Annotated in this window: 55 protein-coding genes, 1 pseudogene and 1 riboswitch (1 of these 57 only partly in view); of the genes and pseudogenes, 31 read left to right on the top strand and 25 right to left on the bottom strand. The window is 69.1% G+C overall.

What is annotated here, in order from left to right; genetic code table 11:
- The 6 genes and pseudogenes from ACFYQ5_RS22775 to ACFYQ5_RS22750 form a co-directional block, all read left to right on the top strand.
- Nucleotides 1-1,415: the 3' portion of an RNase A-like domain-containing protein gene (locus ACFYQ5_RS22775; protein ID WP_389199877.1), read on the top strand. The gene continues 355 nt to the left of window position 1, outside the view; 1,415 of the gene's 1,770 nt are visible here — the last part of the coding sequence; the start codon falls outside the window, past its left edge; its stop codon occupies nucleotides 1,413-1,415.
- 19 nt (nucleotides 1,416-1,434) lie between these two features.
- Nucleotides 1,435-2,004 (top strand): hypothetical protein, encoded by a 570-nt coding sequence (locus tag ACFYQ5_RS22770; protein WP_389199875.1) that lies wholly within the window; start codon nucleotides 1,435-1,437, stop codon nucleotides 2,002-2,004.
- An 87-nt stretch (nucleotides 2,005-2,091) separates the two neighbouring features.
- The gene (locus ACFYQ5_RS22765) at nucleotides 2,092-2,391 is read left to right on the top strand and encodes an RNase A-like domain-containing protein (protein WP_381259819.1); all 300 of its coding nucleotides are present in this window, start codon (nucleotides 2,092-2,094) and stop codon (nucleotides 2,389-2,391) included.
- A 13-nt stretch (nucleotides 2,392-2,404) separates the two neighbouring features.
- Nucleotides 2,405-3,061, top strand: a complete 657-nt coding sequence (locus ACFYQ5_RS22760) for a contact-dependent growth inhibition system immunity protein (RefSeq protein ID WP_389199873.1) — start codon at nucleotides 2,405-2,407, stop codon at nucleotides 3,059-3,061.
- 592 nt (nucleotides 3,062-3,653) lie between these two features.
- A pseudogene (locus ACFYQ5_RS22755) lies at nucleotides 3,654-4,019 on the top strand (hypothetical protein); the annotation flags it as partial.
- 194 nt (nucleotides 4,020-4,213) lie between these two features.
- Nucleotides 4,214-4,510: a hypothetical protein gene (locus ACFYQ5_RS22750; RefSeq protein WP_389199871.1), complete on the top strand. Its 297-nt coding sequence runs from the start codon at nucleotides 4,214-4,216 to the stop codon at nucleotides 4,508-4,510.
- A 78-nt stretch (nucleotides 4,511-4,588) separates the two neighbouring features.
- Here the strand turns inward: ACFYQ5_RS22750 and proP are convergent, their stop codons facing one another.
- Nucleotides 4,589-6,085 carry a glycine betaine/L-proline transporter ProP gene (gene proP / locus ACFYQ5_RS22745; RefSeq protein WP_389199870.1) on the bottom strand — a complete coding sequence of 499 codons (1,497 nt, stop codon included), beginning with the start codon at nucleotides 6,083-6,085 and terminating at the stop codon, nucleotides 4,589-4,591.
- Nucleotides 6,086-6,214: 129 nt separating this feature from the next.
- Nucleotides 6,215-6,682, bottom strand: a complete 468-nt coding sequence (bcp, locus tag ACFYQ5_RS22740; protein ID WP_389199868.1) for a thioredoxin-dependent thiol peroxidase — start codon at nucleotides 6,680-6,682, stop codon at nucleotides 6,215-6,217.
- A 129-nt stretch (nucleotides 6,683-6,811) separates the two neighbouring features.
- On the opposite strand from bcp, the gene ACFYQ5_RS22735 reads away from it, so the two are divergent.
- The 3 genes from ACFYQ5_RS22735 to ACFYQ5_RS22725 all read left to right on the top strand — a co-directional run bounded on the left by ACFYQ5_RS22735 (nucleotide 6,812) and on the right by ACFYQ5_RS22725 (nucleotide 8,030).
- Nucleotides 6,812-7,132 (top strand): DUF3618 domain-containing protein, encoded by a 321-nt coding sequence (locus ACFYQ5_RS22735; protein ID WP_389199866.1) that lies wholly within the window; start codon nucleotides 6,812-6,814, stop codon nucleotides 7,130-7,132.
- Between the two features lie 76 nt (nucleotides 7,133-7,208).
- A complete protein-coding gene (locus ACFYQ5_RS22730; protein WP_351276788.1) occupies nucleotides 7,209-7,544 on the top strand; it encodes a co-chaperone GroES in 336 nt (111 codons plus the stop codon).
- A gap of 53 nt (nucleotides 7,545-7,597) precedes the next feature.
- Nucleotides 7,598-7,664: riboswitch (guanidine-III (ykkC-III) riboswitch) on the top strand.
- A gap of 45 nt (nucleotides 7,665-7,709) precedes the next feature.
- Nucleotides 7,710-8,030, top strand: coding sequence for a multidrug efflux SMR transporter (locus ACFYQ5_RS22725; protein WP_033298982.1), 321 nt, complete (start codon nucleotides 7,710-7,712; stop codon nucleotides 8,028-8,030).
- Between the two features lies 1 nt (nucleotide 8,031).
- On the opposite strand, the gene ACFYQ5_RS22720 is transcribed toward ACFYQ5_RS22725, so the two are convergent.
- Nucleotides 8,032-10,488: a transglycosylase domain-containing protein gene (locus ACFYQ5_RS22720; RefSeq protein WP_389199864.1), complete on the bottom strand. Its 2,457-nt coding sequence runs from the start codon at nucleotides 10,486-10,488 to the stop codon at nucleotides 8,032-8,034.
- A 159-nt stretch (nucleotides 10,489-10,647) separates the two neighbouring features.
- Between ACFYQ5_RS22720 and ACFYQ5_RS22715 the strand changes: the two genes are divergently transcribed.
- The 3 genes from ACFYQ5_RS22715 to ACFYQ5_RS22705 are packed head-to-tail and all read left to right on the top strand — an operon-like array spanning nucleotide 10,648 to nucleotide 13,300.
- Complete coding sequence (locus tag ACFYQ5_RS22715; RefSeq protein WP_389199863.1) at nucleotides 10,648-11,448, top strand: ABC transporter permease; 801 nt, start codon at nucleotides 10,648-10,650, stop codon at nucleotides 11,446-11,448.
- The gene (locus ACFYQ5_RS22710; RefSeq protein ID WP_389199861.1) at nucleotides 11,441-12,313 is read left to right on the top strand and encodes an ABC transporter permease; all 873 of its coding nucleotides are present in this window, start codon (nucleotides 11,441-11,443) and stop codon (nucleotides 12,311-12,313) included. The genes ACFYQ5_RS22715 and ACFYQ5_RS22710 overlap by 8 nt, the downstream gene beginning before the upstream one ends.
- An 18-nt stretch (nucleotides 12,314-12,331) precedes the next feature.
- Nucleotides 12,332-13,300: an ATP-binding cassette domain-containing protein gene (locus tag ACFYQ5_RS22705; protein WP_389200087.1), complete on the top strand. Its 969-nt coding sequence runs from the start codon at nucleotides 12,332-12,334 to the stop codon at nucleotides 13,298-13,300.
- Between the two features lie 29 nt (nucleotides 13,301-13,329).
- Here ACFYQ5_RS22705 and ACFYQ5_RS22700 read toward each other — a convergent pair whose 3' ends face one another.
- Nucleotides 13,330-13,854 carry a hypothetical protein gene (locus ACFYQ5_RS22700; RefSeq protein WP_389199859.1) on the bottom strand — a complete coding sequence of 175 codons (525 nt, stop codon included), beginning with the start codon at nucleotides 13,852-13,854 and terminating at the stop codon, nucleotides 13,330-13,332.
- Nucleotides 13,855-14,058: 204 nt separating this feature from the next.
- On the opposite strand from ACFYQ5_RS22700, the gene ACFYQ5_RS22695 reads away from it, so the two are divergent.
- Entirely contained in the window at nucleotides 14,059-14,748 is a 690-nt protein-coding gene (locus ACFYQ5_RS22695; protein WP_389200085.1) for a DUF1707 domain-containing protein, read from the top strand.
- Between the two features lie 39 nt (nucleotides 14,749-14,787).
- Here ACFYQ5_RS22695 and ACFYQ5_RS22690 read toward each other — a convergent pair whose 3' ends face one another.
- Complete coding sequence (locus ACFYQ5_RS22690) at nucleotides 14,788-16,050, bottom strand: SGNH/GDSL hydrolase family protein (protein ID WP_389199858.1); 1,263 nt, start codon at nucleotides 16,048-16,050, stop codon at nucleotides 14,788-14,790.
- A gap of 153 nt (nucleotides 16,051-16,203) precedes the next feature.
- Here ACFYQ5_RS22690 and ACFYQ5_RS22685 point away from each other — a divergent pair, with 153 nt between their 5' ends.
- The gene (locus ACFYQ5_RS22685; RefSeq protein WP_389199856.1) at nucleotides 16,204-17,565 is read left to right on the top strand and encodes a DUF445 domain-containing protein; all 1,362 of its coding nucleotides are present in this window, start codon (nucleotides 16,204-16,206) and stop codon (nucleotides 17,563-17,565) included.
- A gap of 162 nt (nucleotides 17,566-17,727) precedes the next feature.
- Here ACFYQ5_RS22685 and ACFYQ5_RS22680 read toward each other — a convergent pair whose 3' ends face one another.
- The 4 genes from ACFYQ5_RS22680 to ACFYQ5_RS22665 all read right to left on the bottom strand — a co-directional run bounded on the left by ACFYQ5_RS22680 (nucleotide 17,728) and on the right by ACFYQ5_RS22665 (nucleotide 21,450).
- Nucleotides 17,728-18,033 (bottom strand): hypothetical protein, encoded by a 306-nt coding sequence (locus ACFYQ5_RS22680; protein ID WP_389199855.1) that lies wholly within the window; start codon nucleotides 18,031-18,033, stop codon nucleotides 17,728-17,730.
- Between the two features lie 81 nt (nucleotides 18,034-18,114).
- Nucleotides 18,115-19,563: an argininosuccinate synthase gene (argG, locus tag ACFYQ5_RS22675; RefSeq protein ID WP_389199854.1), complete on the bottom strand. Its 1,449-nt coding sequence runs from the start codon at nucleotides 19,561-19,563 to the stop codon at nucleotides 18,115-18,117.
- 238 nt (nucleotides 19,564-19,801) lie between these two features.
- A complete protein-coding gene (locus ACFYQ5_RS22670) occupies nucleotides 19,802-20,581 on the bottom strand; it encodes a DeoR/GlpR family DNA-binding transcription regulator (RefSeq protein WP_389199852.1) in 780 nt (259 codons plus the stop codon).
- Between the two features lie 26 nt (nucleotides 20,582-20,607).
- Nucleotides 20,608-21,450, bottom strand: a complete 843-nt coding sequence (locus ACFYQ5_RS22665; RefSeq protein ID WP_389199851.1) for a ketose-bisphosphate aldolase — start codon at nucleotides 21,448-21,450, stop codon at nucleotides 20,608-20,610.
- Nucleotides 21,451-21,518: 68 nt separating this feature from the next.
- On the opposite strand from ACFYQ5_RS22665, the gene ACFYQ5_RS22660 reads away from it, so the two are divergent.
- The 5 genes from ACFYQ5_RS22660 (at nucleotide 21,519) to ACFYQ5_RS22640 (ending at nucleotide 25,603) form a co-directional block, all read left to right on the top strand.
- Nucleotides 21,519-21,662, top strand: a complete 144-nt coding sequence (locus tag ACFYQ5_RS22660; RefSeq protein WP_389199849.1) for a hypothetical protein — start codon at nucleotides 21,519-21,521, stop codon at nucleotides 21,660-21,662.
- Between the two features lie 65 nt (nucleotides 21,663-21,727).
- Nucleotides 21,728-22,204: a GNAT family N-acetyltransferase gene (locus ACFYQ5_RS22655; protein ID WP_389199847.1), complete on the top strand. Its 477-nt coding sequence runs from the start codon at nucleotides 21,728-21,730 to the stop codon at nucleotides 22,202-22,204.
- Nucleotides 22,205-22,815: 611 nt separating this feature from the next.
- The gene (locus tag ACFYQ5_RS22650; protein ID WP_389199845.1) at nucleotides 22,816-23,607 is read left to right on the top strand and encodes an alpha/beta fold hydrolase; all 792 of its coding nucleotides are present in this window, start codon (nucleotides 22,816-22,818) and stop codon (nucleotides 23,605-23,607) included.
- A 313-nt stretch (nucleotides 23,608-23,920) separates the two neighbouring features.
- A complete protein-coding gene (locus ACFYQ5_RS22645; protein ID WP_389199843.1) occupies nucleotides 23,921-24,295 on the top strand; it encodes a MerR family transcriptional regulator in 375 nt (124 codons plus the stop codon).
- Nucleotides 24,296-24,637: 342 nt separating this feature from the next.
- Nucleotides 24,638-25,603 (top strand): Ku protein, encoded by a 966-nt coding sequence (locus tag ACFYQ5_RS22640; protein ID WP_389199841.1) that lies wholly within the window; start codon nucleotides 24,638-24,640, stop codon nucleotides 25,601-25,603.
- Between the two features lie 16 nt (nucleotides 25,604-25,619).
- Here the strand turns inward: ACFYQ5_RS22640 and ACFYQ5_RS22635 are convergent, their stop codons facing one another.
- Nucleotides 25,620-26,582: an ATP-dependent DNA ligase gene (locus tag ACFYQ5_RS22635; RefSeq protein ID WP_389199840.1), complete on the bottom strand. Its 963-nt coding sequence runs from the start codon at nucleotides 26,580-26,582 to the stop codon at nucleotides 25,620-25,622.
- A 131-nt stretch (nucleotides 26,583-26,713) separates the two neighbouring features.
- Here ACFYQ5_RS22635 and ACFYQ5_RS22630 point away from each other — a divergent pair, with 131 nt between their 5' ends.
- The gene (locus tag ACFYQ5_RS22630; protein ID WP_389199838.1) at nucleotides 26,714-27,076 is read left to right on the top strand and encodes a hypothetical protein; all 363 of its coding nucleotides are present in this window, start codon (nucleotides 26,714-26,716) and stop codon (nucleotides 27,074-27,076) included.
- Between the two features lie 80 nt (nucleotides 27,077-27,156).
- On the opposite strand, the gene ACFYQ5_RS22625 is transcribed toward ACFYQ5_RS22630, so the two are convergent.
- Nucleotides 27,157-28,800, bottom strand: coding sequence for a cellulase family glycosylhydrolase (locus ACFYQ5_RS22625; RefSeq protein ID WP_389199836.1), 1,644 nt, complete (start codon nucleotides 28,798-28,800; stop codon nucleotides 27,157-27,159).
- A gap of 230 nt (nucleotides 28,801-29,030) precedes the next feature.
- On the bottom strand, nucleotides 29,031-29,195 hold the full coding sequence (locus ACFYQ5_RS22620; protein ID WP_389200095.1) for a hypothetical protein: 165 nt from the start codon (nucleotides 29,193-29,195) through the stop codon (nucleotides 29,031-29,033).
- Nucleotides 29,196-29,609: 414 nt separating this feature from the next.
- Here ACFYQ5_RS22620 and ACFYQ5_RS22615 point away from each other — a divergent pair, with 414 nt between their 5' ends.
- Nucleotides 29,610-30,164 (top strand): peptidoglycan DD-metalloendopeptidase family protein, encoded by a 555-nt coding sequence (locus ACFYQ5_RS22615; RefSeq protein WP_389199834.1) that lies wholly within the window; start codon nucleotides 29,610-29,612, stop codon nucleotides 30,162-30,164.
- A gap of 27 nt (nucleotides 30,165-30,191) precedes the next feature.
- On the opposite strand, the gene ACFYQ5_RS22610 is transcribed toward ACFYQ5_RS22615, so the two are convergent.
- Both ACFYQ5_RS22610 and ACFYQ5_RS22605 read right to left on the bottom strand, forming a co-directional pair.
- The gene (locus tag ACFYQ5_RS22610) at nucleotides 30,192-31,202 is read right to left on the bottom strand and encodes a MarR family transcriptional regulator (RefSeq protein WP_389199832.1); all 1,011 of its coding nucleotides are present in this window, start codon (nucleotides 31,200-31,202) and stop codon (nucleotides 30,192-30,194) included.
- Between the two features lie 517 nt (nucleotides 31,203-31,719).
- Nucleotides 31,720-33,930: a HelD family protein gene (locus ACFYQ5_RS22605; protein WP_389200083.1), complete on the bottom strand. Its 2,211-nt coding sequence runs from the start codon at nucleotides 33,928-33,930 to the stop codon at nucleotides 31,720-31,722.
- Between the two features lie 312 nt (nucleotides 33,931-34,242).
- On the opposite strand from ACFYQ5_RS22605, the gene ACFYQ5_RS22600 reads away from it, so the two are divergent.
- The 5 genes from ACFYQ5_RS22600 to ACFYQ5_RS22580 all read left to right on the top strand — a co-directional run bounded on the left by ACFYQ5_RS22600 (nucleotide 34,243) and on the right by ACFYQ5_RS22580 (nucleotide 38,634).
- Nucleotides 34,243-35,169 (top strand): ABC transporter ATP-binding protein, encoded by a 927-nt coding sequence (locus ACFYQ5_RS22600; protein WP_389199830.1) that lies wholly within the window; start codon nucleotides 34,243-34,245, stop codon nucleotides 35,167-35,169.
- The gene (locus tag ACFYQ5_RS22595; RefSeq protein ID WP_389199828.1) at nucleotides 35,166-35,978 is read left to right on the top strand and encodes an ABC transporter permease; all 813 of its coding nucleotides are present in this window, start codon (nucleotides 35,166-35,168) and stop codon (nucleotides 35,976-35,978) included. Before ACFYQ5_RS22600 ends, ACFYQ5_RS22595 begins: the two co-directional genes overlap by 4 nt.
- A gap of 51 nt (nucleotides 35,979-36,029) precedes the next feature.
- On the top strand, nucleotides 36,030-37,253 hold the full coding sequence (locus tag ACFYQ5_RS22590) for a sensor histidine kinase (protein WP_389199826.1): 1,224 nt from the start codon (nucleotides 36,030-36,032) through the stop codon (nucleotides 37,251-37,253).
- Nucleotides 37,250-37,855, top strand: a complete 606-nt coding sequence (locus ACFYQ5_RS22585) for a DNA-binding response regulator (RefSeq protein WP_389199825.1) — start codon at nucleotides 37,250-37,252, stop codon at nucleotides 37,853-37,855. Before ACFYQ5_RS22590 ends, ACFYQ5_RS22585 begins: the two co-directional genes overlap by 4 nt.
- A gap of 110 nt (nucleotides 37,856-37,965) precedes the next feature.
- Nucleotides 37,966-38,634 (top strand): hypothetical protein, encoded by a 669-nt coding sequence (locus ACFYQ5_RS22580; protein ID WP_389199823.1) that lies wholly within the window; start codon nucleotides 37,966-37,968, stop codon nucleotides 38,632-38,634.
- Between the two features lie 90 nt (nucleotides 38,635-38,724).
- On the opposite strand, the gene ACFYQ5_RS22575 is transcribed toward ACFYQ5_RS22580, so the two are convergent.
- Complete coding sequence (locus ACFYQ5_RS22575) at nucleotides 38,725-39,354, bottom strand: TetR/AcrR family transcriptional regulator (RefSeq protein ID WP_389199822.1); 630 nt, start codon at nucleotides 39,352-39,354, stop codon at nucleotides 38,725-38,727.
- A gap of 118 nt (nucleotides 39,355-39,472) precedes the next feature.
- Between ACFYQ5_RS22575 and ACFYQ5_RS22570 the strand changes: the two genes are divergently transcribed.
- The gene (locus ACFYQ5_RS22570; protein ID WP_389200081.1) at nucleotides 39,473-40,441 is read left to right on the top strand and encodes a zinc-dependent alcohol dehydrogenase family protein; all 969 of its coding nucleotides are present in this window, start codon (nucleotides 39,473-39,475) and stop codon (nucleotides 40,439-40,441) included.
- A gap of 56 nt (nucleotides 40,442-40,497) precedes the next feature.
- On the opposite strand, the gene tgmC is transcribed toward ACFYQ5_RS22570, so the two are convergent.
- The 4 genes from tgmC to ACFYQ5_RS22550 form a co-directional block, all read right to left on the bottom strand.
- On the bottom strand, nucleotides 40,498-41,622 hold the full coding sequence (tgmC, locus tag ACFYQ5_RS22565) for an ATP-grasp peptide maturase system methyltransferase (protein WP_389199820.1): 1,125 nt from the start codon (nucleotides 41,620-41,622) through the stop codon (nucleotides 40,498-40,500).
- The gene (tgmB, locus tag ACFYQ5_RS22560; protein ID WP_389199818.1) at nucleotides 41,619-42,578 is read right to left on the bottom strand and encodes an ATP-grasp ribosomal peptide maturase; all 960 of its coding nucleotides are present in this window, start codon (nucleotides 42,576-42,578) and stop codon (nucleotides 41,619-41,621) included. Before tgmB ends, tgmC begins: the two co-directional genes overlap by 4 nt.
- Before the next feature lie 36 nt (nucleotides 42,579-42,614).
- Nucleotides 42,615-42,875, bottom strand: coding sequence for a putative ATP-grasp-modified RiPP (tgmA, locus tag ACFYQ5_RS22555; RefSeq protein WP_389199816.1), 261 nt, complete (start codon nucleotides 42,873-42,875; stop codon nucleotides 42,615-42,617).
- Nucleotides 42,876-42,955: 80 nt separating this feature from the next.
- Nucleotides 42,956-43,459 carry an ATP-binding protein gene (locus ACFYQ5_RS22550; protein ID WP_389199814.1) on the bottom strand — a complete coding sequence of 168 codons (504 nt, stop codon included), beginning with the start codon at nucleotides 43,457-43,459 and terminating at the stop codon, nucleotides 42,956-42,958.
- 205 nt (nucleotides 43,460-43,664) lie between these two features.
- On the opposite strand from ACFYQ5_RS22550, the gene ACFYQ5_RS22545 reads away from it, so the two are divergent.
- Nucleotides 43,665-44,528, top strand: coding sequence for a helix-turn-helix domain-containing protein (locus ACFYQ5_RS22545; RefSeq protein WP_389199812.1), 864 nt, complete (start codon nucleotides 43,665-43,667; stop codon nucleotides 44,526-44,528).
- Complete coding sequence (locus tag ACFYQ5_RS22540; protein ID WP_389199810.1) at nucleotides 44,525-44,716, top strand: DUF397 domain-containing protein; 192 nt, start codon at nucleotides 44,525-44,527, stop codon at nucleotides 44,714-44,716. The genes ACFYQ5_RS22545 and ACFYQ5_RS22540 overlap by 4 nt, the downstream gene beginning before the upstream one ends.
- Nucleotides 44,717-45,148: 432 nt before the next feature.
- On the opposite strand, the gene ACFYQ5_RS22535 is transcribed toward ACFYQ5_RS22540, so the two are convergent.
- From ACFYQ5_RS22535 to ACFYQ5_RS22525, 3 genes are all read right to left on the bottom strand, one after another.
- Nucleotides 45,149-45,358 carry a DUF397 domain-containing protein gene (locus ACFYQ5_RS22535; RefSeq protein WP_389199809.1) on the bottom strand — a complete coding sequence of 70 codons (210 nt, stop codon included), beginning with the start codon at nucleotides 45,356-45,358 and terminating at the stop codon, nucleotides 45,149-45,151.
- Nucleotides 45,339-46,205, bottom strand: a complete 867-nt coding sequence (locus ACFYQ5_RS22530) for a helix-turn-helix domain-containing protein (protein ID WP_389199807.1) — start codon at nucleotides 46,203-46,205, stop codon at nucleotides 45,339-45,341. Before ACFYQ5_RS22530 ends, ACFYQ5_RS22535 begins: the two co-directional genes overlap by 20 nt.
- Nucleotides 46,206-47,089: 884 nt before the next feature.
- Nucleotides 47,090-47,836: an HNH endonuclease gene (locus tag ACFYQ5_RS22525; protein ID WP_389199805.1), complete on the bottom strand. Its 747-nt coding sequence runs from the start codon at nucleotides 47,834-47,836 to the stop codon at nucleotides 47,090-47,092.
- Nucleotides 47,837-47,997: 161 nt separating this feature from the next.
- Here ACFYQ5_RS22525 and ACFYQ5_RS22520 point away from each other — a divergent pair, with 161 nt between their 5' ends.
- The gene (locus ACFYQ5_RS22520; RefSeq protein WP_389199803.1) at nucleotides 47,998-49,209 is read left to right on the top strand and encodes a DNA cytosine methyltransferase; all 1,212 of its coding nucleotides are present in this window, start codon (nucleotides 47,998-48,000) and stop codon (nucleotides 49,207-49,209) included.
- Here ACFYQ5_RS22520 and ACFYQ5_RS22515 read toward each other — a convergent pair.
- Genes ACFYQ5_RS22515 through ACFYQ5_RS22505 form a run of 3 tightly spaced genes read right to left on the bottom strand, consistent with a single transcriptional unit; the run spans nucleotide 49,144 to nucleotide 52,843 of the window.
- The gene (locus tag ACFYQ5_RS22515) at nucleotides 49,144-49,602 is read right to left on the bottom strand and encodes a very short patch repair endonuclease (protein ID WP_389199802.1); all 459 of its coding nucleotides are present in this window, start codon (nucleotides 49,600-49,602) and stop codon (nucleotides 49,144-49,146) included. The two genes, ACFYQ5_RS22520 and ACFYQ5_RS22515, sit on opposite strands and share 66 nt — an antisense overlap.
- Nucleotides 49,599-51,434 carry a DEAD/DEAH box helicase gene (locus ACFYQ5_RS22510; protein WP_389199801.1) on the bottom strand — a complete coding sequence of 612 codons (1,836 nt, stop codon included), beginning with the start codon at nucleotides 51,432-51,434 and terminating at the stop codon, nucleotides 49,599-49,601. The genes ACFYQ5_RS22515 and ACFYQ5_RS22510 overlap by 4 nt, the downstream gene beginning before the upstream one ends.
- Nucleotides 51,431-52,843, bottom strand: coding sequence for a transcriptional regulator (locus ACFYQ5_RS22505; RefSeq protein ID WP_389199800.1), 1,413 nt, complete (start codon nucleotides 52,841-52,843; stop codon nucleotides 51,431-51,433). Before ACFYQ5_RS22505 ends, ACFYQ5_RS22510 begins: the two co-directional genes overlap by 4 nt.
- 118 nt (nucleotides 52,844-52,961) lie before the next feature.
- Between ACFYQ5_RS22505 and ACFYQ5_RS22500 the strand changes: the two genes are divergently transcribed.
- Nucleotides 52,962-53,649, top strand: a 688-nt coding sequence (locus tag ACFYQ5_RS22500; protein ID WP_389200080.1) for an IS630 family transposase, incomplete at its 3' end; no start/stop codon positions are given.

Raw genomic sequence — 53,649 nt, 5'->3', positions numbered from 1 at the left:
GGCCCGCAGTCGTCGACAAGGCTCCGAACTTCGACTCGGTACCCGACATCAAGTGGGGGGACGACGACGGCGGCGACGACATCCTGCGCGGCCTGATGGAGGGCATACCCGAAATCGTCCGGGACATCCTCCAGCCGCTGTGCAAGAACGTCTTCCGGGTGGGGAGGGTGGCTGACGTCCACCCCTTCCCCCAGCAGCACTACCTGAACTCCCTGTGCCACAGTTGGATGAACGTGTCGATCACCGCGTCGTTGGGGGCGGACCAGCTCACTCAGGCCGTGGGTGTCATCACGAACCCGCAGCAGGCCGACTGGGAAGCCGCGATGCGGACCTTCTGCAGCGCCCTGTGGGGAGGGACGGCCTGGGGGCGGCAGCAGCACGGCTACCAGTGGGGGCAGACCGCCAACTCAGGTCCGGGCACGCCCCGCGTCCCCACAGGCAGCGAGCCGGTCCTGGCCGTACTCAAGGACACGGCCGACGACATCGCCACCATCCTGCGCGAGTATGCGGAAGCCGCCGTCGATCTCAACCGAGACGTCGCGGACGAGCTCAAGCTGGCCATGCTGAAGGCGGCCAAGGAGGTCCTCGAGGACCTGAACAAGCCCAAGGGGGTCGGAGGCGTCCTCACCTCCGCCGCAACGGTGATCGGCAAGGGCGCGGGCCTGATCCTGTCATTCGATGTCAAGACGGTGCTGAACATCGACACGGGCCGGCTGAACGGAATCGTCGACAAGTACACCGGCATCCTGGGTGGCCTGACCACACGCATGGAGGCGCTGAAGGGTCCCTTGGACGAGGCCTACCTGAGCGCCCCGAAGTTCGAGGCCGGCGTCGCCCGTGCGCACGGCTTTGGCGCCCGTGCCCTGGAGGAGTTCAAGCACGAGCAGCGATGGACCGAAGCGAGTTCCACCGGCAAGCACACCTTCGACCTGGCGAGCAGTGAGTACCTGGGGGGTGGCCACACCCTGGACAAGCACGTCGGCAAGACCGACGAGCAGCTCGCCCAGCGCCTGCGCGACCAGGCCGATGACAACAACAACTGGCCGGAGCAGCGCAAGCCCTCGATCGGCGGCTCGTCGTCCTTCAAGGACATGGCCGGCGCGCAGCGGCTGACGGAACACAACCTGCGGGCGCGACAGTCCGAGATCGATGCGTGGCTTGCCACCAATCCTCCGGAGGGGAAGACGCAGGGTTTCACGAGCCCGGCCCCCAACGGCGAGGTCAGCGGCCGGTACGTGTCCAAGCAGCCCACTCCCGATCCCCAAGGGTCGGGCACCACGCTCCCGGGGACGGGGTACAAGGACCACGGGCTCAACGCGAAGGCGATCGACGTCAACAACGTGAAAACGATCCTGAAGTACGATTCCAGGCTCGATCCGCCCTACATCATCTACACGTCCATGCCCGCCCCATGACCGACCGACCGGAAGCCGAATGAACCCGATCGACAGCACTGCCTGGGACGCCGCGCTGGAGCGGCTCCTCGACGACGTGTACACCTTCGCGATGACCGGACCCCGACGGCATGACGACTGGGCACGGGACGTCCTGAACGTCATGGACCGGTCGGTCACCGACCCCCGGGGTCGGCGGACGCTGGAGTGGCAGATCGACAAGGAGGGGCGCGAGAACGTCCGGCCTTCCTATCCGTTCCTGCCGCTCACGGCCGAGCAGGTGCACGCCTGGACGTATCCGGTCACGGCCTCTGCCGCCGCTGAGCTGCTCGCCTCTCTGACACAGGAGTGGTTCTTCGAGGCCCGCCCCCTCCGAACGCGCGCCGACCGGGACGATGTGCTGGCCGACGCCCGGACGGTGCTCAGCCGATTCGGCGCCGACGCCGACTTCTTCACCTCCTCCGACCTGGCCCTGACCTCCACCTCGCCGGACTTCCTTGCCGGTGAACTCGCCGGCGGCCGGGCCTTCACCGACCACGTGATGGACCTCGGACTGATCGCCGTGAGCGCGGACGAGGTCGGGATCTTCTGGTCGTTCAACGCGAACTGAGAACACGCACAGGGATCGGGAAGCAACGGAACCTCTCCGATTGCTGAGCTGCCGCCCTCTGACCAGGCGATTTGAGAGGATGCCCCCATGCTGACCCGTTCCGCCTCCTACCCCGACCGTGAGACCGCCCAATGGGCCACCCAACAGGTGGTGACTGCCAACGAGCAGGCCATCCACCGATGGCTGGCCCAGAACACTCGTGCCCGGCTCACCGTCGAGGCCGCCTGGCCGTCCCGCGAGGAGCCCGTGGGCCGGGTCCAGCTGGAGGCCGAGCTGCTGGCCGGGCGCGGGCCCGTCGATGTCCGCGCGGCGCGCGTGGTGCTGCGCCGCGAGCCGTCGAGCCCCCACGGCTTCGTCGTCCACACGACCATCCCGTTCTACCTGTAGGGGCCGCACGCACATGTCCATGAAACCCCTGGAACACGACCGCCGGTACGGCGAGCTGGACCAGGTGATGCGCGCATACCGGGGGCAGCCGGCCGACGACACCCCGGAGCGGCGCAGCCGTGCCCTGGACGCCTACCTCCGTCACACCTGGCACACCCGCCCCTCGGCCATCGCGGAGGCGGAGCGCCAGCTGCGCGAGTACAGCCGCAATCCGCCGGGCCGCGTCCGGCAGGGCCTGGGCGAGTTCTACTCGATCCCGGACACCGGAAAGCCCCAGTCGAACATCGGTGACTGGCTGATGGTGCTGGCCGACCACCTGAAGGGAAGCATCGAGGAGGGCGACGTGCCGGAACCGTCGGCCCCGCAGACGCACTGGGAGTGGCACGCGCGCTTCCCCGAGACCGCACAACTGCTGGGCGGCTGGTTCTCCCAGGACGTCGTCGACGAGTTCCCCGGCCACGATGCCGCCGCCGCGGATTACGCCGACACCACCAACCCGCAGCTGGTCGCCCGCCTCGTGGGCGAACTGCACGAGTTGCTCGCGCTTCCCTTGGACGAGGGGGACTATGCCCTTGCCGCAGCCGAACTCGGCATGGAGGTGAGCCCGCCGGAGCCGTTCTCCCACGGTGCCTGGTTCCGGTCGTTGGCGACGACCCTGTCCGGCATCTGATCCGGGTCGATGGCCGGGGCGGCCGGGCAGCTGATCTTCGACGCGCTCCACGCCCGCAGGCGGCCCGAAGCGGCCCGCACGGACGGTGGGCGAGGGTATACGGGACGGGGGGCGGTGGAAGGACCCGATATGAGGTGCTATGCGCAGGCCGTGCGGGTGACGTTCAGTACGAGGGGGACGAAGAGTGCAGACACCGCGAACCCGCCCGACCTGAATCGGCCGACGCCGTGGGTGTCGTTCCCGCCCGGTCACCGCGGAACCGGATCCGTCCGTGCCACCGGCCGGGACAGCCGGCCCGTCGTACCGGCCGGCCGTACCGCTGAGCCCCGCCCGCACCCCTCGGGCATGCCTCGGGCTTCGGCGGCGGACCCCGGCACGGCATCGAGTGCGAGATCGAGTACGAGCAGCAGCACCGACCACCGTCAGGGAGAGCGAGACCACGCAATGGCTCAGCAGCCCCTCCTCCGCGATGTCATCGACATCAAGGAGTCCATCTCCACCTCGGACTTCGGCGGTCCCTCGCCGAGGCGACGACACCGGAAGGCGCCCAGCACGCGCTCAAGGACTACGTCGTCACCGAGCGGCTGCAGGCCTGAAGGTCGTCTTCGAGGTCGCCGACAAGCTCTACAAGACCAAGCTCCGCCCGTATCTCCTCAGCTCGTACGACATCACCGAGGACGATGTCGAGCAGTACCGCAACCGGCCCGACGCCATCACCGACCCGCAGCGCGCAGGCCGCTGCCAGATGTTCGCCGGCGACAACCCGCTCGTGTGCACCCTGCTGCTGTCCGCGCTCGCGCCCAACGTGCCCGCCCTCGCCGAGCTGACGATCCGGCGGCTCGGCGCACCCATCCCGGGCGCCGACGTCGGCATCATCAAGAACAAGGTCGCCAAGTGGGCGGCCAGGTTCCCCGAGATCAAGGAGACCGGCAGGGTGGCGGCGAGCAGTTGCCGACTTCGAGGGCGCCCGGACTGTGCTGGGCGCGCCGGTGCGTTTCCAGCACAGCACCTGACCGACCTGCCCGAGGAATCACCATGGCACCCCGCTTCGAGACAGCCCGCTTCCACGCCGAGTCCGGGCCGGCTTCCCTGTTCACCCGCGTGCGCCACATCCTGCGCGAGCCGGCGCGGCTGAAGGCCCACGGTGCTCACGTGATCGAGCGTCTCCAGCAGCGCAACGCGCCCGTCGAGGAGCTGACGGCGTTCGACCCGGATCACTGGGACCTGGTCTCGGCCGACGTACGCACCGATACCGGCAAATGGGTCAAGTCGACCTGGCGGGTCCATGCGGATGGCCGGGACTGGTGGGTGGTGATCGGGCTGGGCAACGCACTGGTCACCGTGATCGAGGTGGATCCCTGGAGGCGCGGCCAGGGCGAGCGTGTCGTCACCGAGGGACCGCTGCACGCACACGTCGAACGTGTCAACCAGGACCTCATGCGCGGCTGAAGGCCGTAGGCGCGCGCCGAGGGAAGCCCCGCCATCCGGGTACTCCCCGATGGCGGGCCCTCCGGCGAGGGGCGTGGGTCAGAACTTCGGGTCCGGGCTCTGGGCGTGGACCAGTTCGGCCGCTTCTTCTTCCGTCTCCACCGAGGGCGGGGAGCCGGCCAGGGGCTGGTTGGCGGTTTCCTTCATGCAGGCCACCGCGATCACACCGACCAGGGCCGCCGCCATCGCGTAGTACGCGGGCATCAGGTTCGAGCCGCTCCAGCTGATCAGCGCGGTGATCACCAGCGGGGTCGTACCGCCGAAGAGCGAGGCCGAGAGGTTGTAGCCGACCGACAGGGAGCCGTAGCGGACGTTCGTCGGGAACAGGGCCGGGAGGGCGGCGGACATCGTGCCCAGCAGGCAGACCAGGGACAGGCCCATCATCAGCATGCCGATGATGATCGCGGGGATGCTGCCCTGGCGGATCAGGAGGAAGGACGGCAGGGAGAGGAAGAGGAAGCCGAGCATGCCCGTCATCAGGAGCGGCTTGCGGCCGAAGCGGTCGGAGAGCTTGCCGAACTGGTTGATGATCAGCATCAGGAAGACCATGACGCCGAGCAGGATGAGCAGGCCGTGGGTCTCGCTGTAGCCGAGTTCGTCCGACAGGTACGTCGGCATGTACGACAGCAGCATGTAGTCGGTGATGTTGTACGCGCCGACCAGGGCGATGCAGAGGATCAGCGTCGGCCAGTACTGGCGGAAGATCTTGGCGAGGTCGCCCTTGGCGGTGGTCTCGACGTGGTCGGTGGCCTCTGTGGCGTGGGTGGTGCCGCCCTCGAGCTTCTGGAAGGCGGGGGTCTCGTCGAGGCGCAGTCGCAGGTAGAGGCCTACGAGGCCGAGGGGTCCGGCGACGAGGAACGGGATGCGCCAGCCCCAGGACTCCATCTGGCCGGTGTCCAGGACGGCGTACAGGAGGGTGACGAGCCCGGCGGCGCCGACGTAGCCGGCGAGGGTGCCGAATTCGAGGAAGGCTCCGAAGAAGCCGCGGCGTTTGTCGGGGGCGTACTCGGCGATGAAGGTCGAGGCGCCGCCGTACTCGCCGCCGGTGGAGAAGCCCTGGAGCATCCGGAAGAAGATCAGCAGGACGGCGGCCCAGACGCCGATGGTGTCGTGGGAGGGGATGAGGCCGATCGCGAAGGTGCCGATCGCCATAAGGATCATGGTGAGGGCCAGGACCTTCTTGCGGCCGATCTTGTCACCCATGGGGCCGAAGAACATGCCGCCGAGCGGGCGGACGAGGAAGGCCACGGCGAAGGTCGCGAACGACGAGAGGAGCTGGGTGGTGTCGTTCCCGGAAGGGAAGAAGACATGTCCGATGGTGACGGCCAGGTAGGAGTAGATGCCGAAGTCGAACCACTCCATGGCGTTACCGAGCGACGCCGCCTTCACCGCGCGCCTGACCGCCTGGTCGTCGGTGACGGTGATGTCGGTCCGACGGAGTCTGGGGTTCCGGCGCTTCCGGATGGCGCGGAAGAGCGCCGGGTGGCGTTTGACCGCATCCGGGTCGGCCGCCTGATGGGGGTCGGAGGCCGCCATGGCCGGTTCCTTTCGTTGAACGGTGTTCCAGGAAAGGCTTCTGCGCAGTCATGGCGGTTGCAAACCGAATCAACAGGCGAATGCGATCTCGCTCACATCTTTTCCGGTCGAGATCCCCACGGACAGGGGTCAGATTCCGAGGTCCTTGATGATCTTGGCGACGTGGCCGGTCGCTTTGACGTTGTAGAGGGCCCTCTCCACCTTGCCCTCTTCGTCGACCACGAACGTGGACCGGATGACGCCCGTCACCACTTTGCCGTAGAGCTTCTTCTCGCCGTACGCGCCGTAGGCCTCCAGAGTCTCCTTGGAGGGGTCGCCGACCAGTGTGACCTTCAGGTTCTCCTTCTCGCGGAACTTCGAGAGCTTCTCCGGCTTGTCCGGCGACACGCCGATGACGTCGTAGCCCGCGCCGGCGAGGAGGTCCAGGTTGTCCGTGAAGTCGCAGGCCTGCTTGGTGCAGCCGGGGGTGAGTGCGGCGGGGTAGAAGTAGACGATGACCTTGCGGCCCTTGTGGTCCGCGAGCGAGACCTCGTTGCCGTCGGCGTCCGGAAGGGTGAAGGCGGGGGCGGTGTCGCCGGTCTGGAGTCGCTCGCTCATGTTTCTCCTCGAGTGGCACGCGGGGTGTGTGGCACCGAGCGTAATAGGGGGTGCCGCCGGGTGTAGGGGCGGCCGAGCTGACAGACTGTCGATGAAGGTTTACCCGACGACGACCACGGAGGCGGCGCAGTGTCGGATACGAGGACCCCTGCGCAGATCGAGGCGGACATCATCAGCAGGCGTGAGCAGCTTGCGGTGGTGCTGGACGAGATCGGGGTGCGGGTGCACCCGAAGACGATGATCGGTGACGCGAAGGCCAAAGTCGCGTCGACGGTGGACCGGACGGCGGGGCGCGCGTTCGTCGCGGTCAACCGTTCGGTTTCCGACGTGAAGGCGCAGTTCGTGGCCGAGGACGGTTCGCCGCGGCTCGAGCGCGTGATTCCGGCGGCGCTGGTGGTGGCCGGCGCGGTGGCGTTGCTGACCGTGTCCGCGCGGCGCAGGAAGCGCTGAGCGCGGTTCCGGGCGGGCCCTGGGGCGTGTGGACCGGGTCGGGGCAGGTAGGTTTCGGGACGTGAGCGACAACGGCATGAGCACCACTGACGACAAGCTGCCGATCCGGATGCTGCACGACCGCGTCCTGGTCCGGTCCGATTCGCCCGAGGGTGAGCGGCGGTCGGGCGGTGGCATCCTGATTCCGGCGACGGCGGCGGTCGGCCGGCGTCTGGCGTGGGCCGAGGTGGTCGCGGTGGGCCAGAACGTGCGGACCGTGGAGCCGGGTGACCGGGTGCTGTACGACCCCGAGGACCGTGCCGAGGTCGAGGTGCGGGGTGTGGCGTACGTGTTGATGCGGGAGCGGGATCTGCATGCGGTGGCGGCGGACCGGTTCGAGGGTTCGGTGGATTCGACCGGGCTGTATTTGTAGGTAGGTGTGGGGTGAGTGGGCCTGGTGACCGTTGTCACCAGGCTTTTCTGCTGTTTGTTGCTACGGTGGTGTGTCCCCGACGAGACGCGCCGTACCGGGTTTCCGCAAAGACGACGCACCCGTGTTGTTCGCGTGTTTCGCGTGTTTCGTCGTGGAGGTGCCGTTGTGGCGTGGGTGCTGTTGATCGTGGCTGGTCTGCTGGAAGTGGGCTGGTCGATCGGGATGAAGTACACCGAGGGGTTCACTCGGTTGTGGCCCAGTGTGTTCACCGGTCTGGGGATCGTGGCCAGCATGGTGCTGTTGTCGCAGGCGGCGAAGACGTTGCCGATCGGTACGGCGTACGGCGTGTGGGTGGGGATCGGTGCGGCCGGTGCGGCGGTGCTGGGCATGGTCGTGTTGAACGAGCCGGTGACCGCCGCCCGTATTTTCTTCGTCTGTCTGTTGCTGGTGGCTGTGGTGGGGCTGAAGGCGACGTCGGGGCATTAGTTCAGGGGCGGTCGGGGCCGAGGAGGTGCTGGCCGTCCCTTTCGTCTGTCCCGGTCCTGTGGTCCGCGCCCGTCGTGTCGTCCTGTCGGCCGGCGGGGCGGCCGTCGGTGGCTTCCCGGGTGGCGGTGGTGGGGGTGCGTGTGGGGGCGGGGGTGGCGGTGCGGGGTGTGCGCGGGGCCCGGGTGGTGTCGGAGGGGCCGTCGGGTGTGCGGGAGCGGGTGCTGTCCTGTCCTTCGCGGGAGTTTTCGCGGGAGCCTCCGGTGACGGGTTCTTCGGTGTCGCCATCGTCTGCGCCGTCCCGTGGTGGCCTGGTGCCTCTGGCCTCCTCGGTGTCCTCGTCCTCCGCGCTCTCGTCCGGGTCGGGCTCTTCGGGGCCTTCGTCGGCCTCCAGCTCGAAGTCCTGGACCTCGCTGCCTTCGAGTGCGGCCCGGGTGTAGGCGGCCCAGGTCTGGGCGGGTGCGCCGCCGCCGTTCATGCGGGCCAGGCCGAGCGCGCCGTACAGGGGCTTCTGGACGCCGGTGCGGGGGTCCTGGCCCATGACGGCGATGACGGTGGCGAGGTCGGGGGTGTAGCCGGCGAACCAGGCGGCCTTGTCCTCCTCGGCGGTGCCCGTCTTGCCCGCGGCGGGGCGGCCCGCGCCCTGGGCGGCGGTGCCGGTGCCGCCGTCGATGACGCTCCGCAGGACGGAGGTGGTGGTGTCGGCGGCTTCGCGGCTGATGGCCCGTCGGGTGGTGCGGGCGGGGAGTTCGAGCGCGGTGGCGTTCTTGCTGATCTTGGCGACGAGGGTGTGGGCGCGCTGTCTGCCGTGGTCGGCGAGGGTGGCGTAGGCCGAGGCCATGTCGACGACGCTGGCGGTGGCGGGGCCGAGCGCGATGGAGGGGGAGGCGGTGAGGTCGGGGGTGTCCTGGGGGATGCCGAGGGCGATCGCGGTGTCCTTGACCGTGTCGGGGCCGACGTCCTGGGCCATCTGGGCGTAGACGGCGTTGACGGATTTGTCGGTGGCTTCGCGGACGGTGATGGAGCCGTAGTCGACGTCGTCCTCGTTGGCGGGGGCGTAGCCGGTGGAGCCGGCGGCGCTCTGGACGGTGCGTTCGTTGGTGCCGTCGTAGCGGGTGTTGGGGGTGATGGCGCGGCTTTTCCGGGTGGTGGACCCGTTGGCGAGGGCGGCGGCGAGGACGAACGGTTTGAAGGTGGATCCGACCTGGTAGTCGCGGCGGGTCGCGTTGTTGACGTACTGCTTGGTGTAGTCGATGCCGCCGTAGAGGGCGACGACGTGTCCGGTGGCGGGGTCGATGGAGGCGCCGCCGGCGCGGACGTTGCGGTCGGCTTCGCGGTCGTCGCTGGTCTTGGACAGGACGTTGTCCTGGACGGCTTCGACGAGGGCGTCCTGCTTCTTTTTCTGGAGTGTGGTGGTGATGCGGTAGCCGCCGGTGGCGAGGGTGTCCTCGTCGATGATCTTGTTGTCGGTGAGGTAGTCCTCGACGGCCTGGACGATGTAGCCGCGCTGGCCGGAGAGTGCGGTGGCGGGCTTGGCCTCGCCGGGGACGGGGAAGGTCATGGCGTCGCGGTCGGCCGGGGTGAGCCAGTGGTGTTTGACCATGCCGTCCAGTACGTAGTCCCAGCGGGCGAGCACGGTCTTCTTGTTCTCGGGGTGGGCGACGACGTCGTAGGAGCTGGGGGCGTTGAGCAGGGAGGCGAGGTAGGCGCCTTCGCCGGCGTCGAGGTCTTCGACGTCCTTGCCGTAGTAGGCGTGGGAGGCGGCCTGGATGCCGTAGGCGTTGCGTCCGAAGTAGCTGGTGTTGAGGTAGCCCTCGAGGATCTCGTCCTTGCTCTGTTCGCGGTCGAGCTTGATGGAGATGAAGAATTCCTTGGCCTTGCGGACGACGGTCTGTTCCTGGCCGAGGTAGTAGTTCTTGACGTACTGCTGGGTGATCGTGGAGCCGCCCTGTCTGCCCTTGCCGGTGACGGTGTTCCAGCCGGCGCGGAGGGTGGCCTTGATGTCGATGGCGTCCTCGGAGTAGAAGTCCCGGTCCTCGGCGGCGAGTACGGCGTGCTGGATGGTGCGGGGGATGCGGCGGAGGGGGATGTTCTCGCGGTTGATCTCGCCGTCGCGGGCGATGACGGTGCCGTCCTCGTACAGGTAGACGTTGGACTGGGCGGTGGCGGTGGCGTTGGCGGCGGGGATGCCGACGAGCTGGTAGCCGGCGATGAAGCCGCCGACGAGGAGCAGGGCGAGGAGTAGTACGCCGCCGAGGGTCATGCGCCAGGTGGGAAGGGCCCGGCGCCAGCCGGTGCGCTTGGGCCGCTCGGGGCGTTTCGCGCGCCCCTTGGTGGTGTGTGCGCTGTTCGGGTGCTGGGGGTCGGGGGTGGGGGCGGCGGCCGAGGGGTCTCGGGGGGCCCATCCCTCGGAGCCCTGCTGACCAGGGTCTCCGCCGTGCTGCGGTGGCTCGTGGCTCATGACTGTGGAGGCTCCTCGACTGCGGATGATTTTCCTATAGTGCACTTTTCGGGCGGATAACCTTCGGACCCTCGCGCGGATCCTTCACGGAATTAGGGTCGCTGCGGCCGGTCGCCGTGGACTAAGGTCGTGCGCTTTGGCGGAAAGAGGGAGGGCGAGGTGCGGCTCTATGCCGTGGTGGCGGCCGGTGGGTTCCGGCGGTATGCCACGTACCGGATGGCGACGCTCGCGGGGGTGTTCACCAACACCGTCTTCGGTTTCATCCTGGCGTACACCTACATCGCCCTGTGGGACGAGCGTCCGCACCTCGGCGGTTATGACCTGTCACAGGCGCTGACCTATGTGTGGCTGGGTCAGGCCCTGCTGATGACCTGCGCGATGATGGGCGGCGGCTTCGAGGACGAGTTGATGGAGCGGATCCGTACGGGTGACATCGCGGTCGATCTGTACCGGCCCGTCGATCTGCAGCTGTGGTGGCTGGCGGGGGACCTGGGCCGGGCCGCGTTCCATCTGCTGGGTCGCGGGATCGTGCCGATGGTGCTGGGGGCCATGGCCTTCGATCTGGCGCTGCCCGGTTCGCCCTGGACGTGGCTCGCCTTCCTGGTGTCCGTGGCGCTCGGGGTCGTGGTGAGTTTCGGGGTGCGTTTCCTGGTGTCGCTGTCGGCGTTCTGGCTGATGGACGGGGCGGGGGCGATGCAGATGGCCTGGCTGGCGGGGCTGTTCTTCTCCGGGATGTTGCTGCCGCTGCCGCTGTTCCCCGGTGCGCTGGGGGAGGTGGCGAGGGTGTTGCCGTGGTCGTCGCTGCTCCAGGTGCCGGCCGATGTGTTCCTCGGCCGGTACGCGGGCTGGGATCTGCTGCGGGCGTACGCCTTCCAGGCGGGCTGGGCCGTGGCGTTGCTGCTCGCGGGGCGGTTGCTGCAGTCGGTGGCGACGAGGAGGGTGGTGGTCCAGGGTGGCTGAGGTGCGGGCCGAGGTGGTCGCGGTCGCGGAGCCGGAGAGCGCGTTCGCCGAGCGGTCGCGGCTGGTCGAGGGGGTGCGGGCGTACGGGCTGATCGTGGCGATGTGGCTGCGGTCGACGATGGCGTACCGCGCGTCGTTCGTGATGACGGCCGTCGGGAACTTCGTGGCCACGGGGTTCGACTTCGTCACGATCGTGCTGATGTTCGGGCATGTGGACGTGCTGGGCGGATTCACCCTGCCGGAGGTCGCGTTGCTGTACGGGACGTCGGCGACCGCGTTCGGGCTGTGCGATCTGTTGCTGGGGTCGATGGAGCGGCTGGGGCGGCGGGTGCGGGACGGGACGCTGGACACGTTGCTGGTGCGGCCCGTCCCGGTGCTGGCGCAGGTGGCGGCGGACCGGTTCGCGTTGCGGAGGCTGGGGCGGATCACGCAGGGGCTGGTGGTGCTGGGCTATGCGCTGGTCACGCTGGACATCGCGTGGTCGCCGGTGAAGGTGGTGATGCTGCCGCTGATGGTGCTGAGTGGCGCGGCCATCTTCGGGGCGGTGTTCGTGGCGGGTGCGGCGTTCCAGTTCTACGTCCAGGACGCGGCGGAGGTGCAGAGCGCGTTCACGTACGGGGGGACGACGCTGCTGCAGTATCCGCCGTCGGTCTTCGCGAAGGACCTGGTGCGCGGGGTGACGTTCGTGGTGCCGCTGGCGTTCGTGAGCTGGCTGCCGGCCCTGTACGTGCTGGGCCGGGACTATCCGCTGGACCTGCCCCGGTGGGTGGCGTTCCTGCCGCCGGTGGTGGCGGTGGGGTGCTGGGTGCTCGCGGGGCTGGCGTGGCGGGCGGGGCTGCGGGCGTACCGCAGTACGGGAAGCTGAGGAGTGGGTGTGGACGACATGGACTTCATCGAGCTCGACGGCGTCGAGAAGGTCTTCGACGTGCGGCGCAGGACGGGGTTCCTGCGCCGTGAACGGCGTGAGGTGCGGGCGGTGGACGGCATCAGTTTCCGGGTGCCGCGTGGGGAGATGGTCGGGTACATCGGTCCGAACGGGGCGGGGAAGTCGACGACGATCAAGATGCTGACGGGCATTCTCACGCCGAGCGGCGGCCGGCTGCGGGTCGCGGGGATCGATCCTTCGCGGGAGCGTACGAAGCTGGCGCACCGGATCGGTGTGGTGTTCGGGCAGCGTACGACGCTGTGGTGGGACCTTCCGTTGCGTGATTCGTACCGGCTGATGCATCGGATGTACCGGATCCCGGACAGCCGTTACCGGGAGAATCTGGACCGGTGTGTCGAACTGCTGGATCTGGGTGCCCTGTTGGACGTCCCGGTGCGTCAGCTGTCGCTTGGGCAGCGGATGCGGGGCGACATCGCGGCGGCGCTTCTGCATGATCCGGAGGTGCTGTATCTGGACGAGCCGACGATCGGGCTCGATGTGGTCTCCAAGGCCAAGGTGCGGGGCTTCCTGCGGGACTTGAACGCGGAGCGGTCCACGACGGTGCTGCTGACCACGCACGACCTGACCGATATCGAGCAGTTGTGCGAGCGGGTGATGGTGATCGACCACGGGCGTCTGATGTACGACGGCGCCCTCGCGGGGCTGCACGAGGTCGGCAGGAGCGAGCGGACGCTGGTCGTGGACCTGGAGCGGGAGCTTCCGCCGATCGAACTCGGGTCGGAGCCTTCGGCGCGGGTGGTGAAGGTGGAGGGGCCCCGCCAGTGGCTGGCGTTTCCGGCGTCGGCGTCGGCCGCCCCGCTGGTGGCGCGTATCGCGGCGGACTATCCGCTGGTCGATCTGTCGGTGCGGGAGCCGGACATCGAGTCCGTGATCGCGAAGATGTACGTGTCGGATCCGAGCCGCTGAAGCGCTCGGATCCGAGCCCGTGGAGCCGGCTACACGCAGACCGGTGCTTCGGGATAGGAGCAGCCCGGGTAGGTGTCGCCCTCGTACTCGATTCCGCCCTCCATCGTCTGGTCGCACTCGGGGCAGGAGACGACGAAGTGCGGATTGACGCGAAGGAAGGCCGCGTTCTTCAGCCCGAAGATCGACCTCAGCGCATCCGCCCCGTGTTCCTGGATTCCATGGCGCAGGAATTCGAACGCACCGAATGTGTGGCCGGAGGAGCACTGGAACGCGGCGAACCGGAAGCGGCCGAGGTTGTCGATTCCCAGCTCGGATTCGATTCTGTACCTCTCTTCGTCCGACACCGGCTCGAGCTTTGACGCCTTGACGCGCTCAGGGGTCCAGTGCAGGTCGCTGAGGATGCGTGCCTGATTCCGGGAGAGGTAGAACGATGCCTTCCTGCCGCTCCTGATGAGCTCCTGGACGATGGCCACGACATCTTCGTCGTCCGCCGAGAAGGCGACCTTTCCGTCTTTCACGACGGCTTCGATGTGGGTCAGCAGTGAGTTGTCCATGTCGCATCCTTCCGGGGCTTTCACCCTGGATCCGGTGGTGTGGTCGCGGGCCATCACTCTGGGGGTTCGTCGCCCTGTTCGGCGGGTGCCGCACCGTGGTTGCCACCCACCCGGGCTACGGGGGAACGGTCTGCCGTGCCGACCTTCAGGTCTGTCCTCGGGTTGCTCTATAGGCTGCGCGGTATGACAAGTGAAAACCCGGACATGCGTGCCTCCGACGCCGAGCGTGAGCGGGTCGCGGAGACCTTGCGGGAGGCCGTGGCCGAGGGCCGGCTGGAGATGGACGAGTTCGAGCAGCGGCTCGACGCGACGTTCAAGGCGCGTACGCACGGGGAGTTGGTACCGCTCGTCAGCGATCTCCCGGTGCGGGGTGGGGCCGTGGCGCCGGTGGCCGGCCTGTCGCCCGTCGCGGCGCGGGGGACGTCCGCGTCCGTGGACTGGTCGCGTCGGATCGGCGGCCCCGCGACCTCGACGTGGGCGTTCGCCTTCTGGGGCGGGTTCGGCCGCAAGGGGCGCTGGACGGTGGGCCGGGCGTTCACCGCGTTCGCGATGTGGGGCGGCGGCGAGATCGATCTGCGCGAGGCGAACTTCGAGGACCGTGAGGTCGTCATCCGCTGTTTCGCGATCATGGGCGGGATCCAGGTGAAGGTCCCGCCGAATGTGGATGTGCACGTCAACGGCATCGGCTTCATGGGCGGTTTCGACGAGCAGACGAAGGACGCGGGCGAACCGGACCCTGGCGCCCCGCGGGTGCGGGTGACCGGGTTCGCGCTGATGGGCGGGGTGGGCGTGGACCGTAAGTGGAGCAAGACGCAGCGGCAGCGGCTGAAGGAGGCGGAGCGGCAGCGGCTGCGGAAGCCGGACGCGGGGGACGGGCGCAAGGAGCTCGGCTGAGCGGGCGGCCCGCGGGGGCCGCCCGCCTGCGTGTGCGTGTCAGAAGGCGTCGGCCTTGGGGGTGCCGTCCACCGTGCCGAGGTCGATCGCGTGGCCCAGGGCGCGGTAGCCGGCGTCGTTGAAGTGCAGCCGGTCGCCCGAGTCGTACTCGGGGAGGATCCGGTTGGGCGCGTACGGGTCGCGTACGGCCCGGTCGAAGTCGATGTACGCGTCGAAGATCCGGCCGGAGCGGATCTCCTTGTTGACCGCCAGGCGCACGTCGTTGCTCGCGGGTGACCAGGTGACGTAGCCCTGGAAGGGTGTCAGCGTCGCTCCGACCACCCGCAGCCCCTGGGCGTGTGCGCGCTCGGTGAGGGCGCGGAGCCCGGTCGTGATGCGTGCGGGGTCCGGCTCCTGGGGGTACTGCTGCACATCGTTGATGCCGAGCGCGATGATCACGGTCTCGGCGCCGGCGACGGACAGCACGTCGCGCTCGAAGCGGCGCGCGCCGCTCTGCCCGCCCAGATTCTTCACGCCGTTCAGTGTGAGCGGGCTGTCGCTCAGGAGGCGGTTGCCCGCTATGCCCTGGTTGGCGATCCCGTAGGTGTGCCGCAGCCGGTCGGAGAGGATGTCCGGCCAGCGGCTGTCGGCGTCGGTGGTGGAGCCGCTGCCGGCCGTGAGGGAGTCGCCGAGCACGACGATCGCGCCGGGCGACGTCGTGTTGCGGACGTCGACGGCCGTCAGGTAGCGCCACCGTGTGGTGCTCCAGGTGGCGTGCTCGTCGGCCAGGTAGGACGTCTGGTGGGAGTTGGGGTGCTGGGTGACCGGCCCGGAGGCGTACGGGGTGCGGAAGGCGACTTCCAGGTCGGCGTCGGGGGCGACGGGGACGACGACCGGGTCGCTGACGACGTGCCGGCCCGCGGCGACGGTGACGGCGGGCAGACCGTCGAAGGTCACCCGGCGGGTGTTGACGGTGGCCTGGTCGATGACGAGCGGGGTGGCGCCGAAGAGGTTGGACAGGGTGATGCGGGCGGCGTCCCCGCCGACGCTGGTGTGCACGATGTTGCGGATGGTGCGGCCGGGATACCCCTGCCCGGCATCCGGCTCGGCGCTGACGGGAGCCGCGGTCCAGGTGGCGACCCAGGTGCCGGTGGAGTTGGCCGGCGCGGCGGGATTGCGGGCCGCCGCCCGGCTCTCGGGCCCGCCGGGCGGTGTCCGGTCGTCCCGGGCGATCAGCGACGTGCCGAACGCGACGACGGCGGCGAGTGCGGCGGTGCCTGCCACGAGGGCGATGAGCAGGGCGTACCCCTGGCGCCTGGGCATCTGCGGTGATTCTCCTTGCGGTGTTCGGCCCGGTTCCCGGGGTGCTCTCATGATGCGACAGGCCCCGGGGAACTCGGCGTCCGGCCCAGGAGTAAGGGAGGTAGGGACAATGCGTACGGCACGGCGTGACACGTACGCGGACGGGTGGAGCGGATGGAACAGGACGCGGGACACGGAACGGTACCGGGGCCGGAGGACCACGGCCCCGGTCGGCCCGGGACCCCTGGCGGGCGGCCGGGGCCGACGCTGGGCGGGTTCGCGTACACCGCCGCCGATGAGGAGAAGCAGCGCGGCGTGCGCCGCATGAAGACCACCGCCACGGGTCTGCTCCTGCTCGTCGCGCTCGTGTACGTCCTCGCCACCTGGGCGGAGAACGCGGGTGTGGGCGGCTGGCCGGGCTACGTCGCAGCGGCTGCCGAGGCGGGGATGGTCGGTGCGCTGGCGGACTGGTTCGCCGTCACGGCGCTCTTCCGGCGTCCGCTCGGTCTGCCGATCCCCCACACCGCCATCATTCCCACGAAGAAAGACCAGTTGGGGACGTCACTCGGTTCCTTCGTGGGCGAGAATTTTCTCTCCGGGGACGTCGTTCGTGACCGAATTCACGCCCTGGGCGTCGGTTCCCGGCTCGGGACCTGGCTGGCGCAGCCGGAACACGCGGACCGGGTCACCGCCGAACTGGCCACCGCGCTGCGCGGCGCGCTGACCGTGCTGCGGGACTCCGACGTGCAGGCGGTGGTGGGGGAGGCGATCACCCGGCGGGCGGACGCGGCGGAAGTCGGTCCGGGGATAGGCAAGATGCTGGAGAAGATCGTCTCGGACGGCGGCCACCGCAGGGTCGTCGACCTCGTCTGCGTACGGGCGCACGACTGGCTGGTCCTGCACGGTGACTCCGTGATGGACGCGGTGCAGGGCGGGGCGCCCGGCTGGACGCCGCGGTTCGTCGACAAGCGGGTGGGGGAGCGGGTCTACAAGGAACTGCTGCGCTTCGTCACGGAGATGCGCGACATGCCGAGCCACCCTGCGCGCGGCTCGATCGACACGTTCCTGACGGACTTCGCCGCCGACCTCCAGACGGACACGGACACCCGGGCCCGGGTGGAGCGGCTGAAGTCGGAGATCCTGGGGCGCGGTGAGGTCCAGGACGTCATCGCCTCCGCGTGGTCCTCCGTCCGTACGATGATCATCGCGGCGGCCGAGGACGAGCGGAGCGAGCTGCGGATGCGGGCCCGGTCCTCCCTGATGTCCCTGGGAGCGAGGCTGTCCACGGACGAGCGGCTGCAGGCCAAGCTGGAGGGCTGGCTGGAGGACGCGGCGGCGTATGTCGTCACGACCTACCGTGCGGAGATCACCTCACTGATCAGCGACACGGTGGCCGGCTGGGACGCGGACCAGACGTCGAAGAAGATCGAGGCGCACATCGGCCGGGACCTGCAGTTCATCCGGATCAACGGCACCGTGGTGGGCGCGCTGGCCGGTCTGGCGATCCATTCGGTGTCCCACGCGCTGGGTGGCTGACCGGGGGCGTGTCCGTCCTGTCGTACGGGCACGCCCCGGGTGACGCGGGGAGCCGCTCTTGCGTACGCGCCCCGCGGCGCCCGTGTTCGATCCCCGGGGCCGGACCTACCTTCCCGGACGCGGTGCCGTTCCCGGTGGTGCGTGCGTGCGTTCCCGGCGTGCTTATCGGGCGCTGCGCCGGGTGACCGCCCACGACGCGGCGGCGACCCCACCCGCCACGGTGAACACCGCGGGCCAGGCACCGACCTTCTTGGCCAGGGGGTGCGAACCGGCGAAGGCGGCCACGTAGGCGACGGTCAGTCCGGTGGCCGCGCGGGCCCCGGCCCGCCGGTTCCACTCGTAGGCCGCTACCGACCCGGCGGCGGCCAGTGCGACACCGCCCAGCGGGCGGTTCCCGGTCCAGCGGGCGATTCCGTACCCGCCGAGGAGACCGCCCGCCGCCACTGCCGCTGCCGGGACCTTCGCCATTGCCGCCACCTTCGCTTTCCTGCGTATCCGTCGGCGTACCCGCCGGGAATCCGAGGATAGGTCCCCCGTCGGCGGGGCCGGTCAGTCGGTGCCGAACTCCATCGCGGCCCGGTCCAGCAGCTCGTCGTCGCCGGAGACCTCACCGCGCGAGGCGATGGCCTGGGCGCCGCCCTCCGGCATGGCGCCGATCAGGCCGGTCGCCGCCGCCTGTGCGGCACCGATCAGCGAGGGCTGGGCCGTGCCGACGAGGCCGAGGCCGGCGAACTGTTCGAGCCTGGCGCGCGAGTCGGCGATGTCGAGGTTGCGCATGGTGAGCTGGCCGATGCGGTCCACCGGGCCGAACGCCGAGTCCTCGGTGCGCTCCATGGAGAGCTTGTCCGGGTGGTAGCTGAACGCGGGGCCGGTGGTGTCGAGGACCGAGTAGTCCTCACCACGCCGCAGCCGCAGTGTCACCTCGCCGGTGACGGCCGAGCCGACCCAGCGCTGCAGCGACTCGCGGACCATCAGCGCCTGCGGGTCCAGCCAGCGGCCCTCGTACATCAGCCGCCCGAGGCGCCGGCCCTCGTTGTGGTAGTGGGCGAGGGTGTCCTCGTTGTGGATGGCGTTGACGAGACGCTCGTAGACGATGTGCAGCAGCGCCAGTCCGGGCGCCTCGTAGATGCCGCGGCTCTTCGCCTCGATGATGCGGTTCTCGATCTGGTCCGACATGCCCAGGCCGTGGCGGCCGCCGATCGCGTTGGCCTCCATCACCAGGTCGACCGGGGTGGCGAACGACTTGCCGTTGATCGTCACCGGGCGGCCCTGTTCGAAGCCGATGGTGACGTCCTCGGTGGCGATCTCCACCGAGGGGTCCCAGAACCGGACGCCCATGATCGGGTCGACGGTCTCCACACCGGTGTCGAGGTGCTCCAGCGTCTTCGCCTCGTGGGTGGCGCCCCAGATGTTGGCGTCGGTGGAGTACGCCTTCTCGGTGCTGTCGCGGTAGGGCAGCCCGTGGGCGACCAGCCACTCCGACATCTCCTTGCGCCCGCCCAGCTCGGTGACGAAGTCGGCGTCGAGCCACGGCTTGTAGATGCGCAGGTGCGGGTTGGCGAGGAGGCCGTAGCGGTAGAACCGCTCGATGTCGTTGCCCTTGAACGTGGAGCCGTCGCCCCAGATCTGTACGTCGTCCTCGAGCATCGCCCGGACCAGCAGGGTGCCGGTGACGGCGCGGCCCAGCGGCGTGGTGTTGAAGTAGGCACGGCCGCCCGAGCGGATGTGGAACGCCCCGCAGGCGAGCGCGGCCAGGCCCTCCTCGACCAGTGCCGCCCGGCAGTCGACCAGGCGCGCGATCTCCGCGCCGTAGGCCTTCGCGCGGCCGGGCACCGACGCGATGTCGGGCTCGTCGTACTGGCCGATGTCGGCGGTGTAGGTGCACGGAACGGCACCCTTGTCGCGCATCCACGCGACCGCGACCGAGGTGTCGAGGCCGCCCGAGAAAGCGATGCCGACGCGCTCGCCGGTGGGCAGGGAGGTGAGAACCTTAGACATGGGAAGAGTATGCACTCGCTCGCATGTATATGCAAATGGCGTGGTGCGGGCGGGAAACGTGCGGCTGCCGGACTTCCGGGGAGCCCGTCGCCTGGGCCGGCGCGCCGCGTACGACGCTGAACGGCGACGTCTCCACGCCGAATCCGGAGAAGCGCCGCACCGCGTCGACCGGCACCCGGGACCGCGGCGGCACCTGGATGCAGGACCACCCGGACGACCACGCTGACCGGAGGCCGGGTCACACCCGCAGGACGTCGATTCCCAGGGCGGTGAACTCCTCGACGGTGCCCTCGGGTGCGCCCTGGTCCGTGACCAGGACCGACACCGCGCCGGTCTCGCACACCTGGGCGAAGGCCCGGCGGCCGAGCTTGGAGGAGTCGGCCACCACGATCACCGTGCCCGCGCACTCGGCGAGGGCGCGGTTGGCACCGGCCTCCGACTCGTCGTGCGTGGCCGCTCCGAAGCGGGGGTGCACGGCGTCCACACCGAGGATCGTGTAGTCCAGGGCGAGGGTGCGCAGGACGGAGTCGACCAGAGGGCCGACGAGTTCGTACGAATTCGGCCTGGCCACCCCGCCGGTGACGACGATCTTCACCTGGGGGCGGACCGCCAGCTCGTTGGCGATGTTGATCGCGTTGGTGACCACCGTCAGCGCCACGCCCCCGCCCGACGGCTCCGGCCGCAGTGCCAGCTCCCTGGCCACCTCGGAGGTCGTCGTGCCGCCGTTGAGGCCGACGGTGGAGCCCGTCGGGATCAGCTCGGCGGCGGCCTTCGCGATGCGCTGCTTCTCGTCGGCCCTGCGGGCCGCCTTGTAGCGCAGCGGCAGGTCGTAGGCGACGGTGCTCACCACCGCGCCGCCCCGGGTGCGGGTCAGCAGGTTCTGCCGGGCGAGCTCGTCCAGGTCGCGGCGGACGGTGGCGGCGGAACAGCCGAGCTGTTCGGCGGCGTCGAGCACGTCGAGGTGCCCCTGGTCGCCGAGGATCTCCAGCAGCCGGGTCCATCGTGTGTGTGCCGCCACCTGGTCCTCCTCGCTCGCGTCGAACCCTATCGCCCGGGGCGGGCCAGGACGTCCAGCAGGCGTGCCACCTCCGCGGCCACCGCGTCGCGGGCCGGGCCGAGGTAGGCGCGGGGGTCGGCGGCCTCGGCGTGGGTGTCCAGATAGACGCGGACGGCCCGGGTGAACAGCTTGTTCAGGTGCGTGGAGATGTTGACCTTCGTCATGCCGGCGCCGATCGCCGCGACGAGGCCCCTGTCCCCGACGCCGGAGGAGCCGTGCAGGACGAGCGGGACCCCGACCGCGTCGCGCAGCCGGGAGATGAGTGCGAAGTCGAGGACGGCGTCGCGGGTCAGCATCGCGTGCGAACTGCCGACGGCCACGGCGAGCGCGTCGACGGCCGTCGCCTCGACGAACGCCCGCGCCTCGTCCGGATCGGTCCGCACGCCGGGGGCGTGCGCCCCGTCCTTGCCGCCGATCTCGCCGAGTTCCGCCTCCACCCAGACGCCGTGGCCGTGGCAGTAGGCGGTGATCTCGCGGGTCGCGGCGACGTTGTCGGCGTACGGGAGCGCCGACGCGTCGAACATGACGGAGGTGAAGCCGAGTCGGACGGCCTCGCGCACCAGCCCGGCCGATTCGGCGTGGTCGAGGTGCACGGCCACGGGTACGCCTGCCGCCCGTGCGACGGCGAGGGACGCGAGCCCGATCGGTTCGAGCGCCCCGTGGTAGCGGGCGGTGTTCTCGCTCACCTGGAGGATCACCGGCAGCCCGGCGGCTTCCGCCCCGCTCACGATGGCCTGCGCGTGTTCGATCTGTACGACGTTGAAGGCCCCGACGCCGGTCGCGTCGGTCCGGGCGCCGTGCGTGAGGGCACCGGTGGATATGAGCGGCATGGGCGTCCTTCGCGGGTGCGGGCTGCGTGAACCCAGGCGAATGGTGCTCGAAGTTGCTCATTTATAGCTTGCTTGAAGCAGATTGGAAAAGGGCAGCCGCCTCCGGTGCGGGGGAACCGGAGGCGGCTGCTGTGGTGTGCGCGAAGGCTCTCATCGGCGCCGACGGTCCGACCGGTGGCTTCTTCGACGAGGCCGGCCCCGCCGCCTGGTGACCCCCGCGCCGGGCCGGGTGCTATTTCGATGGCCCGGCGTCCGGGTGCGCCCGTACGGTGCGCGTATGACAGCGCAACTCCGCCTGGAAAAGGTGACTCCGGACAATGTCCTCGACGCGTGCCGGCTGAAGGTCGCACCCGAGCAGGAACGGTTCGTGGCCCCGGTAGCGCGGTCGCTGGCCGAGGCGTACGCCGATCCGGGGACGGCCTGGCCCCGGCTGGTCTTCGACGGCGACCGGCTGGTCGCCTTCGTGATGGCGTTCTTCGACGTACGGTTCGACCCCGCGGACCCGGAGGACCGGCTCCGCTCCGGGCTCTGGCGGCTCGCCGTCGCCGCCGGCGAGCAGGGCAAGGGGTACGGGCACTTCGCCGTGGACGCCGTGTGCGAGGAGATCCTGCGGCGCGGGCAGAAGCGGGTGACCGTGACCTGGGGGCAGGGGGAGCACGGACCCGAGGAGTTCTACCTGCGGCTCGGCTTCCGCCGGACCGGCGAGATGAGCGGGGACGAGGTGGTCGGCGAGATGGATCTGCCGCGTGCCTGACGTTCCCCGGGCGACCCGTGACCGGTGATCCACATGCGTCCCCGGGGCGGGCGCGCGAGGATCGGGGGTACGGGCGGTGGCCCGGTCGCGCCAAGGCCCTCTCGGGCCGGTTCTCCCTTCCAGGCGCTCCGGTCCGCCTCCCGGCCCGGCTGTGGGCCGGGGGCGGCCGTCCATGGGCGAGGGATCGTCCGGAAGTCTTGTCGCACCAGGGCTTCGCCGTTCGGTAGCGGATACTCGAGGCGGTTCAGAGCTGTGAACCCGGCATCCGCCCCTGCTGACGCCAGGGTGTCGGGATCGATGTCGGACGACACCGAGGCGAGCGCGTCGAAGGACGTCGCATAGTCGGCCGCACCGACGAAGCCGCCTGCGTGGTCTGCGGGTCGATGAGGTCGAGGCCGTTGCCTCCCGCGACCCCCGGAATCCCGATGGTGCGGAACGGGTGCGCGGTGAGCTGTTCGCCGGTGATGTCGCGGAGACGCTGGAGCTGAACACGCAGGTCATACAGTCCTTCCAGCAGTAGGCGATGACCGGGGCTTCCGGCCGGCCGGGGTCTGCCGGAAGCCCCGGTGCCACGACACGCTGACCCCTGACCATGAGGAGTGACGATCTGCATGCCGCACACGACGACGCCCGACGGGGTCGGTATCGCCTACCAGGTCCAAGGCGAGGGGACAGCGCCGCTGGTGCTGTTGGCGGGCCAGGCGAACAACCACCACTGGTGGGACGGGGTGCGCGACGACTTCCACGCCGACCGCAGCACCATCACGCTCGACTACCGCGGTACGGGGCAGAGCGACAAGCCCGACACCCCGTACAGCACCGAGCTGTTCGCCCTGGACGTGATCGCGGTGCTCGACGACCTCGGTGTCGACCGGGCCGATGTCTACGGCACCTCCATGGGCGGGCGTGTGGCCCAGCAACTCGCAGCCCGCCACCCGGACCGAGTGCGCGCCCTGGTGCTCGGGTGCACGTCGCCCGGCGGGCCGCACGCCGTCGAACGCACCAACGAGGTGCGCCGGTCGCTGGTGCAGACACAACCGGGTGCGGCGCGGCGGGCCCTGCTGGAGCTGATGTACAGCCCGGCCTGGCTGGTGGCGAACCCCGGCCCGTACCGGACGCTCGGCGACCCGGAGATGCCCGCCCACGCCCAGCGTCGCCACCTGGCGGCCAGCAACCAGCACGACGCGTGGCAGCTCCTGCCGGGCATCGGCGCACCCACGCTGGTCGTGCACGGCGGCGACGACCTGCTCAACCCCGCCGCCAACGCCCCTCTGCTCGCGGACCGTATCCCCGGCGCCCGCCTGCAGTTGATCCCGGGAGCGCGGCACGCCTACTTCGAGGAGTTCCGCGCCGTCGCGAGCCCGCTCGTCCTGGACTTCCTCACCACAGTGCGGCAGCGGTGACGAGAGGCGCAGCGTACGGGCGGGGAGCAGCTCGATGACGTCCCGCTTCGCCACCGCCCTCAACGAAGCCTGGCAGAACCGGTGGAGGCTCACCCGGCGGGCCTGTTCGCGCGGATCAGGGTCTGCCGGCCGTTGGCGACGAGCTTTCCGTCCGCCGTCACTCCGGACGCCGTACACCTCCAACTGGCAGACGGTCAGGGTGCGTTCGCACGTTCCCATGACAGCAGAATCCGTTGACGTACCCGAACTCTGAGTCGCCATCGTCAGCCTAAAAGCTCACATCAATGTCAGGGGCAAGTGGTGAGGGGCCGGTATGCGCATCGGTGAACTGTCCGCCCGTACGGGAGCCAGCCGCCGGTCGCTGCGCTACTACGAGGAGCAGGGCCTGCTCGTCAGCTCCCGCTCGCCCAGCGGACAGCGCCACTACGACGACGAGCACGTCCAGCGGGTGCTCCTCGTGCGGGCGTTCCTGGCAGCGGGCATGTCCAGCGGCACCATCGCCGGGATGGCGCCCTGCATGACCGAGCCGACCGAGGACAGGGCGCGGCAGGCGCTGGAGATCATGGGCCGTGAGCGGGCCAGGCTGTCCTCGGCCGTCGACGGCCTCGCCGCTGCCAGGGACGCCCTGGACCACCTCATCGAGGCCAACCACGCGTACCTCGCACGATCGGCGGACGACGGGGTCTGAACCAGGGGGTTCAGCAGCTGTTCGCAGCACCTCGGCCGAGGCAGCAGCCCAGGGCCGGTCTTCGAGGAGCCGGCCACTCGTCTGGCGAACACCGACCGTTGTAGCGAGACTGGACATGGAGCTACCCCCCACCCCGAGGAATGGCGGATGAACCTACGACGCCGCCTGGGGAGCCAAGGGTGAGCGCCTCTCCGCACTGTCACCCGAACGGGTGTCGGTGCTGAACAGCGGGTCTCACGTCGACTGCATGAGCGCAGTCGGAGCGCAGTGCAGTCAGTGCTCAGACCGTGCAGCGCGTTCTGAGACCCTGAACCAGCCACCAGGGGGGTCTGGAGGTACCGGATGCCGCGGCCCCTGTGGACAGGAGCGATCAGCTTCGGGCTGGTCACGATCCCGATCAAGGTGGTGTCCGCCACCGAGAACCACTCGATCTCCTTCCACCAGTACCACCAGGAGGACATGGGCCGGATCCGCACCCGCAAGGTGTGCGAGGTCGACGGCAAGGTCCTCTCGCAGGACGAGATCGGCAAGGGCTACGAGATCGCCAAGGACCGGACCGTGCCCGTCACGGACGAGGAGCTCGACCGGATGCCGCTGCCGACGGCGAAGGCCATCGAGATCGTCGCGTTCGTCGAGGCCGAAAGCATCGACCCGGTACGGATCAGCGACAGCTACTACCTCGCGGTCGACGGCCAGGTCGCGGCGAAGCCGTACACCCTGCTGCGGAAGGCGCTGGAGCGCAGCGACAAGGTCGCCGTGGCGAAGTTCGCCTGGCACAACCGTGAACGGCTCGGCCTGCTGCGGGTGCGGGAGGACGCGATCGTGCTGCACTCGATGCGCTGGCCGGACGAGATCCGCAGCCCCGAGTCCCTCGCCCCCCGGGAGACCGAGCTGGACGAGGACGAGATCGAACGCGCCGTGCAGCTCACCGACAGCATGGCCCTGGACGACATCTCCGGCTTCCGCGACCGCTACCGGGAGGCCCTTGAGGAACTGCTCGCGGCCAAGTCCGAGGGCGAGGCGCTTCCGCCGGTGGCAGAGGAAGGGGCGGAGGAATCGGGGAAGGTCATGGACCTGATGGCCGCGCTGAACGCGTCGGTGAAGGCGGCCAAGGAGACGCGGGGCGAGGACGCGACCGTGCACGAGATGACGCCCGGCAAGCCCCGCACCCGGAAGAAGGCCGCCCCGGCCGCGAAGAAGACGGCCGCGAAGAAGTCGGCCGCGAAGAACACGGCCGCCAAGAAGTCGGCCGCGTCCAGGAAGCAGCCCGCGCGGAAGACGGCCGCGAAGAAGCGGACCGCCTCCTGACCGGCGTCGTGGGCCCTCAGCCGATGTCGTCCGGCGCCAGGTCCGGACGCAGCCGGTGCCAGGAGGGATGACGCAGCCGGCCCGCCCTCGTCCGCGTGGCGTACCGCACCTCGCCGACCAGCCGCGGCAGCACCCACCGCGCACCGGCGACCGGTGGCGTCTCGTCGAAGGGGCAGGTGTCGACCGCGGCGACGCGGAGCAGTTCGGCGAGCCTGTGCCGCTCGGCGTCGCTCCACCCCGTGCCGACGCTGCCCGCGTAGCGCAGGCCGCCACCCTGGTCCCGCTCGCCGACCAGCAGCGCACCGGGCAGACCGCCCAGCCGCCCGCGTCCGGGCACCCAGCCGCCGACGACCACGTCCACCGTGCGGGCATGGCGGATCTTGATCCACGTACGGGCGCGCACCCCGGGCTCGTACACCGAGCTCAGCCGTTTCGCGATGACGCCCTCCAACCCGGCCTCCCGTGTCATGGCCAGGGCTTCCTCGCCGTGTCCCACGACCACCGAGGGCGTCGACCAGCGCGGCCCGTTCAGCCCGAGCCCCTCCAACGCCGCCCGCCTCTCGGTGTAGGGCAGCGGCACGAGGCTCCGGCCGCGCAGGAACACGGCGTCGAACAGCACCAGGTGGGCCGGCACCCGCTGCGCCATGCGGGCGGCCTTCGCGGGCGACCCGGAGAGCCCCATCCGTGACTGCAGCCGCTCGAAGTCGCTGCGCCCCTGCTCGTCCGGCGCGACGATCTCGCCGTCCAGCACCGCCGGTACGCCGCCGAGCGCCGGCCCGAGCGCCGCCAGATCCGGATACGCCGGGGTGATGTCGGCCCCGGACCTGGCCAGCAGCTGGAGCGATCCGTCACCCGGCAGATACGCGAGGGCGCGCTGGCCGTCCTGCTTCACCTCGTACGCCCACTGCTCGTCGACGGCGGCGGACGGCAGCTGGCCGGGGGTGGCGAGCATGGGGGCGATCCGGGGCAGAGAGGCCATGGCAGCAGCCTCTCAGCTGCTGCGCCGCCGGGCTCGCGGGCAGCCTCCCGTCCACGCCTCGACGGAAACTCCCGGGACGTTCATGCGCGGGCGTGGCAGCATGGGCGGCATGACGACGACCCGAAAGTTTCATGCCGCGTAGCCGGACCGGGCACCTCCGCACCGGCAGGGAGCACCGCCTCCGGCCGGGCGGCCCGAGCACCGTCATCGACGGCGTGTCCTCGCGCACGCTGGCGGAGATCGCCCGCCTGGAGCTGAGCCGCAACTACCTTGCGCCCGGCGGCGTCAGCGAGGCGGTCCGCTGCTGGAAGCGCCATGTGCGGCAGCCGCTGGACGCCCTGTGGCGGGACGACGAGCGGGGAAGCACCCACGGGGACTGCTGTGGGGATCCGCTGGAGGCGCGCGAGCTTCTCGACACGGTGATGAGGGCGATGTCGCCGCGGGGGGCGCGTGAACTCCGGCGTGTTGTCGGCGCACTCGACGCGCAGCGGTGACGGGGCAGTCCGCCTCAGGACGGGGGAGTCCACCGGCCGGCAGGGGTGGGTGCCCTGCCGGCCGGGGAGCCTGACCGGGGTCAGGCGGTCGTGCAGGTGGTGCCGCTGAGCGAAAAGGCGGCCGGGGCCGTGTTGGTGGTGCTCCTGGTGCCGGTGAAGCCGACCGTGACCGAGCCGTTCGCGGCGATCGACGCCGTGTGTCCGGCGGGGGCGACGCTGACCGTGGAGCCGCTCTGCGTGGGGGTCCCGCCCCACATGTGGGAGACGGTCTGGCCGTCGGCGAATGCGAAGGCGAGGTTCCAGCCGTTGAGGGTGGTGGTTCCGGTGTTGCGGATGGTGATCTCACCCTGGAACCCGCCGGGCCAGTCGCCGATCACCCGGTAGCCGACGGAGCAGCCGACGCCCGGCGTGGGTCCGCTCTCGTCGGTGGTGACGCTCACCGTGGCGGACCGGGCCGAGCGGTTGCCCGCCGCGTCGCGGGCGTAGACGGCGAACACGTAGGCCGTGTCGGCGGTGAGGCCGGTCACGGTGACGCTGTTGGTGGTGGAGGAAACGGCCGTGGTCTCGGTGGTGCCGTTGACGCGGACGACGTCGTAGCCGGCGATGGCAACGTTGTCCGACGCCGCGGGCCAGGCCAGGGTGGCCGAGGTGGCCGTCACCGCGGAGGCGGTCGGTGTGCCGGGGGCGGTGGGGGCCTCCGTGTCGTCCGGGTTGCCGCCGCCACCGAAGACGGTGGCCTCCTGGGAGGTCTGGGCGATGCCGTTCGCGCCGTGGAAGACGCGCTCGCCCCAGGAGCTCAGCCGGCTCGGGTCGAAGTCGATGGCCAGGTCGAGGACGGGGTCGGTGTTGCCGCTCCAGGACCATGCGAGGTAACCGAGACCGAGCTGCTCGGCCGTGGCCATCATCGTGTCCTCGTCCGGGTCCCCCCACTGGTCGGCGGGTCCGCCGAACTCGCCGATGAGAAGCGGCAGTCCGGCGTCGACGAAGGCGTTCAGGTAGTCGGTGACCGCCTGGGCCGTGTTGTAGACGCTGTACATGTGGATCGAGAAGATCAGGTTGCCCGTGGTGTCGGCGTCGTACACGGCCTGGGCGTTGGCGCGCATGACGCCCTGCCAGTCCTGACCCCAGTTGGGGGCGTCCACCATGATCGTGTGGGCGAAGCCGGCGGCGCGCAGCTTCTGGACGGCGGCGGTCGTGGGCGCGGTCCAGCCGGCCGGGTCGGTGTTGCCCCAGGGCTCGTTGCCGATGTTGACGATGACGTAGTCCTCTTGGCCCGCGAGTACGTCCTTGAGGCTGATCCAGTAGTCGGCCGCGTGGTCGAGCGTGCCCGCCGCGGCGTCCTCGCCGTAACCGGTGGTGTCGTGCACCTCGAGTACGCAGATGAGCCGGTTGGCCTTGCAGTCCTCCACGATGCCCGCGACCTCGTCGGGGCCGTTCCTCGTCCAGCGGTGGCCGTCGGAGAGGACGACGCGGACGGTGTTCGCGCCGAAGGCCTTGATGTCGGCCAGCGACTGCGTCTCGCCCGGGTACCAGGTGTGCGCGTGGTTGACGCCGCGCATGACGAAGTCGTTGCCGTTGGCCTCCAGCAGACGGCCGTCACTGATGTGCAGACCGGTGGCCGCCGCTTCCGTCTGAGCGGGCCGGGCCTGCGCCGAGGCCGGGCCGAGCGCGCCCAGCAGGACGACGCCGAGAAGGGCGGCCAGGCCCTTCAGTAAGACGGTCAAGGGGCTCTTTCGTGCCGTGCGTGATGCGGTGCTCGCTGCTGATCTCACTGCGACTCCAGAAGGTGGGTGCCGGGTGACGCGAAACGCCGGATGACGTGGGAGCGCTCCCATAAAGCCATCTCGGCAGGGGCACGTCAAGGAGTCGCGCACACTTCGGCGCACCGGCCGGTTCGTGCGCCCCGTGCCACCGGGCCCCGCGCACGTAAGCGCGGGGCCCGGTCGCCGCCCGGTCAGGCCTTGCTGGTGCAGATCGCGTTGCAGGGGCGGCCAGGGCTCGGGAAGAGTTCCACGGGGTTGTCCGCGTCCGCCGGGCAGTGCGCGAGACCGGCCACGTCGATCGGCTGGTCGAGGTGGGACTCGATGTGCTCCATGGCCTGGTTCAGCCGGTCCAGCATTCCGGACTCCTTCCCTTTCACTTCCTCACGGTAGGAAGGACCCACCCTGCCGGACCCGACATCCTGTGCCCGATGCGGTGGGGTGGGCGGGGGCTCGGACGGGGCGTCGCGATCCTCGCCCTCGGCAGCACCCTCGGACTGTCCATGACCATGGGCACGCTCGCGCCGCTGGGACGTACTCGGCCTGGACGCCGATGAGTTCGAGTCGGTCCGGACCGGGCGGGCCGTGGGCCCGTCAAGGGCCCCGAGGCCCAGTGCGGGCCCACCGGCGGTACGGGCGGGTGAGCTCGGCGACGGGCCGGCTCATGGGCCCTGCGGCCCTTGCCGGAGGAGCTGCCGGGGCCGGATCCTTGCACTCCTCCGCACCGACGGGATGCGGGGTCCGGTGCTCGTGACACACGAACGGAGACGCGTATGGGCGGGAAGAAGAGGGTTCTGCGCCGCGTGGCGGTAGCGGCGAGTGCGTTACTGACGGCGGTGGGCATCACGATGACGGGGGCGTCCCCGGCCGCTGCCGTGGACTACTACTACGAGCTGCCCTACCCGGCGGGGGAGGCCTACACGGTCACCCAGGGGCCGGAAGGGACGTACTCGCACACCGGCCCCTACAACGAGTACGCCTGGGACTTCGGGCTCCCCGCCGACTACGAGGTGTCCGCCGCGCAAGCGGGCACCGTCGTCGTCTCGGACTGGTCCCCGTACTGGCAGAACGGCATCGAGGTGATCATCCGGCACTCGAACGGGCAGTGCACCCACTACGCGCACCTGAACAAGGCGATCTACAACACCGGCGACTGGGTTCCGCAAGGGCGGGTCGTCGGCTGGTCGGGCAGCACCGGCGCTTCCACGGCACCGCATCTGCACTTCCAGGTGATCGACTGCAACAGCCGCGTGGGCCTGCCCGCCACCCTCCAGGGGTGGACGCCGTACACCGGCACCCGTCCGGTCAGCGTGAACGCGTACGCCTGACCGGGCGGCGAGGTGACTGTCCTCCGATCAGGGGGACTTGAGTAGATCCCTCAGTCCGGCGGCGAGCGTGCGGACATCCTGCTCGGTGGGCAGGCCGAGGGGCGTCCCAGGTGCGGCACCCTCCTCAGGCTGCCGGCACGGCCGGCACACGCCGTCGGGCAGGGCCTCCGGGCGGCCCGGGGTGCCGCACTTGGCGCATTCCAGCATCACGCGGTGTACGGGCGTGCCCGGTGCGGGCGGCGTCGGGGCGGCGGGTACGTGCGCCGGGATCTTGTCGGTGAGGCGGCGGCGTACGAAGCCGACCGGGGAGCCGACCTGGGGCGGGAGCCCGGAGGTGAGGGCCTGCGTGAGGTAGTCGGCGTCCACACCGCGTGCGAACCAGGCGGCGGCCAGGGCCTCCAGGGCCGCGCAGTCGGCGGCGGACAGGGGCAGCCGGGAGTCGACGCGGCCGAGCTGTGCCAGCGCGAGGTAGGCGGGGGAGGGCGCGGCGGCGGCCGGGGTCCGCTGCGCGGGCACGGCGGGCGCGGGAGGGGCTGCGGGCTCCGGGGGCGGCGGCGGTGCAGGGGCGTCCGAGGGGGCGCAGGGCCGCACGGTGGTGGCTGCCGGGGCGGGGGCAGGGGTCGGGGCAGGGGCGGCGGCCGGGGTGACCTCGGTGGCCGCCCACCACTCGTTGTCGCGGGCCGTACGCGACCAGAACGTCCGCGAGACCCAGCGGACCTGCCCCGACTCGCCGACGAGGCACCGCACGCGGCGCAGATATCCGGCGGTGGCCAGCGCCTTCAGGGCCGAGCCGACGGCCTGTTGGCCGTACAGCGGAAGCTGTCTGGCGAGGCTCTTCACGTCCATCGCGGCGCCGTCGGGGAGCTGGTCGATGAACCCGGCGATGTACCGCTCGCGGGCGGGGAGCAGGGCGAAGTCATCGGCGCTGCGCGGGAGTTGGTCGGGCATGGAGCGCTTGCCGTAGCCGGGCTTGGCCCTCGGGTACGGGCGCGAGGGTGCGGGTGCGCGCAGGGCGAAGTTAAGGTGCTCGGTAGCCACGGGATCGCTCTCGTTCGATCGTGCGGTCAGACCCCGGCCTGGTGCTTCTAACACCGCGTCGGGGTCGCTTGGTTCTCGCACCGTAAGCAGTCGCCACGCTGCGCCGCAAGTCGGTCACGATTAGTCATACTTGCTGGCCGTGACGGGTCAGGGAGGTCAGGGAGGTTTACTCAAACCCCCTTCTTTCCCTACCGGTTGAAGGCATCGCTCGAATCCCGGCCCTCGGATCCCGACGCCCGGATCCCGAAGCTCGAGCGTCGGGCGGAAGCCCTGATTCCGGGCCCCGAACGTGTGAACAGGCCCGTCCCGGCGCTCGGACCCCGAGCTTCGGGCGTCGAGCGCCGAGTCGTGGCCGAGGGCGAGTTTCGGCGTGGTGGCGACGTTCAGCTGGAAGGGCGCGTCCTCCGGCGAGAAGACCTGGCGTCCCGACAACTCGTGGGCCCTTCTCTGCGACTGACCCGCCGCACGTGTCCGTCCCGCACCGGCCGGTGCGGGACGGACACGTCTCCCCGGCCGCTCAGCGCAGCGACTCCGGCAGGTCCTCCCGGTGCACGATGCCCAGGCGCTGCGTCGCGCGGGTCAGCGCCACATACAGGTCGCTCGTCCCGAACCGCCCCGGCTCCACCACCAGGACGTGGTCGAACTCCAGCCCCTTCGCCTCACGCGGGCCGAGCAGCACCACGGGACGGGTGAGGTCGGGTTCGTCGCCCGCCGTGACCCCGTCGAGCGGGGCCGCGATCTCCTCGTGCAGCTCACGCGGCGCGATCACCGCGAGGCGCCCCTCCTCGGGCGTCAGCTCCACGGCGGCCCGCGCCACCGCGCCCGCCAGATCCGCGCCGGCGTCCCGCGTCCACGGCGTCTCCCCGGTGGACCGCACCGACCCGGGCGGCTCGAACGACGGGTCCTGGGCCCGTACGACCTTCGCCGCCAGCTCCATGATCTCGGCGGGCGTACGGTAGTTGACGCCCAGCCGCACATGCTCGAAGCGGTCGCCGACGTACGGCTCCAGGATCCCGTCCCACGAACCGACGCCCGCCTCCTCGGACGTCTGCGCCGGGTCACCGACCAGCGTCAGCGAGCGGGTCGGCGAACGGCGCATCAGCAGCCGCCACATCATCGGCGACAGCTCCTGCGCCTCGTCGACGATGATGTGCCCGAACGCCCAGGTCCGGTCGGCGGCGGCCCGCTCGGCCGCGCTCCGGTGGTCGGCCTCCTCCTGCCGCTCCGCCATCCGCTCGGCGTCGATGATGTCGTGGGCGGCCAGGAACTCGGACTCCTCGTCCTCGAATTCGTACGACTCCGAACCCCGGGACAGCTCCAGGACGCCCTGCGCGTACGCCACCCGCTCCTGCCGCTCCGCCTCGGCGGCGGCCCGCTCGGCACTGTCGTCGGACCCCAGCAGCTCGGCCGCCTCGTCGAGGAGCGGAACATCGGCCGGCGTCCACTCCCCGTCGCCGGGGGCGCGCCGCACGGCGTCCGCGTCCTCCTCCGGTACGTACACCGGCTCGGCCAGGTAGTCGGCGAGGAACTCCTCCGGGGTGAGCACCGGCCACAGCTCACCGACGGCGGCGTGCACCTCCTCGCTCGCGGCGACGCTCTTGCCGAGCTGGGCGACGTCGTCCGGGCCGAGGAAGTTGGGGCCGCCGTACGGGTCCGCGCCGATGCGCTCGGTGAGCTGCCGGGTGAGGGCGTCGATGATGTGGAACGTGAAGTACGGCCGGGCGAGGTTGTGCGGCAGCCGGGTCTCGCGGGCCGCCTGCCGGGCCTCGTAGGCGATCTCCCAGTCCAGGACGAGGTCACCGTCGTCGTGCGGAATGATCACGGGCGCCCCGGGCTCGGGCAGCGCCTGCCGGTCGCGTACGGCGAGGGCGAGCGCCTCGGCCATCCCCGCGCCGCCCTTGACGGCCGCCGCGCCGGGGGTGTCGGTGCCACGGGCGTGGACGCCGGGGAAGAGCTCGGCCTGGGTGGCGAGCATGACGCCGGTCTCGCCGAGGGCGGGCAGCACCTCGCCGATGTAGCGCAGGAAGGCGGGGTTCGGGCCCACGACCAGGACCGCGCGCTTGGCCAGGAGCTCACGGTGCTCGAACAGCAGGAAGGCGGCCCGGTGCAGCGCGACCGCCGTCTTTCCGGTGCCGGGGCCGCCCTCGACGACGAGGACGCCACGGTGCGGGGCGCGGATGACGCGGTCCTGCTCGGCCTGGATGGTCCGCACGATGTCGCCCATGCGGCCGGTGCGGGCGGAGCTCAGCGCGGCGAGCAGCACGGCGTCACCGCTCGGGTCCTCGAAACCGCTGCGCTCGTCGTCCCCCAGGTCGAGGATCTCGTCGTGCAGCTCGGTCACCGTGCGGCCCTCGGTGGTGAGGTGTCTGCGCCGGCGCAGCCCCATGGGCGTATGCCCGGTGGCGAGATAGAAGGGCCGGGCGACCGGTGCCCGCCAGTCGATCAGAAGGGGCGTGTGTTCCTTGTCGTCCTCACGAATTCCGATACGGCCGATATGGTGCGCGGCACCGTCGTGAAGATCGATGCGGCCGAAGCACAGCGAGCCGTCGACCGCATTCAGGGCCGCCAGCAGGCCGGAGCGCTCGGCGACGAGCACATCGCGCTCGTGACGGGCCTGCAGACCGTTCCCGACCGGTGTCAACGCGTCCTCGACGTGCTGTGCGGTGACCCCGCGCAGCTCGTCGACACGGTCGTAGAGCCGGTCGACGAATTCCTGCTCCTTCTGCAATTCGACGTTTCCGCGAGTTGACAAAATCGCTCCCTGCCGGATATGGTGTTTCTATTGGGCCCCCGTGAGGGGCCTTTTTCTGTGGGCACACAGAACCACTGAATATACGCGAGAAAATCCCCGGTCCGCAATTTCGGACCGGGGATTTCCTGCGCTCGGGCGTCGTACGCCGTGGTGTCAGCGGAGGTCCTTCACCCGGGGGCGCTCCACGGGTGCGGTGCGGTGTGTCATCGGTCCGCATGACAGCCGTCATACGAAGCCGATGACACACCGCACTGCCGCCGGCCCCGTATCGCCGGGAGTGTGGAGCGCATGAACACAGTCATCGAAACCGTGGGACTGAAACGGAGCTACAAGGGGTTCGACGCCGTACGCGGCATCGACTTCACGGTCGCTCGAGGTGAGCTCTTCGCCCTGCTCGGCACCAACGGCGCCGGCAAGACCTCCACGCTCGAACTCCTGGAGGGCCAGGCCGTCCCCACCGGCGGAAGCGTCCGGGTACTGGGCCATGACCCGTTCCGTGACCGGGGGGAAGTGCGGCACCGCATCGGGGTGATGCTCCAGGAGGGCGGCTTCCCGCCGGAGTTGACGGTCATGGAGACCGTGCAGATGTGGGCGGGCTGCACCAGCGGCGCCCGCCCCGCGGACGAGGCCCTCGCGCTGACCAACCTGTCCGACCGGCGCACGGTGCGGGTCAAGCAGCTCTCCGGCGGCGAACGCCGACGCCTCGACCTCGCGCTGGCCCTGCTCGGACGGCCGGAGGTGCTGTTCCTCGACGAGCCGACGACCGGCCTGGACGCCCAGTCCCGCCGGGACACCTGGGACCTCATCCGCGAACTGAAGGCCCAGGGCACGACGGTGCTGCTCACCACGCACTACCTGGAGGAGGCCGAACAGCTCGCCGACCGGCTGGCGATCATGCACAAGGGGCTGATCGCCACCACCGGGCGGGTGGCCGACGTGGTGGCCGAGCGGCCCTCCCGGATCACCTTCACGCTGCCCCAGGACCGTTTCCTCGGCGAACTCCCGCCGCTCGCATCGATGGGCGTGACCCGGCACACGAATGAGGGCGGGGCCGTCCGCCTGGAGACCCGGGACCTGCAGCGCACGACCACCGAACTGCTCACCTGGGCCCGGCACACCGGCGTCGCGCTGCACGCCCTCGACGCCCGTTCCGCATCACTGGAAGAGGCCTTCATGGAGATCGCCAAGGGCCTTGAGACCGAGGAGATCCGATGACGACGACCGCCCCCGCCCGGCCGCTGACCACCACCCCGCCCGTACGGCGCGGCCCCGTCTCCCGCATGGCCGCACTCGGCCGCGCGGAGATGGCCCTGCTGCTGCGCAGCAGGGCGGCCCTGTTCACCGCGCTCGTGCTGCCCGCCGTCATGGCCTTCTCCATGCGCGGCATGGTCAAGAGCCTCGACCTCGGCGGCACCGGCCTGTCGATCGCGACCGTCCTCCTGCCGGGGACCCTGGCCATGGCCCTGTTCTTCTCCGTCTACACGAACCTCGTCGGCGTGTACGTCACACGCCGTGAGAGCCTGGTGCTCAAGCGGCTGCGCGCCGGGGAGGTGCGCGACTGGGAGATCCTCGCCGGTGGCGCGCTGCCCGCGGTGGTGCTCGTACTGGTGCAGAGCGTGCTGCTGGCCGTCGGTATGACGCAGGTCCTCGACGCGAGCGCGCCGGCGGCCCCGCACCTCGTGCTCCTCGGCATGCTGACGGGCGTCCTGCTGCTCGTGGCCGCGGCGGCGCTCACGGCCGCCTTCACCCGGACGGCGGAGAGTGCGCAACTGACGTTCCTCCCCTTCATGCTGGTGACCATGGCGGGATCCGGGGTCTTCATGCCGCGCGAGGTACTGCCCGGTGTGGCAGCCGACATCAGCGCCTGGCTGCCGTTCTCCCCGGTGATGGACCTCGTACGGGGCGGCTGGACGGGCGACCTCGGAGGCATGGACCAGGCCCGCCTGGTGCTCGCCGCCCTGGCCTGGACGGCAGCGGCGTCCGTGGGTGTGCGGCAGTGGTTCCGTTGGAGCCCGCGCCACTGAGCACGACGGCCATCGAGCGGGGAGCCGGGGGAGTTGGAGAAGTTGAGGACCATGAGCTTGAACACGAGCGTGGAGGACTGGGTGGAACGGCTCGGGGGCCAGGACGGCCCCGACCGCTACCGCCGGTACGCCCTGGGCAGCGTCGGCTTCCTCGCCGTCTGCGAGATGGGTCTGTGGGCCGTCTGGGTGGCGCAGTCGAACGCCGACGCGCTCTCGCTGGTATACGTCGCCGTACTGGGCGCGGTACACGCGGTCATCCAGTTCCTGCTCTGGCGCGCCGCGCTGAACCACTACCTCGCCGTGGGCCCACGGCCCGTCGGACTCCTGGTGGCGTTCGCTGCGGTGACCGTGACCATGGCGGCTCTGGCGTGTGTACTGCTGTCGTCCGGCCGTATCGACGAAAGTGACCTGACGTCCTTCACGGTGTGGCTGCTGATGTTCTTCGCCGGACCGCCCATGCTGGCGCTGCCGCCCCGCGCGGGAGCGGCCCTCCTGGCAGCCGTCACGGTCGCCTGCCTGGCAGGGGCCGTCGCAGCGGGAGTGACGGGACCACCCCTGGGTCTCGCCATCGGTGGCAGCGTCTTCATGGTGCCGTTCATGGCCGTCGCGTCCCGGGCCTCCGGCTGGAGCGTCATGCTGATCGAGCAACTGGCCGCCGCACGCCAGACGCAGGCACGCCTGGCGGTCGCCGAGGAGCGCCTGCGCTTCGGCCGCGACCTGCACGACGTGCTGGGTCGCAACCTCGCGGTCGTGGCGCTCAAGAGCGAACTCGCGGCACAACTGGCGCAGCGCGGCCGGCCCGAGGCGGTCGAGCACATGGTGGAGGTGCAGCGCATCGCACGGGAGTCGCAGCGCGAGATCCGGTCGGTGGTCCGTGGCTACCGCACCGCCGACCTGCACACCGAACTCGCCGGAGCACGCTCCGTCCTGGAGGCCGCGGGCATCGACTGCCACATCGAGTACGGCCCGGCGTCCCGCCTGCCCTCCGACGTCCAGTCGGCCCTCGGCTGGGTGGTGCGCGAAGGCACGACCAACGTCCTCCGCCACGCGCCGGGCGCGTCCCGCTGCACCCTGTCACTGCGCACCGCGAGCGCGACCGAGGCCCTGCTGGTGATGGAGAATGACGGCGTGTCCGACGCGGAACCCGGCGCCGGTACCGGCCTGGCCGGACTGAAGGAACGTCTGGCCGGACTGAGCGGCACACTGGCCACGGAGCACGACCCCGGCGGATTCTTCCGCCTCACCGCGCGCGTCCCCTGGGAGGAAGCCGAATGATCAGGGTCCTGCTGGCGGACGACGAACACCTCATCCGGGGTGCGCTCGCCTCACTCCTCACCCTGGAGGACGACATCAGCGTCGTCGCCCAGGCCGCGACCGGCGACGAAGCCGTGGCCATGGCCACCGCGCACCGGCCCGACGTCGCCGTACTCGACCTCCAGATGCCCGGCCTCGACGGCGTGGCGGTCGCCGCGCGCCTGCGGGACGCCGTGCCCGGGTGCGCCTCGATGATCGTCACCAGTCACGCACGGGCGGGCGCGCTGAAACGCGCCCTGAGCGTCGGCGTACGCGGCTTCGTACCGAAGACGGTGTCCGCGCACGACCTGGCGCAGATCATCCGCACTGTCCACACCGGCGGCCGCTACGTCGACCAGGAACTCGCGGCCGACGCCATCGCGGCGGGTGATTCACCTCTGACACCCCGGGAGGCGGAACTCCTGTCGTACGCCGAGGACGGCGCCCCGGTCGCGGACATCGCCGCCCGCGCCTCGCTGTCCAGCGGGACGGTACGCAACTACCTCTCGGCGGCCGCGATGAAGCTGGGCGCGGAGAACCGCCATGTCGCGGCCCGCGTCGCCCGGGAGCACGGCTGGCTCTGACCTGTGAGGGGCGGGCACCCCTTACGGCGGGCCGGCTGAGTACGCGTACCCACTCCTCGTCCGGTAGCCGGGCCCATCCGCCGCGCTCTTCTCGCGCATAGCGTTCCCGTATGCCCGAAGAGAACGCGCCGGCCGCCCACGCGCCCGCACCGACGAAGTCCTGGCCCCGCTCCACCGGCGGCAGGGCTGTCGGTGGCTGCTGCGCCGCGATCGTCGTCGTATGCGTTCTCCTGCTTCATCTCGCGTGGGGGTCGAAGGACTTCCCCCGCGTCGCGCCCGAGGACATGGCGGACCGTGCCTTCCAGCGCTCCCAGGAGGCGTACGGCGTCCTGGGGTTCACGCGCACCGTGGAAGCAGGAGTCGAGGACCTCGGCGTCAGCACGGAGAACACGCTCGGCTCCGGCTTCTGCTACAGCGGGGGGCTGTTGAGCCTGGATGAGACCGTCGACGGCGCCTACCGGATGAGCCACCGCTGGGCGCTGGACGACGTGCCCGCGAGCCAGGCCGTGCCCGGCCTCCGCCGGCTGCACCAGCACCTCGAGGACGACGGCTGGGAGATCACGTCCTACCGTGACGGCGAGAAGGACAACTGGGACCTGTTCGTCCAGCGGGACGACGGGGACGAGCGGATGTCCTTCACCTGGTTTCCGGACCGGGAGTACTTCATGGGCGGTGCCTCCGGGCCCTGCGCCTACGACCCCGCGTGGGAGGACGGCGAGGCCGGCCCCTCCGGGGACGGCCTGTGGCCGCCCGCCTTCGGGCCGGCGCAGCGGGGCTAGGCGTATCGCCCTGTGCGGCCGGTGGTTTGCGGCCGGTCGTTCGCGCGGCGAGCGTGCGTGCATGCCGCCGCCCGCCCACGGTCAGGCCGGTCAGGCACTGTCCGGAGCCTCGGACGCCAGTCGCGGCGCCGGTGGCAGCGGCGCGTGCCGGGGGCAGGCTTCGAGGGCCTGGATCGCCAGACCTGCGAAGCGCCGGGAGGCCACGACCTGGGTGGCGGCCGATCTGGTGTGGATCCCCTTGTTGGCCATGAAGAGGAGAACGAGGTCGTCCAGGACGAAGTCGGAGCGCAGCTTCCCCGCGTCCTTGGCCCGCTGGGCCAGTACGGCGAGGGCTTTGACCGTGTACTCACGGCCCGCGACGTCCGGCGCCCCGGGGACCGTCGACAGGAAGGCCTCGGTGAAGCCCCGGTCGCGTGCGTGCAGTTCGCAGATCCTCTCGATCACCGTGCAGAGGCCGCGCCACGGGTCCGGGTCGGCGCCGCCCTCGTCGACGACGGTGCGGCAGGCGCGCAACTGATCCGCGAAGGCTTCGGCGACGAGCATCTGCTTGGTCGGGAAGTGGCGGTACAAGGTGGCAGGCCCGACCCCGGCGCGCCGCGCGATCTCCCGCACCGGCACGTCCAGGCCGTCGGCGGAGAACAGCGCACGGGCCGCGTCGAGGATGCGCGCGCGGTTGTCCAGTGCGTCGGAACGCAGGGTGTGAGACAAACGGTCGCTCATGCTCTCACTTTAGCTAAACGGACGGGGGCGTCCGTTAACGTTCGAGGCATGGAGCAGCTCGCCGACGGCGAGCGTCGGCACGGCCGTGCCCGAGCGGTCCAGGAACACGGAGACGACAGTGAAGGCGTACGCGATCCGGACGTTCGGCGGTCCTGAAGGCCTGGTGGCCGTCGACCTGCCCACCCCCGCCCCCGCTGCCGGGCAGGTGCTGATCGCCACAGAGGCGATCGGCGTCGGCGGCGTCGACACCGTGATCCGGAGCGGGGCCCTGGCCGCCTACGGCTTCGAGGAGGGCTTCGTCCCGGGCGGCGAAGTGGCGGGCACCGTGACGGCGGTCGGAGACGGCGTCGACGCGTCGTGGATCGGCCGACGGGTGTGGGCGTTCACCGGCACCGGCGGAGGTTACGTCGAACAGGCCGTCGCGCCGGTCGGAGAGCTCGTTCCGCTGCCCGAGGGCCTGTCCGTCGTCGACGCGGTGACACTCGGCAGTGCCGGCGTGGTGGCCCATTTCGGCCTCCGCCACGCCCACTTCACCTCTGGGGAGACAGTGCTCGTACGTGGCGCGGCCGGAAGCATCGGGATCATGGCGGTACAACTCGCCGCTCGCGGCGGCGCCTCCGCCGTCGCGGTCACCACGTCCTCGGCCGAGCGCGGCGAGCGGCTGCGCCGACTCGGCGCGACGCACGTGCTGGACCGCTCCGGCGCCGGCGAAGGCGGGGGAGGGGCTCCTGCGGGCTATGACGTCATCATCGACGTGGTGGCCGGGAAGGACATGCCGTCGTTCTTCGACCGGCTCAACGCGAACGGCCGCATGGTGGCCGTGGGCGCGGTCGCGGGTCAGCCGCCCGCGGACTTCGGCACGAAGATCATGACGGCGTTCCAGAAGTCGATGTCCTTCGCCACGTTCAGCGCCGCCACGGTCCCTGCGGCCGACCGGTCCACCGTACGGAGCGCGCAGTTCGCGGCGGCGAGCCGGGGCGAGATCGAAACGGTGGTGCACGACGTGCTGCCCCTGGACGCAGCCGTGTCGGCGCACCGGAAGATGGACGCGGGCGAGGTCTTCGGCAGGATCGTGCTGACGCCGTAGCGGGTGGAATCGCCCACGGTCCGACCAACTGCCGATCAGAGTGAAACCTGGGAGCGTCAGGCCCACATCAGGCGTTGCCCCTGTGGCCCGACATGGAGGCGCATCCGCTCGACCGACGGCCGCCCCGCTTCGTGCCAGCGGACGCACTCCTGGGCGATGGCGTCCCACAGCCGCCGAGGGCCGCCCTGGCGGACCAGCCACCGGCCGCGCTCCTCATACACAGCCGCCCAGCTGCCCGCTTCCACGTCCACGACCACCTGTTCGGTACGCCCGTTGCGCGGTAGCCGGAATCGCTGGGCGCGCGGCGTCGCGAACTGTGCGAGGAACCGGGGCGTCCACGCGTCCAGCACGTCCGCTCCGATCTCCGTCGGCTCCGGCTCGGCGTCGTCCAGGTCGGGCAGCAGCCCTAGCGGCGGCGCCTGGTGGGGGCGGGCGAGCATGAACGAGACCTGCCCGCTCAGAACTGGTCCGCTCGCCGTCCCGTCCTCCGCGACGGTCAGCCGCACCAGTTCCGAGGCTCCCATCCACCCCGCCACGGTCGCGAGGATCACCCCGCCCGGCCGGCTCCGGGCGATCCACTCGCCGGGCACGGTGTGCACGCCGCAGGTCGCGATGACGCGGTCGTACGGGTCTCCTCCGCCAGGGTGACCGGCGAGCCCGTCGCCGACGATCAGGTCCGGTCGCAGGCCCACGCCGGCGAGTGCCACCGCGGCGCGGGACGAGACATCGGCGTCCACCTCGACCGAGGTGACCCGTTCGCCGCCGAGCGCCTGGCTCAGCAGGGCGGTGGAGTACCCGGTCCCGGTACCGATCTCCAGGACTCGCGCCCCCTCGGACACCTTCAGCGCCTCCAGCATCCGTACGACCAGGCTCGGCCGTGTCGAGGAGGACGTGGGGCGCTGGGCGATCCTGCCCTCGACCTCGCGCGGCACGACCGCTGCCGCGACCTGGGTCACCAGCGTGTCGTCCTCGTAGACGCGGTCCAGGCCGCCCGCGCCGTCGAGAAACGTGGGCCGGTACCAGCCGCCGTCCTCGTATGCGAACCAACCTCCACCGAGGAACGCCTCACGGGGCACGGCCCGGACGGCCGCCTCCCACCGGGCGCTGCGCAGCACCCCGGCCTCGGTAAGTCTGCGGGCCAGGGCGGCCCGGTGGCGGACGGAAGAGATGTACTCGTTCATCGTCGTTCTTCCCCTCTTTCGAGCAGGTCAGCGATGGCACGGGTGAGGGGCAGCGCGGTGGCGGCCTCCAGCCAGGCCCACTGCCCGTTCGGATTGCACTCCAGGAACCACCATGCGCCGTCCTCGGTCACGGCGAAGTCGAAGGCTCCGTAGGCCAGATCGAAGGCGTCGAGGAATCGGAGAAGGGCTCTCCTCATGTCCGGCGGGCAGTTGACGGACGCGTAGGAGAGGTTCTTGTACTCCGCCCGCCAGTCGACGACACCCGGCGGAGCGGTGATGCGCACACAGAACACCTCCCGGCCGACGACGACGGCCCGGATGTCCGCCACCTTGTCGACCCGCGCCTGGAAGAGGTGCGCGCAGCAGCCCACGGTGTCGTCGAGCTGGTGGGCTTGCACGGGGCCGGCCCAGATCCCGGCTGGTTCACCGTCCACTTCGTACGCACCGGCGTGCAGCGGCTTGTAGATCGTGGGCCGGGCAGCGGTGAACGCCTGCGCCTCCAGCCGGTCATTGGTGATGACCGTACGGGGGACGAGCAGCCCGACGTCGAGCGCGACCGCGAGTTGCGCCGGCTTGTACTCGGCGCGGGCGATGGACGACGGGTGGCTCAGATACCGGCACCGGGGCAGCGCGGCCAACACCCCGCCGAGGCCGCGCCTGTTCTCGCCGGCCGTGAACCGCGCCGCCTGGTCCACGCCCGCCGCCGGACCGTACGGGCTGGGCCGGCGGTGGTAGAGCGACCGCACCTCCGCCAGGTCCGCAGTCCTGTCACGCACGGTCAGGGTGCCCTCCCAGCCGTCCTGGCCGAGGCGCGCGGCGAGCCCGACCGCCGCCGGGAGATCCCGGCCCGGATCGAACCGCAGGACGGGCACACGGCGCCGGTTCAACTCGGCGATCACCAGATCCGCTGTGGCGTCCTCGTACTCGGTCGCGACCAGCACCGTGTGCCCTCGCATCACTCTGTCCTCCGCCCTCTCCGTCCTGTCCTGTTCTCAGTCCTGGGTCGCGTCGTGACCGCTGTCGGCGTCGAACCTGCCGTCCTTGCACACCTGCGTGGGCGGGTAGGTGTTCACGGACGTGCCGTGCTTGCCCAGCTCGACGGGCGTCATGACGCCGTCCCCGCCGATCCAGCGCCCGGTCTGGGACTCGTGGTCGATGCCCTCGTACCGCCAGGGCGACGGTTCGGCGTTACGCAGTGGCGTCATGCGGCTCATGCCCCAGGGCGCGGACGGGGCATGGGTGGTCCGGAACATGGTTTCTCCATCTGGTGGTTGCCGACGCGGGGCTGTTCCCGAGTCGGGTACGGGTGCGTGCCGTGAGCCGGGATCCTGGTTCACATGTGCGCGGGGTGACGGTGCGGCCCGTTCGATACGACGGCTTGTCCGTATGCGGGAGTGCCGGGCCTCGTGGGCAGCGCGTACTCCGCCCAGACCGTCTTCCCCGGGCCGACGCGGTCGCGTACGCCCCAGCGGGCGGTGAGGGCATCGACGAGTACCAGGCCACGGCCGTGCTCCTCGTCGAGGGCAGGCACGCTGTGGGCCGGCTGCGCGGGGTGAGCGTCGGACACCTCGATACGGATGACGCCCCGGCAGGCGTCGTACGCCAGGAGTAGCGCGAAGTCCCGGCCGGCTACGCGGCCGTGGAGCGCGGCATTCGTGGCGAGCTCGGCGACGACGAGCGTGACCGCGTCGTGGTCACCTGTCCCGCGAGGGTGTCCCCACTCGGCGAGCTGAAGCGCGGCAAGCAGACGCGCGAGGCGCGCCCCGCGCCGGGTGGCGGAGAAGCGCTGGGCGAACACGCGTGCGGGGGCCGGGGATTCGTGGTCAGGAGCTGGCATGGGACTCAGCCTGGCGGGAGGACGGGGCCCAGCGGCAGGCACGGCACCGATACAGATCCTCTTGTATCTGCTCACTCGCTGGACCGGGTGAGTCACGGTACGTAACCATTGGTCGGGTCGGGCGGGTGGCGCAGCGCGGACGATCGCACGGTACGGCACGGGTGGGCCCTGCGAACGGGTCAGGCACAGGGAAAGGCGGCCGCGAATGGCTACGGACAACGACGGTGGCAGGGGCGGGGGCAACGGGAACTGCGGTGAGCCGGAGGTGTCCGACAGCCTCAAGACGTTCGGCGCGGTACTCAAGGCACTGCGGGACGAAGCACGCCTGACGCAGGAGCAGTTCGCGCCTCTGGTGCAGTACTCGGCGGCGTACATCGCCAAGATCGAGCAGGGCAAGCGGTTCCCGCCGAGGGACTTGCTGGAGCGCTCGGAGGAGGTGCTGGGAGCTGCCGCGGCTCGGGTGCTGGCAGCGGCGGCCAGAGGCTTGACGCGCAAGGCGGGCCTGGCTTCGTGGTTCTTACAGTGGGCGGCCGTCGAGGAGGAGACGACTTCGCTCTACGCCTATGAGTGCAGGGTCATCCCCGGCCTGCTGCAGCCCGAGCCGTATATCCAGGCGGTCTTCGATCGCCATCTGCCGCCACTCACCCAGGAGCAGTCCGAACGCCAGGTGGCGGATCGATTGGCCCGTCAGCAACTCCTCATCGACCGTCCGAACACCACCTTCAGCTTCATCATTGAACAAGCTCTACTGGTACGGCGCTTGGGCGGCGACGGGGTAACGAGAGCACTTGTCGATCACCTCCTCCTCGTGGGGCGTTACCGCAACGTGGAGATTCAGGTGATGCCACTGGTCCAGGAGGACCACGCGGGTTTCGAAGGCGAGATGTACCTCGCGGAAACCGCCGACCACCGATGGGCCGGATACGTCGAGGGGCACGGTACTAGCATGCTCATCAGCGATCCGAAAGCGGCGAGTTACATGCTCCAGCGCTATGGCAAGATGCGCTCGCAGGCCCTGAGTCATCAGGACACGACGAGCTTGCTGGAACAGATGCGAGGAGGGCAATGAGCACCGTGGAACTGGCTTGGTTCAAGAGCAGCTACAGCGGAGGCGGCGGGGACAACTGCGTCGAGGTCGCCGTACGTCCCGAGACGGTGCTGGTCCGGGACTCCAAGGACACCCAGAGGCACGCGCTCACGATCTCGCTTCACGCATGGTCTGCGTTCACGGTGCTCGCTGCCGACTCCCGCGTCTGAAGGAGACGTTGGGGTAGCAGTTGCCTTGCATCTGACCGAGGTGACGGCAGCGGCGGGCCTGGCTGTCGGTGGCGCGCAAGCAAGGACGGCCACACCCTTGTTGATGAGAGGGTGAGCGCGAAGATTACCGCTTCGCCGGTGAGTAGCGTGGCTAAGAACGTGACCGTGAACTGTGTCGCGTCCAAAGAATTTCTTGGCTGACCGGCCTGCACAGTGCGATGGGACGAGCAACAGGGCAGATAACGCCAGCATGGCTTTATGACGTACCTGCGCCACTGCAGATGCCCCCCGGCTTCAGCTGGGGCCCACTGTGCCAAGGGTGTCCTGTGATGCCAAGGACTGGACATCAGCCTCCGTCTTGTCAGCCGCGTTCAGGCTCTGCCAAGTGCCACGGTGCAGGGGAGATGCCGCCGGGACACTTGGCATCAGGCCTCAGCCGAGCTGGCCCCTCCGCAGGGAGCCGATGAAGCTGACCCATGCTGCGGAGCGCACGTGGAAGCGCCCCTGATGCGGACGTGTGCTGTCGCGTATTGCGGTGCCCGCTTCAGCGAACGCCGTTTCCACGCACTCCGTCTCGTTGCCCCCGCTGTACGACGATGTGAACCAGGCAGACTGCGGAACCTCATTGCTCGCTCTTGTCATCCTTCAGGTCCTCCTTGGCACGGCTGATCAGCTCCCGAGAAGCTTCGATGTCCAACGCTTGTGCGCGCAAGTATTCGAACGCAAGCCGGTAGCGGATCAGTTCCGCGTCCTTCTCCATGAAGACCGAGCCGACGTGGAGGTCGACGTACACGACATCAAGGGAGGGCTCAGGGCCGCCGAGAATGACGAAGCTCCCGAGAGCGGCGCAGTGAGCACCGCGAGAGAACGGCAGGATCTGCAAGGTCACGTTATTAGTGACGCTGCTGGTGAGCAGGTGGGCGAGTTGCTCGCGCATGATGGCAGGAGAGCCCACCACACGGCGGACCACGGACTCATCAAGAATCGCCCAGAGGTGCGGAGCCTTGGGGCGGCTCAGAATCTTCTGCCGGCGCATACGGATGTCCACAAGGCGTTCGATCTCTTCGGCGGAGCGGCGCATCTCGTTGGCCTGCTGGAGAGCGGTTGTATAGCTCCGGGTCTGGAGAAGGCCGGGTACGTACACGCAGGAGAAATGATCCTCGCGCACCGCCTCGTCCTCGAGGGTGAGCATGAGGTTCATCGTCTCGGGGATGTGGTCCCCGAACGAGCTCCACCACCCCTGCTGCCTGGCATCTTTGGCTAGAGCGACAATCGACTGCCGTTCAGCATCACTTGCTCCATACTCGCGGCACAGGGCATCGATGACGAGCCACTTGACTGGGCCCTCGGTCGTTTCATAGCGGCTCACGGTGGCCTTGGAGACACCGACGAGCTGTCCGGCATCCTCCAAGGTCATCCCCGTGCGGGCCCGCAGTTTGCGCATCGTCGCGCCCAGGTGGCGTCGGCGAGTGGTCGCCCTGGCTGACATACACATTCCTTCCAACTGGTGCCGGGGGACTGGCCGCCGCGGCCCGACGAGGCTAGATCGATGTCGAGGTGCCGCACTGCCAGATTCACTCGATAGAGAGTCATGAGAAGTTACACAGAGCAATCTCTCAATGCCATACTCGCATCCAGGCGCCACGCAATGCGGTCGTTTGGACACGGTGAGAGCTGTGCTGCTGTGGCTGAGGAGGGAGTACCGGCATGACAAGTTGTAGCGCCGCGCAGACTCAGCACCAGTACGTGCTTCCGTTCAAGGCGTCTCCCGAGGCAATACGTGGCCTCCGGCAAGCGGTGCGGGCGGAACTGGCCTTCCGAGGGCTTGCCGACCTTGCGAGTGAGGCCGAACTCGTGATCACCGAACTCGTGACGAACGTGGTCAGGCATGTGGGTGTGGGAAGTGCCGCCGCCGTTGTTCTCGAGTTTCGCGCTGATGTGATCCATGCAGAGGTCCATGACGCGAGTCACCAGGTGTTGTTACTTGCTCAGGCCCGATGCGCTTCGGAGGGCGGTCACGGTCTTCACTTGCTGCCAGTAATTGCGCGTGACTGGGGTGCTCGCGTTACTTCGTCAGAGAAGGCGGTCTGGTGTGACCTGTCTTGCCTCGGGAGTGCTGCGTCTGTGCGGGGCCGACGTGCCAGCCTGGTTCTCAGCGGGTACCAAGGGCTGGCAGGCGAGGACGCGGTACTGCTCCTTAGCCATCCGCGGGCGCAGGAGCAGCGAGCTACCGCCGTGATCGTGGATCTCCTGCACTGGTTGGACGCCCAGGGCTGCAACCCGGATGACGTCCCTGCCTGCGCGCAGCAGAGTTACGAGTCTCATGTTGAGGCTGTCGCGTGATCCCCCCCCCGGACAGGGGCGGGTGTCTGTTCAGGAGGCGGGCCTGGCCTGGTCAATTTCCCTTCGGAGGGCGTCAGGGGTGCGCCAGGATTCACCGGGGCGGCTCTTGTGACACATGCGGTGACAGTTGGCGCACAGGAACGCCAAATCATCCAGCCTCGTCTCGCAGGGCCCGGATATGTGGAGGGGCAGCCGGTGGTGCACCTCGATGTAGCCCGTACCGAGAGGTCCGTAGAAGTGGCCAAAATCGAAAGTGCAGACCTCGCACCGCAGGGGCTGCCCCAGCTTCTCGGCCCTGGCGATTTTGCGGGCACGGATGCCGCGATCACGTTCGCGATGCAGGGCCCAGCGAGCGAGAAGGCGGCCTTCGACCGCCGAGTTCCCGTCGTCGTCGACCTCGTCCGGGTCCTCTGGGATCTCGTGCAGCTCGCCTGTGCCGATACCCTGGCGCAGGGCAGCGGCAGCCCCGAGCATCTCGGAGGGCCGGGTGATGAAGGCGGCGATTACCTCCTTGTCCAACCGTCCGCCCTTGGTGGGAGTGCTGGTGTAGGCAGGATGGTTCGAGGCCAGATCGGAAGTTTTGCGACTGACGCTGCCGACGGATCTGAACTTGGAGATGGTCTGCGCAGCCCCTTCATGTATGGGCAGGGACCGGAGCAGGTCGGAGAGATCGAGCACGCGGGGGTCACCCTCGCGCAGCTCATTCCAGTTGTTCTCGACCACGAGGGCGCAGGCCAGCAGCAGCTCGTCGTGGGTCCATGCAGGGCTTTTCGGCACGGGCCATATCGTATGAGTGTTCGCTGTCACGTGTGGGTCGGTCGGAGGGTATTGGTGTGTGAAGCACACTTGGAGGCGTTCGCGTTGTCAGTGGGGTCTGTCACCCTCTGTGACGACTGGCAGCAGTGGGTGCCAGTCGGGAAAGTTTGGGAGGAGGGTGCATGACCAGCATCAAGAGGGAGTTCACCTCAGTTGAGATTTGCGCTGGGGCGGGCGGGCAGGCTCTGGGCTTGCACAACGCACTTTTCAGGCATCTCGCGCTCATCGAGATTGATGTGAACGCAGTTGCGACCCTCAGGGAGAACGTTGAGGGCAATGCGGAGTGGGAGGGCTGCAAGGTCAAGCAGGCTGACCTGACAAAGCTCAAGCCGCGGGACCTGAGGCTGGAGCTAGGGCTGGAAGCGGGGGATCTCGACCTCTTGGCCGGTGGTGTTCCGTGCCCGCCCTTCTCCCTTGCAGGCAAGCAGCTCGGGCGGGACGACGAGCGGGATCTCTTCCCAGACATGCTCAGGCTTGTGGACGAGCTGAGGCCCAAAGCCGTCATGATCGAAAATGTCCGCGGCTTGCTGGAGCCCTGGGAGAAGTTCCTGGAGTACAGGGAGGAGCTTCTGGGGGACCTCGCGGCCATGGGCTATAAGCGGTGCTACTGGAAAGTCCTGGAAGCCAAGAAATACGGGGTCCCTCAGCTTCGCCCTCGGGCCATCCTGGTAGCGCTGAGAGAGCCACTGGCCCCGTTCTTCACTGCTGCAGAGCCAGAGGAGCGCCCACTTCTCACTGTCGGGGAGGCTCTGAAAGAGTCAATGTATAAGCGTTTCCGAGAGGTCGATGACCCCAGGGCCGATGACGCGTTCAAGGCCTGGCTGAAGGACGCCTTGAAGGGTGTAGCGCCGACTCTTGTTGGCGGCTCGAAGAAGCACGGTGGCGCTGACCTCGGCCCGACTCGTGCCAAGAGGGCGTGGGCAGCGCTCGGAGTCTGCGGACTCGGTGTAGCGAATGACCCTGCGGAGATGAAGCGGCAGGGAAGTCAGGAACGTGATCTTTTTTCAGCTGCGGGGCCGAAGCTGACGGTAGAGCAAGCAGCGATCATCCAGGGATTTCCTCCCAGCTGGAGGTTCGAAGGAAAAAAGACCGCAGCCTACCGGCAGGTGGGGAATGCATTCCCGCCACCAGTTGCCGAGGCAGTCGGGCAGCAGATCATTGCCGCGCTCAAGGCAGCGAAGGCAGCCGGCGTTACGGCCGAGATGCTGGAGGGCCAGTCCGGGGGCAGGGAGAGGGAGAGCGAACTGCTGTTCACGATGGCGGATCTCTCAGTGCCGAGCGTTGCGGAGGCGGCTGACAGCCGCCGCGATCGCGAGGGCGCAGTCGTCGGGTGACTCGTGTTCCCAGAAGCGGAGCACCGTCCACCCCGCGTCATGGAGGCGCTGGTCCGTGTCCCTGTCGCGGGTTACGTTCCGCACTACTTTGCTAGACCAGTAGCCGGTGTTGGTCTTGGGTGATACATAGTGCTCCGGACAGCCGTGCCAGTAGCAGCCATCGATGAACACCGCGACCTTCGCCGGACGGAAGACGATGTCTGCCGTCCGGCGAAGTCCGGGCAGAGGTTTGGCTGCTACCCGGTACCGCAGCCCCTGGGCATGCAGGAGCCGCCTGATCAGGAGCTCCGGTTTAGTATCCCGGCTCCTGATCGCCTGCATGTTCCGGCGGCGGGCGGCTGATGATGCCCAAGAGCCGGCTGGTGGCTGCCAGGCATTCTCTTCGTGCGTCATATTCCGGGATAGTCCAAGTGTTCTAGGAGGGCTCGGAGGTCCGTGGCATCCATTCCCCACGGTGCCACTTCTTCGTCTGGATCTGCCAGCTCCTGCACCGATGGGTCGTCCAGGATCCTCCCCATGAAATCCATCTTCTTCCCGAGACGGTCGTGGATTTCTTCATCGATTGTTCCTCTGGAGAGAAGGATCGTGATACGGGTCTCCGTTCCTGCCTTCAGTCCTAGGCGATGGATACGGTCCAAGCTCTGCAGGAAACGCCCAGCAGAGAAGTCGCGATCGAGGTAGACCGCGTCGTGGCATACATGGTGGAGGCTGATCCCTTCCCCAAGTGTGGCAGGGTTCGACAGCAGCACCATGCAATCAGGGTCCAGCCGGAATCTTCTGATCTGTTCATCGCGGTCGATGCTTCCACCGTGCACGACGGCCGGCTGAAATTTTGCCAGCGCGACCCCCAGCGTCGTCAGGTTGCGGACGAACGTTGACCAGACCAGCGTCTTGCGGCCCACTCGCGCATTTTCGGCAACGGTTCGAAGGACAGCCTCGTACTTCGGTGACATTTCATAGCGCGGCAGGTTCCGCATGAGTTCGCGCAGTGACCCGCTACTTGGCGGTTCGTAAGGAGGGGCGTGGAAGGGGAGTGGCTCGTAACGGTCAAACCCCTTGTCCAGTAACGATGGGCTGGTACTGGCCATCATCAGATAGGCCAAAACCTTACCCAGCCTCGTGAACTCGTCCTGTTCCGCATCACTAGTTCCTTGCGGCCTTTTACGCAGCGCCGAGTAAAGCGTCCGGTGTGCAGGCGGGAGATCGACAAAATGCACACGGATGTCTGTGGGAGGAAGCCCTAGTTCATTCTTCGTCGTCCTCGTAAACAGAGGACGAAGAATCTTGCTCGCGTGGGCCAGGTCGCCCCCTGCCACTGCCTTGTCGACCGCTCGGCGGCCGTGTCCGGGCCACACGAAGGAGAGAAGGCTCTCCAGGTCCTTGGCGCCATTTGGGGCCGGCGTGCCCGTGAGGATCAGACGGTGACGAGCCAGTGGCCCAAGCGCCATGCAAGCTGTGCCGTATGTGCCCCTGACTCCGAGCTTCATCCGATGTGCCTCATCCAGCACCATCAAGGTCGGCGCAGCACTCAGCCAGTCCGCCAGTTCCGTCTGGTACCGGTTCAGCCGCTCGTAGTTGACCAGCAATACTTCAACGTCGGCACCGGTGTGCCGCTCGAAGACACGGACTGCCAGCGGGGCGGTGAAGCAGTGCGCGCTCTCGTCTTGCCATGCTTCGTACGCGGACTTGGGACTGACGACGAGCAGGCGTCTGACCTTGCCGGCGTGGCGGAGCGCCGCATAGACAGCCATTGCTGTCCGGGTCTTACCCGCGCCGGGCACGCTGAAATTCGCTCCATGCGTGAGTGACAGCAGCTTAGCGATATCACGAGTTTGGAACTCGGTCAGTGGTGCCCTCCACGCGGGCCCCAGCTGGGCCGGCACATCGGCGGAAGTGACCGTGTCGGCGAAGTCCAGCCCCCGGTGTCCTGCGGCCAGCCGGGAGTCGACTGCCTGCGAGTCCAGTACCGACCCTTCAGCCAAGGCCTTCAGGTCAGGAGAAAAGGACACTCCTGCAGGGTCGTGCCACTGGTTGAGCACTGCTAGGTGGGAGAGGAAATCCTCAAGATCAATCTCGGCAGCCAGCGTTCCGCGCTGGCTGCCACTGCTGAACCGGGCTGTCAGCCGCACCAGCTGCTCGTGGCTTTCGGGTTGCGTCCTCAAGATGACCTTTGTGCGGGTCTCGTGGAAGCTGAGTCGCAGTGACGGCTCGACAGGGGCAGTCATGTCCGGTCCTCACTCGCCTTGATGAGCCATTCCATGCCCGCGCCGGGTTCAATTATTCCGCGGTTGGCCTGCCGTGCCAGCTTCAGAAGGCTGTCCTTGAGGCGTAGCAGAGCGCTGTCGAAACTCTCTTCATCCAGGCTGCTATTGGCGAACGCCCGCGCGAGGTCGCTGACACTTTGGTTGATAGCAGCACTGGCGTCGTCCAGGCGCTCCGCGGTGGTTTGTTGGACCTTCTTCAAGCGGTCATCGCGATCGGCCTCATCCAGTGCCCTTCGCATCGCCTTTTTCATCGAACTCAAGGTGTGCTGGGCCGTCTCCCTAGCTTCCATGGGAGCGTGACGTGCGGAACTCATGGCCTGGGCCTGCAAGATTTCGTCTGTGATTGCCCGCGCTTGCATGACAGACAGTGATGGTGGGGTTACGGAAACACTGAGACCTGCAATTGGAATTGCAGCACCTGCGTGCAGTGAATCTCTCTCAAAGCCATTAGGGATTGCTCCCGTGAGGTAATTTTGTTGAAATTTACCATTAATTAGGCGTGTCTTCGTTTTGGCAAAGTCGAGGATAATGGCTGCGATCCTGTTTTCCTTTACCTGCTCGGCGATCTCCTGGCTGGAGGCCTCCTCTTTGGTGTAATTTTTATGCAATTCCTTAAGGTTCTCTTGATGTCCCTCGAAATCTGTAAGGCTCAGCTGTGAGCCATCTTCCGTCCGGCTTCGATCGATCATTTCCCGGATCACTCCGAGGATCCAACGCTCTTGCCTGAAGGTTTTCGGCAGGATGTGAAATTCTCTGGAGATATCTACTGCTGCCCGTCCCAGCAACTCTTGCTCTTCCATCGCTAGCAAGCGGTTGATATACGAGTAGTCCCGGCGCTCATCAGGTCGGAGCTGCAATGCGAGTTCGACCGCATTGATGTCCTCCCAGGTGAATGAGGGGGGGAGTACTCCCACCCGGATTGACGTTTTCCCCAGTTTCCTTAGCGCGGCGGCCCGAGTGTTTCCGTTTACCAGGATCCCCTCGTGTGTGATCAGTCCAGGCTCCTGCTGATCGACCTCGCCGAGGCTCGTCATCAGATCCATGAAATCGGGATCCGGATCCTCAGGGCTGGTCGGCTTGCCGACGAGTAGGCGGTTGAGGTATTCCTGACTCTCATCCAGCCAAGGGTCAGATTCCAGAGTCGTGGCAAGCGCCGGATCGTGATCGCGCTGAGCCCTGATCCGGTGCGTCGCGGGATTGTAGTAAACGTCCCGCAGTGGCATATCGATTACGCCCACATGGAGCGGTCGGCCGTTCCACTCCACGGTGACTGATTCTCGAGGCCCTTCTCCTTCAACGGCCTCTTTGAGTCGACGAGCGATGAACTCAGCGTTTTCGGCTGCCTTGGGAGGAGGACTGAACTTCAGCATCTCCACACCTCTTTCTTCTCTGGTGGTGCCTCGCTGTAGAGGGGCACCACGCTCTTCCTAGTGTTGCGTGTTTGAAGTAGCTTTACGTTTGGTGTTTCAGGACAATGGGGCTGTGTATCTGGCCGCTGCGTTGCAGCTCCGTGAGGGTGATCGGTCTCGCCTGGAGGCGTTGACGCGGATGTCGACGGCCCCGGCGGGGTTGGTGCAGCGGGCGCGGATCCTGCTGCTGGCGGCGGAGGGTGTGTCCAACACGGACATTGCCGCCCGGTTGGGGACGTCGCGTCCGACCGTGCTGAAGTGGCGTGACCGGTACGGGGCTTCGGGGATCTCCTCGCTCGGGGACCTGCCGCGTCCGGGCCGGCCGGGCACGGTGGATGAGGTGGCGGTGCTGGTGGCGACGCTGGCTGAGAATGGCCGGGCGCCGGCCCGTCTGGGGGTGACGCACTGGTCGTCGCGGCTGCTGGGCGCCGAGCTGGGGCTGTCTTTCTCCGCGGTGTCCAAGATCTGGCGCAAGTGGGGCCTGCAGCCGCACCGGGTGGAGACGTTCAAATTCTCCACCGATCCCGAGCTGGAGTGGAAGATCCGCGACGTCGTCGGGCTGTATCTGGCTCCGCCGGAGAAGGCGGTCGTGGTCTGCGTGGACGAGAAGACCCAGATACAGGCACTGGACCGCACCGCCCCGATGCTGCCCCTGCGGCCGGGTCTGCCCGGGCGGCAGACGCACGACTACAAGCGCAACGGCACGACCTCGCTGTTCGCCGCCCTGGAGGTCGCCACCGGGAAGATCAGCGCCGACGCCTGCTTCG

Source organism: Streptomyces sp. NPDC005794, from assembly GCF_042871445.1.
In the GTDB taxonomy this organism is placed as follows: Bacteria; Actinomycetota; Actinomycetes; order Streptomycetales; family Streptomycetaceae; genus Streptomyces.
This window is presented reverse-complemented; position numbering and strand designations above follow the sequence as displayed.

Coding starts and splice junctions, on each gene's coding strand:
- argG (WP_389199854.1), bottom strand. CDS start 19,563: ATGTCTAAGGTTCTCACCTCCCTGCCCACCGGCGAGCGCGTCGGCATC.
- ACFYQ5_RS22765 (WP_381259819.1), top strand. CDS start 2,092: ATGCTGACCCGTTCCGCCTCCTACCCCGACCGTGAGACCGCCCAATGG.
- ACFYQ5_RS22645 (WP_389199843.1), top strand. CDS start 23,921: ATGCGCATCGGTGAACTGTCCGCCCGTACGGGAGCCAGCCGCCGGTCG.
- ACFYQ5_RS22700 (WP_389199859.1), bottom strand. CDS start 13,854: ATGGACAACTCACTGCTGACCCACATCGAAGCCGTCGTGAAAGACGGA.
- ACFYQ5_RS22695 (WP_389200085.1), top strand. CDS start 14,059: ATGCGTGCCTCCGACGCCGAGCGTGAGCGGGTCGCGGAGACCTTGCGG.
- ACFYQ5_RS22690 (WP_389199858.1), bottom strand. CDS start 16,050: ATGCCCAGGCGCCAGGGGTACGCCCTGCTCATCGCCCTCGTGGCAGGC.
- ACFYQ5_RS22705 (WP_389200087.1), top strand. CDS start 12,332: ATGGACTTCATCGAGCTCGACGGCGTCGAGAAGGTCTTCGACGTGCGG.
- bcp (WP_389199868.1), bottom strand. CDS start 6,682: ATGAGCGAGCGACTCCAGACCGGCGACACCGCCCCCGCCTTCACCCTT.
- ACFYQ5_RS22760 (WP_389199873.1), top strand. CDS start 2,405: ATGTCCATGAAACCCCTGGAACACGACCGCCGGTACGGCGAGCTGGAC.
- ACFYQ5_RS22635 (WP_389199840.1), bottom strand. CDS start 26,582: ATGGCCTCTCTGCCCCGGATCGCCCCCATGCTCGCCACCCCCGGCCAG.
- ACFYQ5_RS22520 (WP_389199803.1), top strand. CDS start 47,998: ATGACCAGCATCAAGAGGGAGTTCACCTCAGTTGAGATTTGCGCTGGG.
- ACFYQ5_RS22530 (WP_389199807.1), bottom strand. CDS start 46,205: ATGTCAGCCAGGGCGACCACTCGCCGACGCCACCTGGGCGCGACGATG.
- ACFYQ5_RS22640 (WP_389199841.1), top strand. CDS start 24,638: ATGCCGCGGCCCCTGTGGACAGGAGCGATCAGCTTCGGGCTGGTCACG.
- ACFYQ5_RS22510 (WP_389199801.1), bottom strand. CDS start 51,434: ATGACTGCCCCTGTCGAGCCGTCACTGCGACTCAGCTTCCACGAGACC.
- ACFYQ5_RS22540 (WP_389199810.1), top strand. CDS start 44,525: ATGAGCACCGTGGAACTGGCTTGGTTCAAGAGCAGCTACAGCGGAGGC.
- tgmA (WP_389199816.1), bottom strand. CDS start 42,875: ATGTTCCGGACCACCCATGCCCCGTCCGCGCCCTGGGGCATGAGCCGC.
- ACFYQ5_RS22600 (WP_389199830.1), top strand. CDS start 34,243: ATGAACACAGTCATCGAAACCGTGGGACTGAAACGGAGCTACAAGGGG.
- ACFYQ5_RS22620 (WP_389200095.1), bottom strand. CDS start 29,195: ATGCTGGACCGGCTGAACCAGGCCATGGAGCACATCGAGTCCCACCTC.
- ACFYQ5_RS22595 (WP_389199828.1), top strand. CDS start 35,166: ATGACGACGACCGCCCCCGCCCGGCCGCTGACCACCACCCCGCCCGTA.
- ACFYQ5_RS22685 (WP_389199856.1), top strand. CDS start 16,204: ATGGAACAGGACGCGGGACACGGAACGGTACCGGGGCCGGAGGACCAC.
- ACFYQ5_RS22630 (WP_389199838.1), top strand. CDS start 26,714: ATGCCGCGTAGCCGGACCGGGCACCTCCGCACCGGCAGGGAGCACCGC.
- ACFYQ5_RS22680 (WP_389199855.1), bottom strand. CDS start 18,033: ATGGCGAAGGTCCCGGCAGCGGCAGTGGCGGCGGGCGGTCTCCTCGGC.
- ACFYQ5_RS22590 (WP_389199826.1), top strand. CDS start 36,030: ATGAGCTTGAACACGAGCGTGGAGGACTGGGTGGAACGGCTCGGGGGC.
- ACFYQ5_RS22615 (WP_389199834.1), top strand. CDS start 29,610: ATGGGCGGGAAGAAGAGGGTTCTGCGCCGCGTGGCGGTAGCGGCGAGT.
- ACFYQ5_RS22550 (WP_389199814.1), bottom strand. CDS start 43,459: ATGCCAGCTCCTGACCACGAATCCCCGGCCCCCGCACGCGTGTTCGCC.
- ACFYQ5_RS22575 (WP_389199822.1), bottom strand. CDS start 39,354: ATGAGCGACCGTTTGTCTCACACCCTGCGTTCCGACGCACTGGACAAC.
- ACFYQ5_RS22770 (WP_389199875.1), top strand. CDS start 1,435: ATGAACCCGATCGACAGCACTGCCTGGGACGCCGCGCTGGAGCGGCTC.
- ACFYQ5_RS22535 (WP_389199809.1), bottom strand. CDS start 45,358: ATGACAAGAGCGAGCAATGAGGTTCCGCAGTCTGCCTGGTTCACATCG.
- ACFYQ5_RS22505 (WP_389199800.1), bottom strand. CDS start 52,843: ATGCTGAAGTTCAGTCCTCCTCCCAAGGCAGCCGAAAACGCTGAGTTC.
- ACFYQ5_RS22650 (WP_389199845.1), top strand. CDS start 22,816: ATGCCGCACACGACGACGCCCGACGGGGTCGGTATCGCCTACCAGGTC.
- ACFYQ5_RS22655 (WP_389199847.1), top strand. CDS start 21,728: ATGACAGCGCAACTCCGCCTGGAAAAGGTGACTCCGGACAATGTCCTC.
- tgmB (WP_389199818.1), bottom strand. CDS start 42,578: ATGCGAGGGCACACGGTGCTGGTCGCGACCGAGTACGAGGACGCCACA.
- ACFYQ5_RS22665 (WP_389199851.1), bottom strand. CDS start 21,450: ATGCCGCTCATATCCACCGGTGCCCTCACGCACGGCGCCCGGACCGAC.
- ACFYQ5_RS22730 (WP_351276788.1), top strand. CDS start 7,209: ATGAGCACCACTGACGACAAGCTGCCGATCCGGATGCTGCACGACCGC.
- ACFYQ5_RS22515 (WP_389199802.1), bottom strand. CDS start 49,602: ATGACGCACGAAGAGAATGCCTGGCAGCCACCAGCCGGCTCTTGGGCA.
- proP (WP_389199870.1), bottom strand. CDS start 6,085: ATGGCGGCCTCCGACCCCCATCAGGCGGCCGACCCGGATGCGGTCAAA.
- ACFYQ5_RS22720 (WP_389199864.1), bottom strand. CDS start 10,488: ATGAGCCACGAGCCACCGCAGCACGGCGGAGACCCTGGTCAGCAGGGC.
- tgmC (WP_389199820.1), bottom strand. CDS start 41,622: ATGAACGAGTACATCTCTTCCGTCCGCCACCGGGCCGCCCTGGCCCGC.
- ACFYQ5_RS22580 (WP_389199823.1), top strand. CDS start 37,966: ATGCCCGAAGAGAACGCGCCGGCCGCCCACGCGCCCGCACCGACGAAG.
- ACFYQ5_RS22585 (WP_389199825.1), top strand. CDS start 37,250: ATGATCAGGGTCCTGCTGGCGGACGACGAACACCTCATCCGGGGTGCG.
- ACFYQ5_RS22545 (WP_389199812.1), top strand. CDS start 43,665: ATGGCTACGGACAACGACGGTGGCAGGGGCGGGGGCAACGGGAACTGC.